Origin of the sequence: Lentilactobacillus rapi DSM 19907 = JCM 15042, assembly GCF_001436255.1 — a bacterium.
Lineage (GTDB): Bacteria > Bacillota > Bacilli > Lactobacillales > Lactobacillaceae > Lentilactobacillus > Lentilactobacillus rapi.
Genome location: NZ_AZEI01000084.1, coordinates 1 through 57671, shown reverse-complemented (window position 1 = coordinate 57671; position 57671 = coordinate 1). Strand labels below are relative to the sequence as shown.

Genomic DNA, 57671 nt, shown 5'->3' with positions numbered 1-57671 from the left:
GGGGTCAAGGCGGTTTATTATTCAGGGGATGCCCAAAAAGAACAAACAGCAAAAATGGTCATTGAAAAGGCGATTAAGGAATTTGGAAAGATTGATATTCTTGTGAACAATGCCGGGATTGGACGAACCCTTTCAATTCAAGATACCACAATGGCAGATTTTGATTTGGTTATGAATACCAACGTAAGGAGTGCCTATGCGTTTACAAAATATGTCGTGCCCTATATGGTGAAACAGCATGACGGCCAAATTATTTTGACCTCCTCAGTTACTGGAATTGTTGGCCATCCTGACGAGACGGCCTACACTTGTAGTAAGTTTGCGCTTCGTGGTTTGGGGCAGGCCCTTGATAAGGAGTTGCTTGATAAAGGCATCCGAACCTGCGTTTTCTGTCCCCATGCCGGTGCCACCGAATTCGAGTTGGGATATGGCCGAACTGCAGCTGGAATTGCGGAATCGGGTTTTCTGACTCCAGAAGATGTGGGGGCAGCCCTAGTTAATGTCTGTCGCCAGCCAAGGCACTCACGAGTTGTTGAGCTGCGTTTAGCATCAAATAATGTCACTTACTGAAAATTTGAAGGCTTAAATGATCGTTGCTCTATAGATACGCAAACTGCCCAACCATTTCGAATCTTAAATGGTTGGGCAGTTTTACTAAACAGTTATCGTTGTGCTAATTCGGATCTATTGAACAGATAGCAATCAATTTCCAAGCGCACCTCATTCTTCAATTGGGGGTAGTTCCCGAATGATCTTTGCTGGAACGCCGCCAATTAACGAATTATCAGGGACGTCCTTGGTAACGACTGCACCGGCGGCAATGACAACGTTGCTGCCGATGGTGACCCCTGGCATAATTGAGACCTTACCACCGATCCAGACGTCGTTGCCGATTGTAACCGGGAAGCCTTGAGCCATGTAGTGCCGGCGAGCTTTGGCATCCAAGGGATGATTAACCGTGTAAATGTCAACGTTGGGGCCAATCATGACGTTGTGGCCCATTTTGACTGGGGCAATATCTAGGATGGTCAAATTATAGTTGCTTAAGAAATCTTCACCAACTGATATATTTTTGCCGTTATCGCAATTGAACGTTGCTTGAACCGAAACCCGCTCGCCAGTCTTCCCGAAGATTTGTTTAATCTTTTCGGTTTGCTTTTCTGGTTGCGTGGCAGGAATTTCATTAAACTCTTGACAAAGTTTGGCCGCATTGGCTTTTCGAGCAGCTACCTCATCATCAAGAAAGTAATAAGGTTTACCCGCATCTAATTTTTCTAGTTCTGACAAGTTATCGCCTCCTTTATTTGATGATACACCTCAACGTTTAAAAATGAGGGCTTATTTTTGATCGGCAGATGCTGATAAATCGTGAAGCCGTTCAAATTCAGCCAAGTTTTGCTTGTATTTTTCAATTGCGGTGTCACTGGAGAACTTTCCGAGTGGTAATCGTAATGGCAGATCGGCAGCGTGATTCGTCACTTGATCGAAAATAATTTGGGCGGCTTTATCAGGGTCACCGGCCTCGTGATGCGCGCCCTTTGCGTTAGCTTCAATGAAATCTGTAAATTGTTGATAATCGTCAATCGTTGGGAGTGCCTTCTTGGAAGAACGGCCAGCCCAATCGGTTCTAAATCCGCTGGGTTCGATTATCAAGACTTTAATGCCGAGATCTTTGACTTCTTTTGCCAATGATTCGCTAATTCCTTCAACCGCATATTTGGTTCCGTGATAGAACGATAGCGTTGGGAATGAGTATAAGCCGCCGATTGAAGAAAAGTTAACAATCGTACCGGATTTTTGTTTGCGCATGGTTGGTAGGACTGCTCGGGTCATATCAACTAATCCCCAAACATTCACATTGAACATGTATTCAACATCGTCGCGGTTACTTTCTTCAAACGTGCCGAAATATCCGAGGCCGGCATTGTTAACCAACACATCAATGCCACCAAATTTATCGTTGGCAGCTTTGACAGCGTCATCAATTTGACTTCGGTTGGTAACGTCCAAAGTTTGCTTAAGGATTTGACCATGATCGTATTGATCAAGGTAATCCAATTGATCCGTGTGACGGGCGGTCGCAACCAAATTAACGCCCTCTTGTTGAGCTAAACGTTGGGCTAACGAGTGACCGAATCCAGTAGATGTACCAGTAACAAACCAAGTTTTATTTGACATATTAATCAATCTCCTTTGTTTTAGATTACAATTGTTATCGTACAACTTAAACCAATGTTTAAGTCAAGATCCATTGGTTGAATGGAAATGATATACTTCAGTTACAATTAATTGATAAGAGAGGTCATTGAAAATGTACTCAATTGGTGATATTGCAAAACTAATGGGAATCAGCACGTCAGCTATCCGATTTTACGACCGGCAAGGGCTCCTACCCTTTGTGGAGCGGGATAAGGCTGGCAGGCGTCGATTCAAACCTAATGATTTGAACTTTATTGAAGTGATTGATTGTTTGAAAAAAAGTGGCGTCCCAGTAAAAGACATTGCCCATTTTGTCGGCCTATGCATGAAAGGCGATGGCACACTGCAAGAGCGGTACGACTACCTCGATAAAGAAGAGGAAATGCTTGAATCAAGAATTTCCCAGATGCAAAAACAGCTGGATTTTCTCAGGTATAAGAAGTGGTACTACAAAACCTCGGTGGAGGCTGGAACCGAGACGATTCACTTTGCGCCAGGGACGAAGACGGTTGACCCAAAGATCAAAGAACAATATGAAACTGAGTTGGCCCATTGTACAAACTTACGCGATTTGATCGATCTTAAACAAAATAGTGCTCATAATCAGTAAAACTAAGAGATCTTGATGTTAATTTGCAAGTTTTTGAACAAAATTTCATAAAATGTGAATACTTCTAATCAAAATTCTGGTAACATATAACACAATGATGTAAGTTTAGAATTTTAGAAAGTGGGAATGTTTTGTGAGTAATGTGAAATCGTATATTGAATCGGTCAAAGATGAAATCCAACGACGCGACCCAGACCAAACAGAATTTCAAGAAGCGGCTTTTACCGTGCTTGATAGTTTGGAACCAACACTGGCGGACCATCCCGAATATGTGGAAGCGAATTTGTTGGCGCAGTTAGTTGAGCCTGAAAGAGTGATCCAGTTTCGAGTGCCATGGCAGTCTGATGATGGCAAGTTCCACGTTAACCGGGGCTTTCGAGTTCAGTTTAATTCCGCAATCGGCCCGTACAAGGGTGGCCTAAGATTGCATCCAAGTGTTAACTTGAGTGTTGTTAAATTCTTGGGCTTTGAGCAAATTCTCAAGAACAGCTTAACTGGTTTGCCGATTGGCGGGGCTAAAGGTGGCAATGATTTTGACCCCAAAGGAAAGTCTGATTCAGAAGTGATGCGCTTTTGCCAAAGCTTCATGACAGAGTTGCAACGCCATATTGGACCCGACCTGGATGTTCCCGCTGGCGACATTGGTGTTGGCGCCAGAGAAATTGGTTATCTATTCGGCGCCTATAAACGATTAAACGGCTACCAAAACGGCGTTCTGACTGGCAAAGGGTTAACCTTTGGCGGCAGCTTGGCCAGAACTGAAGCAACCGGCTTCGGTCTGCTATATTACACCAACGCGTTAGTTAAAGCGCAAGGCGACACACTAACTGGCAAGCGAATTAAAATTTCCGGTTCTGGAAATGTTGCCACGTACGCGGTTCAAAAGGCAACTGAGCTTGGTGCCAAAGTGGTGACCGTTTCTGACTCCAATGGCTATATTTATGATCCAAAGGGAATTGATTACCAAGTTGTAAAGCAGATCAAGGAAGTTGAACGGGGCCGGATTCGAGAATATGCCGACCGCGTTGCCAGTGCGGAATATCATGGCGGTTCCGTTTGGGACTTTGATGTTGACTATGACATTGCGTTACCATGTGCGACTCAGAATGAAATTAACAAGGATCAGGCTAAGCTGATTGCCAAAGATGGCGCCAAATATATCTGTGAAGGAGCCAACATGCCAAGCTATCCTGATGCCATTGCAGTATACCGGGACAGCAATATTCTCTATGGACCTGCTAAAGCGGCCAATGCTGGCGGCGTGGCAGTTTCCGCGCTTGAAATGAGTCAAAATAGCGAACGACTATCTTGGAGCTTTGAGACGGTTGATAATCGCCTTCAAGACATCATGGAAGATATCTTCGAAAAGTCACAAGCTGCTGATAAGAAATATCATTTGGATCGAGACTATCAGGCTGGGGCAAACATTGCCGGCTTCGAAAAAGTTGCTACTGCTATGCTTGCCCAGGGATTGGTATAAGTGGGTCACCCATAGCTGGATCATTGATTAAAGGATTGTAACTAATAATGGCTGCCAAGCGGTCAGCTGATTGCGTTGACGTTCTCAGAGGATGTTGAAGATCAGGCTGATGGCTTGGCAGTTTTTTTTACCTAAATTCTGCCATCAAATCGCTTTTCATCCCAATCTCGTAATCTTTAATTTGCTGATAAAAACACGCCATAGCCCTTTAGTAATCTGGGCTACTATGGTACATTTGATACCAAAGAACACAAGGAGGAAAAGATCATGGGACTAATCATAACCGGCGTCATCGTTGTGCTGCTGATCATCTGGATCATTGCCTTATATAACGGCTTAGTTAGCCAACGAAACTTAGTGGATGAGGCTGCCAGCCAAATCGACGTTCAACTGCAACGGCGAGGGGACCTGCTGCCGAACTTGCTGGAAACGGTTAAGGGATATGCCAAACACGAGCAGGAAACCTTTGCCAAAGTCACTGAAATGCGGACACAAATTACGGATCCCAATGCCAGTCTAGGTGACAAAGTTAAGGCTGATAATGAATTAACTGGTGCCTTGAATCACTTGTTTGCAGTTTCCGAAAACTATCCGGAACTAAAGGCAAACCAGAACTTTATTGCGCTGCAGGAAGAACTTTCTAATACCGAAAACAAAATTGCTTTTTCCCGTCAGAATTTCAACAGTAACGTGATGATTTATAACAATAAGATTCAAACCTTCCCAAGTAATTTAGTTGCTAAATTCGGAAACTTTGCGGTTCGCGGTTATCTTGAAGTACCCGAGAAGACCAAAGAAGTTCCTCAGATGAAATTTTAGTAAAAAAGGAGAACTAGACTGATGGACACCATAAATCAGCAGGTTCAACAAAATCGACGGCGGACTTGGTTTGTGATGGCAGGCTTTTTGCTGCTAATCGCAATCATTGGCTTTGCAATCGGGGCGATTATTGCCTACTTTCAAGACCCGTTCGATATCATGACGGCGGTTTACACCATGATTGGCTTTCTGATTGGGGCAGCGATCTACTCGTTTTTCGTGTACTTACACGTGACTAATATTTTGATGAAATCAAGTAAAGCCGTCAAACTCCAAGAGTCGGACGATCCCCAGTTGTTTAATATCGTGAGCGATCTTGTCTTGGTGGCGAATATTCCGATGCCTGATTTATATTTGATGGAGGATCCTTCTCCTAACGCATTTGCCACCGGCCGAGATCCTGAACACGCAGCGATTGCTGTGACTAAGGGATTGCGGGAAATGATGAACAGAGAGGAATTGGAAGGCGTGATTGCCCATGAAATTTCTCATATTAAGAATTACGATATTCGGGTGTCATCAATTACCGTTGCCTTGACGACCTTTATTGCCGGGGCTGGGGCGGTCTTAATCGTGGCTGGAATTAGTCTAATTCGTGGCGGCCGCTGGGTCGGCTTCTTTGGCGGTGGCGATGATCGCAAAGATTCTAATAATTCCTGGTACATTTTCTTAGCGATTCTGACATTTGGCCTGATTATGTGGGTCGGCGGTTGGATTATCCGAATTATTGGGGTGCCGATTGCCCAAATCATGCAGTTTGCCGTTTCCCGTCAACGAGAATCTTTAGCTGACGTTTCCGGGGTCAACTTGACTCGCGACCCGCAAGGATTAATCGATGCCTTGACCCTCCTAAAGAACGACACAACGCCAACGTCAAACCCAACTTCTAAAGGCGCTGCTCTTTATATTAATGAGCCAGTCACCCGCCAAGGAAAGACCCCGTTCTTGGTCAAAATGTTTGATACCCACCCGCCTCTCGATGAACGAATTGCCAGACTGAAGCGTTTATTAGGTGAAAAATAGTCATCAGGCATTTGCCCTTGACACAGGCCAGAATCGGTCGTAACATTCATTACAATAAATCTCATTTAAATCTAATATTTATTTGCGACGAAGAGAAGAGTAGAAAGACCAGTACTGATAATCAGCGACCATCGATAGTGAAAGGGTGGACAGGAACGTTTTTTGAAGATGAGCTCTGAGCAACTATCAACAGTGCAAGCTGGTGGTACGTGGGAATCACGATAAAATTCCGGGCATGATTGTGCCTTTGAGGTGTGAACGGTAACGTGAACACAAATACGGGTGGTAACACGATGGAAGTCGTCCCTGTGCATTAATTGAGTTAATGTGCAGGGGCGACTTTTTATTTTGGAAAGGGGAAATTCAAATGTCAGAATTCAATACAAAGTTAATTCATGGTCAACCAGAATATGATAATAATACCGGGGCAGTTAATGTCCCAATTTATAACTCGTCAACCTATGTTTATCCAAATGCAGATGCAAAAGTAAAGTTTGATTACGAACGCTCTGGTAATCCAACGCGCAGTTATCTCGAGAATCAAGTCGCTTTGTTGGAAAACGGCGTTCGCGGGTTTGCATTTTCTTCTGGTTCGGCGGCGATTCACGCGGTTCTGTCAATCTTTTCTCCCGGCGACCATATTATCATTGGCAAGAACATCTATGGTGGGACCTTTCGAATTATTAATGACTTCTTCAAACGCTGGCAGCTTGAATTCACCGCCGTGGACACCCAGAATCCTGAAGAAGTTCAAGCAGCTATTCAACCGAATACCAAAGCGATTTACTTTGAAACGTTTACTAACCCATTGTTGCACGTGACCAGCGTCAAACAAATTTCGAAGATTGCCAAGGCCCACAATATTTTAACCATTGTTGACAACACGTTCTTAACGCCTTATCTGCAACAACCACTTAATTTGGGGGCAGACATTGTCATTCACTCCGCGACTAAGTACCTTGGTGGCCATTCGGACGTGGTGGCCGGAATTGTGGTCGCCAAGAATGAAAATATTGCCAAGTTAATTTACTTTAATCAAAATAGTATTGGTGCGACCCTATCTCCACAGGACTGTAGTCTGATCCGGCGGGGCATTCAAACCTTGGCGGTTCGCATGGATCGGCATTTGAGTAACGCAGCCAAAATCGTTGCTTTTCTGCAGAAACGGCCAGAAATTGCCAAGCTGTATTACCCAGGCATTGACGATGGCAGCCGTGATCATGAAATTGCTGCCGCCGAGACCAATGGATTTGGTGGCATCATCTCGTTCGAATTGAAGGATGGGTTGGATTCAACCAAATTTGTGAACGGCCTGCATTTGATCCAACTAGCGGTTAGCTTGGGAGCGGTTGAAAGTTTGATTGAATTACCATACAAAATGACCCACGCAGAATTGTCTCGCAAGGAACAATTGGAGGCCGGGATTACAACCCAACTTGTCAGATTATCGGTTGGGATTGAAGACCCTAAAGACCTACTCAAGGACTTGGAACAGTCACTCAATCAACTCACCAGTACCTCACTCAAGAAAGAGGCAGTCAGGTAATTAACTGAAATTATTTAAAATCCAGGTTGACAATTAAAATACAATGAGTTAGATTATAGACACATTAAAATTTGATTGAAATTAAATGCAGTGATGAGGAGAGTAACTTTGTCCAACCATTTCAGGGAGTCCCGAAAAAGTGAGAAGGGATAATGGCGGACTGAGTGAAAGTAACCTCTAAGCAGTAGATGCGAAGTGATGAGTATCTATGGTGTGCACCCCTTAAAGTGCCAGTGTATCGCCAATTTGGCTGTACATGATGAGACGGTTTGTGTGAGCAGGCCGTGAATAAAGGTGGTAACACGCAAAAGCGCCCTTGATCTTATTAAAAGATCAGGAGCGCTTTTTTTAGGACAGCTGCGTCAGGCAGAAACCTGACTCCGCTCGCTTTTCAATCAAAAATATAAAAAATGGAGAGTGATTGTTTATGAAATTTGCAATGATTGGTGCAGGAGCAATGGGATTACGTTATGGTATTTTACTACAAGAGGCCGGTAATGATGTCACATTTATTGATACATGGCAGCCACATATTGACAAGATCCGTGAACAGGGCGGCGTTTACCAAATGCGTGACCATAAAGATCGGCATTTGGTAAAGATTAAATTAGAGACCCCAGAATCTTATAATGGTGATCCAGATATGTTAATCTTCTTCACCAAACAAATGCAGTTGAACGATTACTTAAAACGCTGTTCACACTTCTTCAATGATAAGCAATATGCTTTCACCTGCATGAACGGCATGGGCCACATTGAGAAGCTCCAGAAGTATTTTGCGGATGATAAAATCATTGGTGGGACAGCCTTAATTGCAACTGTTTTGCCTGGCCCTGGTGAAGTTGACTTCATGGGCAAGCGCGGTGCCGGCAAACTCAACATGTGCCCACTTACCGAAAAGCCAGATGAAATGACTCATCGCTTGTTCGACGAGCTACAAAAAGCCGATATGAATCCGACTTTGACCGACGATTTCACTGGCACCCTGATGACGAAGGTAATCTTTAACTCCGTTATTAATACGATTTGTACGATGTTTGAAATTCCAATGGGTGAATTTGGTAACTTCCCTGGAGCCGCTGACATGGCGCGGCAATTAATTGATGAAGCCTACGACATTTGTGCGAGAGCCGATATTCATCTGGTTTCCAGCAGAAAAGAGGAGCTACATGCGATCGATATCAATACCCGAATTGATATGCCATTGCACTACCCGTCCATGTATCAGGATATGACCAAGGATCGACCAACTGAAGTTGATTATATCAACGGTTATATCGCTAATCTTGGCCGGCAATATCACTACGAAGCCAAAACGCATTTGTTCATGACTCAGGCAGTTCATCTGGCAGAGTTCCATCGGCAAAATTTGGCCAAGCAACGTGCGATCAAGGCTAAGCAGGCAGAACCACAAGCTCAAACGGCATAATAGCCAAGTAGGTGAACCTGATAGTTTGAAGCCAATTCTTTGAGCGTCGCGAATATTTCCTCCTGTTGATCGCGATTCCCAGAGACTTCAATGTAGAAGGAATACACCCCTAACTTAGCCTTTGTGGGCATTGACATTAATGTCACCAGATTTAAGCCAACCTTGGCAAAATAGCCAAGAATTTCGTAGAGTGTGCCGGGACGGTCATTGGTGGCAGGTGTGATGAACAAGGGTGCTTTAAATTGATTCGTAGATAAAACCACTTTAGAAAGGGTTGCTGCAGTGGCGGGGTTGGCTTTGAAGATAATGAAACGGGTGCTGTTATCAAGTTGATCAGCAACGTTATTCAGCTTCAAGGCACTGGAGACTTCCGCTAACTGAGACTGCGGAATGATGGCGGCGTCCCCTGGTTCACCAGATCTGAATTTTTCCAATGAAACCATATTTGATGAAGTCGTTATGATTTGGACACTAGGTAGTTTTGATAACAGTTTTTGGCATTGGCCTTCCGTCTTAAACTGCACATAGATTCGGTTTATTTTACTTAATTGATTAACGTTAGCCACTAATCCAAAATCAACTGGGATGGTGATTTCGCCGATTTCCGTGACGTCGGCAGTCTGCAAACGTTGAAGCGTCGCGGACACATAACCGTCAAGCTGGTTTTCCAATGGTAACAAGCCGATGTTATCACCAGAAACCGCTTGGTAAACCTGATCAAAAGTGGGGTGGTAGTCAAACGTAACGTGTGAATCTGGCTGGGTTGCTAAATAAGCTTTTGCGGCCGCGTCGGCAAAGGTGCCGGCAGGACCGAGAACTGAAAATTTCATTGGATGACCACCTTTATAATGAGGATAATGTAGTATTTTTATCCATCATATCAAACAAAGAATCAAAATAAAATCGCTAACGAAAACAATCTAAGATGAGATCCAGTTGGAAACTGATTCATTTCGGCTTCTGGTTGGATCTCATCTTAGGTTGTTTCAGATTCTAAATAGGAATAATCAGATGGGAAATCACATTCGTTTCTTAAACAAGAGTAAAGGTGTTTGACTTGCTGATGTTAACTAATTAAGATAACCAGTATCACAAAAAAAGGAGTTCGAGAAAATTGATGAAGATGCCATCATTAAAGCCATTATTAATTCCGCTCACGGCAATTACCGCCGGGAGTGCGTTTGTCAGTTATAAATTATTCAATTTTGCATTCAAGCGTGTCGACTACGTTCCCGAAACTTCTAAGGAAAAACAGAAATACGCGGATAAATATTACGAATACGTTGACTGGTTCCATTCTGTCCCATCCGAGGATTGGTATCTCAATGAAGACAATCCTGATCAGAAGATGGTGGCCACCTACATTCCAGCCCAAACAGCCACCAAAAAAACGGTGATTATCGCTCATGGATACAAGGGCAATCGGGAAACCATGGCCAACTATGCCAAGATGTTCCGCAGTATGGGCTACAATGTCTTAACGCCGGATGACCGGGGTCACGGCGAAAGCGCTGGCGAATACATCAGTTTTGGTTGGCTGGACCGGCTCGACTACCTACAGTGGATTCATCGGGTGATTGAGCATGTCGGTGAGGATAGTCAAATTTTACTATTCGGCGTCAGTATGGGTGGCGCCACCGTCGAAATGCTTTCCGGCGAACGATTGCCTGATCAAGTTAAGGCGATTATTGCTGACTGCGGTTACTCAAGTGTTGAAGAAGAACTGACCTATCTATTGAAGAAACAATATCACTTGCCCGAATATCCTGTTGAACCAATGGTTAGTGAAATTAACAAGCGAGCCGCGGGTTTTGGCTTGGAAAGTGCTTCTTCCGTGAAGCAGTTGGCCAAGAATCAACGGCCAATTCTGTTCATTCATGGTGAGAAGGACACTTATGTTCCTGCCAATATGGCCTATGAGAACTATCACGCGACTCATGCACCCAAGCAAATTTGGATTGTTAAGAACGCCACTCACGCCGAGAGCTTTTGGCGGGATCCAGAGGCCTATCAGGAACGGATTGGGGAATTCTTGAATACGTATATGAAGTAATCGGGATAAAAATTAATGAGAACCCGGATTTTGACTACTAGGATTTATTCTGGTGGTCATTTTTTATATATCAAGCCCGGGTGATTACAGGTCGCTTTTGAAATGTGCCCCACCAAGCAGAAACTTGCACATAAGCACCTCATCTATAAATCCCCAAAATCAGGATTTATAGATGAGGAGACTTATGCTCCAGTTTCTAACCGCTTGGTTCTGCACTCTACTTTAAACGTGCTCCGGGGCCACCCGGGTCTTGTCACACTCTACTTTTTAAAAGTAAGTCTAAATGTTAGCATTTTATTCTCTTAAGATTATACTTAGTAGTTGAACAACCGAATAGCAACAATGGAAGCGCTTGTGGCTATTTGGATAAAAAGGAGATATTGCTATGACTAAGATGATTGCAGGACAAGCTTTAGTAAAGGTACTTGAAGACTGGGATGTCGATCATGTTTACGGAATTCCTGGTGGTTCAATCAACCATACCGTCGAAGGTCTGTACCTTGAAAAAGATAAAGTGAAGTACATTCAGGTACGTCACGAAGAGGTGGGCGCAATTGCGGCTTCAGCTGATGCCAAGTTTACTGGCAAGATTGGCGTTGCGTTTGGTTCAGCTGGTCCTGGTGCCACTCACTTGTTCAACGGCTTGTACGATGCCAAGATGGATCACGTCCCCGTTTTAGCACTGATTGGTCAAGTTCCCCAAGCCGCAATGAACACCAACTACTTCCAGGAAATGGATGAAGTACCGATGTTCAGTGACGTCTCTGTTTATAACAAACAAGTCACAACGGCGGAACAAATTCCGTACGTTGTTAATCAAGCAATCAAGGAAGCCTATCGGCAAAAGGGCGTTGCAGTCGTTGTTCTGCCTGAAAACTTAACGGCAGAAGAAATTGACTACAAACCAACCCGGACGCCATTGACGGTTGCTGACGACTTCAAGCAAACAGTTGATCCATCGGCTGTTAGTGATACCCTTAAGATGATTAAAGAAGCTAAACGCCCACTAATTTATGCTGGCCGTGGCTTGCTGGGTGCTCGTGACACCTTAACCAAGTTCTCAGAACAATTCAATATTCCGGTGATGAATACCGTGCCAGCAACTGGTGTTATCAGTACCGATCATCCAAACTTCATCGGGACGACTGGTCGATTAGGTACTAAGTCAGGATTTGAAGCAATTCAAAATGCTGATCTGATTTTGTTCCTGGCATCAGAATATCCATTCGCCAACTTCTGGCCACAGGATACGAAGATGATTCAAGTTAACAACAATTCTTACGATATTGGTAAACGAATTGACGTTGACTATGCGGTGATTGCTGATGCTAAGAGTTATCTGCAAGCACTGATTGATACCGGTGAAAGCCGACCAAAGGATGCTTGGCTGGAAGCTAACCAGGAAAACAAGCACAACTGGGATAAGTGGATCGATAGCTTGGCTGATGACGACAGTGATGGTTTGAACGCTGAATCAGTTACCAAGAAGATCGCTGAAATGGCTGGCCCTAATGACACTTACGCTGTTGATACTGGAAACGTATCGGAGTGGAGTGTTCGGGGCCTGCCAATGAACAAGAACCAACGTTTCGCAATTTCTGGCTTGTTCGCAACCATGGGCTTTGGTGTCCCAGGCGGCATGGCTGGTGCTTTGAGTGTACCAGAAGGCCAAGCTTGGTCACTATCCGGTGATGGCGGCTTCTCAATGGTTAGCCAAGATATTATCACTGAAGCCCGTTATGGCTTGCCTGTTATTAACGTCGTCTTCTCAAACGACCGCTTCGGATTCATTTGGTATGAACAAATGCAGACCAAGCAGCACTTCTACGGTGTTGACTTGACCGACGCTGATTGGGCTAAAGTTGCTGAAGGTTTGGGTGGCATTGGCTTTACGGTCAAGAACATTAAGGATCTTGATGAAGTCTTTGCTAAAATTAAAGACTTACAAGCCAATGGCAACACCAAACCAATCGTTATCGATGCTAAGATCAAGCAGGATGATCCGGTTGCAACGGCGTTCATGCCACTTGATCCAAAGGTATTTGGTGAAGATACTGCCGATGCGTTTGCCAAGCAATATCACATTGATCGTAAGCAACAACCATCACTAGGTGAAATCTTACGTGGTAAAGAATAATAACTAAAAGTCGCGGCCATTGGTGCCGATGATCATCCGATGACCGTAACATAACAACTCTACAATTGGAAAGTACCCGTTTTTGCTGGAAGGCAGCGGGTGCTTTTTTTGATCTAATATATCAATGTTACAAATGTTACAAAAAGCGACTGCTTCGTTAATGAGCAATTTCCGAACAATAATCCTTGTGAATCATTGCCATATTGCCGTTGTAATAGGGATTTACATGATCGATACATGGTATGTTACCGGTTAATTAACTTTTTGTTAAGAGGTGCTATATTACAGCAATGTTTCATTGACTTTGATTTGTAACGTGCCATAATGGTGGCATCCAATAAAGGGAGGGTTTTATTATGAAGAAATTTGCAACAATGATTACTGTAGCTTCACTGGCTTTACCATTGGCACTTGCCGCACCGCTGGCAGTAACTTCAGCATTACCAACTGCTAATGCCGCAACAACCAAGACCACGGCTAAGAAGGCAACGACTAAGACAACACCAACTACTACCAAGAAAACAGCTTCCAAAACAACAACCGCTACCAAGGGCGTTACATACACTCTGGCTAAGAACGGCGTTAAGAATTTCAAGGCAGTTAGCTATCATATTAAAGCAAATACCAATGTTTATAAGGGCTTCTTCTACGCTGATGCTGCTAAAGTAACCTTCACCAAGAAGGGTGTCCTGAAGGGTGCCGTTACATATAAGGTAACCCGTTCCGTTAAAGTTACGACAACAGGTAACAAGACGAAGACATTCTTCTATGTAACTGGCCAAGGTTATGTTGCTGCATCCGCAATGACTAAAGGACCTTACCAACAAGCTGATTAATTAGCAAGTAAAGAATATTGAGCTTCATCCTTCAATGAACTGGTCAATGGCAATTAACGTTGTCGTTGGCCTTTTTGTTTAGTGAGCGGAGCAAAGCGGTTAGAAACCGGAGCCTAAGTTTCCTTTGCCAGAAATCCTGGGCTTGGATTTTTGGTGAAGGAGGCTTAGGTGCAGGTTTCTGCTTTGCGGAGCGGCCCTAATCTATGTAATTGAGAAGTCTAACACCAGAAATCCCGGATTTGAATTTTTGGTGGCGAAGGCATAGGTGCAAGCTAAGTTTCCTGTGAATAGTTGATTAATTTGTAAACGCTTATGTTAGAATGAAATTGTTGATAAGTTACGGGTAGATATTGTTATGATATGTACCAGCAAACACAATTTGAGGGGGGATTTTTATCATGGATAATACTAGTTATCACCAAAGAACAAAACTACGAGGGGTTATCAAGGCCGTCATGGTTGCGATTGCAGCAGTTTTGTTCTTGCTATCGTTTAATTTGATGGGGGGGCAGCAGAGCGCTCTAGCTGCTACTTATACAGCTAATGCCTATATGGATGCTTCTGGAAATTGGTTAGGGGGAACTTCAGAACAACGTGATACATGGCTGCAAACTGTTGTCAATCCTGCATGGAAAGGTGAAACAAACGCCGAAGGGATTCCAGGAGATGCGACTGGTAAGATTGACGAATGGATGCCCGATAAGGACTTGCAACAGATTGTGTTATATGAGTTTATCAAGACCCATACTTTACCAAGTGGCTCATCTGTAAATGATATTACCAAGAATATGATGAGCAAGATAGGAACTCGTTTCATTTATGACACTGATGAGCAGCAAAACACTAATAACCCCACATACTTTAATCAGGTTCACGGTGTCAGATCGAGTGAAGGGCTTCAGTACGATACTAGTTTAACGACTGTGAATTTGAGCTCTAGTACAGATGCTAATGCAGCCCAAAAGGGGACACCATTTGTCTATGGCGCATTATCTGACATTACATCTTTAGCATCTCTACCACTGACGGACATTAACGTTTCAATGAATCGTCTTCATGATATCAGTGCATTAAAGGGTAAAGCACTGAGTGATCTAGATGTAAGTTATAATAACATAACCGATCTTTCACCCTTATTTGATTCTACGAGTCATGTTGATCCGAGAACTGAGGTAGGGTTTCAGTACTATATGATGCCAACAGCACATTTAAATCCTAAGACTACAGAGTACACAACCCCTTCATTTATCATTAAAGACGCGAACGGTGCCAATGTTCCAGTTCACCCATTTATTGGAAATGACTCATTGGATAACTTCAATACCTATTTTGGTAATTATATTAGTACGGCAACTGGAAATGGGGGATCTACGAGCTTTGTGCCAAGTATCAAGTGGACTAATTTGCGATCCCCTAATGGATTCATGACCTCGTCTTGGGAAGTTCCGTTTTTGGACAATGATAACTATACTTACAATGGAGTAGTTATTCAGCCATATGTACTTGATGATACCGTTGGTAACGTGATTGTAAACTTTAAAGATGGCGACACTGGTCAAATTTTGAGAACATTATTCCTTTCGGGGGCTCTTAATACCTCTTGGAAGCTATCTTTATCCGGGGTAAATAGTTTTAAGCTTGCTGATCAATCGGGTCAGAATTCAGACATTCAGGCCATCATAGATGCGTTAAAAGAAAATTATGGATTTAACAAAATTTCCGTAAGTGATCCTTCAACTGGTACGTATGCTGACACAACTACGCCAACCGTTACGTACACATTTAACAAGACTGAAGCTGCAGCTCCGGTAACTGTCAAATATGTTGATGCCGATAGCGGAAACTCAATTGCAACAGATAAGACATTTCCAGCCACGGGAACTGCTAATGTTGGTGATTCATATAATGTTTCGACATCAGACTATAAGATTAACATTAATGGTTATACCTTTAAAGATGTTAAAGCTGGTTCAGATCCAGTTACGGGAACATTCGATGGAACAGCTAAAACGGTCACGTATGAATATACAAAGACTGTTGGCAAATTAGTTACCGTCAATTACATTGATGCCGCAACCGGTGAGTCAATTGCACCAAGTAAACAATTCCCAGCAACTGGCGAAGGACACGTTGGGGATGCGTACGATGTATCAACGCCAGCTTACAAGATTGATATTGACGGTTATACCTACCAAAGCCTCATGCCAGGATCCGATTCACCGACTGGGACACTGAGTGATAGAGGTCAAACGGTTACTTACCAATATCAACGAAATGCTGAAGTTAGACCAGTTATCGTTAAATACGTTGATGCTGCAACTGGTAATTCAATTGCGCCTGATAAGTCATTCCCAGTAACTGGTAAGAAGATTGGGGATGGGTATGATGTCTCAACACCAACTTACAGGATTGAAATTAATGGTTATACGTATAAGGGTGTTAAGGCTGGTTCTGATTCACCGGTTGGGACTCTGAGTGATCGTGCCCAAACAATTACGTATGAATACACGAAGAACTCAAATCCGACACCACCAAACCCAGGTCCAGGTCCTAAACCAGAACCGACGCCGCAACCAACGCCGACGCCATCAACGCCAACGGTTACCACGCAGCCCTCAACCCCTGGCATTGCCAAAAAGGGTGAAGCCGTCTACGCTTTGAAGAAGATCTATATATACAGCAACAAAGACTTCAAGCAGAGCGAACGAGTTGCGAGTTATGCCAAGAAGCCGCGGATCAATCGACCGATGTTTGTCGTAACCGATTATGCGAAGTCTAAAGCTGGCAACTTGCGGTACGTGGTTCGGGATGTCAACCATCACAGCAAGACCGCTGGTAAGAAGGGCTACATCACTGCTGACTATGCGTATGTTCGTCCCGTTTATTATCACAGTTCTCACAAGACGCTGACGGTCATTAATCCACGCGGTGTCAATGAGTATAAGAACAAGAATTTGACTGGTAAAGTGAAGAACTTCAAGCAAGGCACGCAGCTCAAGGTGAAAGGCTTCGTTAAGCATAATTTGACTACCCGATATCTCTTGAGTAATGGTCATTACATTACTGGAAACCGCAAACTTGTGATTGCTGGTAATCAGAAACAACCTAAGCAAATCAAAGTTAAGAAAGCCATTTACCGCTACAACAATGCTAACTTTGGCAAGCACAACAAACTTATCAAGAAGGGCACCGTGTTGAAAGTGAAGAAGTGGGAATACTCACATCCATACTCAACTACGACCTTTGGTGCTAAACGTTATGCAGTTGCTGGTGGTTATGTAACTGCTAATAGCAAGTATGTTAAGATCATTAAATAATATTTGAGAGAACCAATCAGTTAACTTTGCTGGTTGGTTTTTCTATCTTAACCGGACGATTACTGGGACGTGACATGGTAAAATAGCTATGAAATTTATTCTGGAGATGATAATCTTGGCAAATGAGAATCAGCTTTTGACATTAATCACCGGTGCTGACAAAGGAATTGGCTTTGAAACGGCAACCAAGCTTGGTGAAGCTGGGCAGCATGTGTTACTTGGAGCTCGCAACGCTGAGAAAGGGCAACGGGCAGTTGATCAATTACGCAGCCAAGGATTTACCGTTGATTTGGTTGTGATGGATGTAACTGACAGGCAGGGGATTGAGCAAGCTGCCGCGAAGATTGACGACGAATTTGGCCATCTGGACCTCCTCATTAACAACGCAGGAATTGCTTTGGATAATCACGAAAAAGCTTCGACGCTCTCGACAGCTACCATGCGAAAAGAGTTTGATGTTAACTTTTTTGGCTTGGTAGACGTGATTCAGGCTTTCCTACCGTTATTGAAGAAGGCCAAGTCTGCTAAAATTATCAATCTTTCGAGTAATATGGGGTCACTGGGGCTGGCTACTGATCTGCAGTCGCGATTTTATAACGTTAATTCGCTGGGGTATCAGGCCTCCAAAGCTGCGGTTAACTTTGCCACGATTTGCTTCGCTAAGGAATTGACAGGGACAAACGTAACGGTTAATTCAGTTAATCCTGGGTGGACAGCGACTGAGTTTGGCGGCCGAAGCCTCAATGAACCGACACCAGCAGGGATGCAGACGCCGGCAGAAGGGGCTGAACAAATCGTGAAGTTGGCAACAGATCCAAAGAATGCGATGACGGGGACGTTCACCGAAACTGGTGGGACGTTACCCTGGTAAAGAGAGGAAACCTGATAGTAGTAAGTTAAAACCTCCAAGACTCTTTTCTATTGAGTCCTGGAGGTTTTTGTTATTTTGTGGTATTGACAACTCACAATCGTAGTATAGAATACTACGTAAATAGTATTTAAAACTACGTACGAAAAAGGAGAAGTTACATGCCTGAAAAAATTGCCTTGTTAGTTGATTCTGCTTCGGATGTACCACCAGAAACACTTGCTCAATATGATAATATTGGTGTGGCCCCGATGCTGATTAGTATGGCCGGTAAGGAGTATCGTGACAACGTCGACATCACGCCGGCTGAATTTTACGCGGAGCTGGGGGATGTATCTAAATTGCCAACGACCTCTGCGCCAACGCAAGGCAGCATTCAGCAGCAGCTCGACGCTTTAAAAGAGCGTGGCTTCGACCATTTTATCGGAATCACCATTTCTGCCAAATTATCAGTTAGCTTTAGCTTATTCAATCAAGTTGCCAAAGATCAGGGTGGCGTTGAGATGGCGGTTATCAATACCAAGAATATCGGCATTGGCAGCGGGTTGTTTGCCGTTTACGCGGAGCAATTGATCGATGCTGGCAAACCATTCGCGGAAATTGTGAAATTATTAAACGACGCTGTTTCGGAAAGTCGCATTTTCTTCTACATCCCGAGCTTGAAATACCTCCGCGCGGGTGGTCGAATTGGCCGGGTTGCCGGCTTAGTCGGTTCACTATTGAAAATCAAGCCAGTTATTTCCTGTGACCAGGATGGGGTCTATTTCCCAATCACTAAAGCGCGGACGGAACAAAAGGCAATTTCCCGGATGGTCAATTTGGCGGCTGAAGTTGTTAAAAAGGCGGAGAATGTCCGCATTGCAGTCGTTAACGGCGCCGACGAACCTTTAATGGAAAAGGTGGGCGATCAATTGCATAATTTGTTCCCAAACGATAAAATTTATAAAGGAAGTGTTTCACCTGTGCTGGGCGTTCATACTGGCCCAGGCTTGGTCGGGATCGCTGTTCAAGTTGGCGATCCGTTTTAAAGAAAAGTAGGAGTAACCGAATTGATTGATAACCAAAAACAACTTTCAATTAAATTACCAATGTGGGATGAACTGCCGAGCTTCGATCTTCATTTGGATCAACTGTTGGATCTGACCAATCAGTATCTCAGCCCGATCATCGGCAGTAAGATCACCAAAACGATGATGCACAATTATTTCAAAGCAGATATCATTGTGCCGCCAACGCGAAAAAAATATTGGCGGATGCAACTGGCTGGCGCGATTGTGGTTGGCTTGTTGAAGAATATTTTTACCCTCGCTGAAATTCAAGCGGGATTGAAAGCACTCTTAAAGGACAGCTCACCCAAGACCGGCTATAATAACTTTGTCTTGATGTTCAACGAGCAGGCCGCCCAATCAGGCACGGTTCCGGCGGCATTGAACAGTTTGGATCTGAAGTCGGCTAATAAACCAACAATCATGCAATACGATGCAGTTCAATCGATTTTATTTTGGCTGGCAGCTAAGAAACGGTTGGAAGAAGCATCCAAAGAGTAGAAGAAGTCTGCGCAAGATCAAAAAAGAGCCAGTTCCAATCAAAAATTCATGCGAATTTTGGTTGGGACTAGCCCTTTTTTGATTGATGGCTTACTATTCAAACGGCTTAAAGGGTCACAGCATTAACAATATAATCAGGCTTTTCACCCTTGTTCATTGCCACCGTATTCTTTGCGACAATTTCGGCCATTGCGTCACGGGCTTCAACCGTTGCATTACCGATATGCGGTGTCAAAATGACGTTTTTGAGTGACTTGAAACCATCGTCAACTTTAGGTTCATGTTCGTAAACATCGAGCGCTGCCCCGGCAATATCATGATTTAATAAGGCTTCATAAAGGGCGCCTTCGTCAATCACCGGACCCCGGGAGGCGTTAATTAACATGGCGCTGTCCTTCATTGCCCGGAATTGTTCAGCCCCGATCATATGGTGGGTAGCTGGGGTTGCGGGTACGTGGAGGGTTAAGACGTCAGCGTTCTCAATGACTTCATCAACACTGGCAAATTTGGCGCCTAACTGGGCTTCCACGGTCGGATCGAGTTGTTTGCGCTGGCTGTACAGAATGTTCATGTCAAAGGCGTGCATCCGTTTGGCAACAGCTTGACCGATTTGGCCCATCCCAATAATACCTAACGTTTTGCCGGCCAATTGGTGACCGAGGAAGAAGAGGGGAGCCCAACCAGAGAAGCCCTCTTCACGCATCAACTTATCGCCCTCGACAATTCGATGGGCCAAGCTAATCATCAATCCGCAAGTGACTTCCGCAGTTGACGTAGTTGAGACCTTGGGGGTGTTGGTGACTGGAATGTCCTTTGATTTGGCATAATCCGTGTCGATGTTGTTAAAGCCTGCGCCATAATTGGCGATTAACTTGAGATTTGGTGCGCTGTTAATCACGTCTTTATCAACTTGAGTGGACAACGGGGTGATCAGGAAGTCTTTATCGGCCACGCGTTTGATGAGCTCATCTTTGGTGATCAATGCACCGCTGTCGTCAAATACATCAATGTCTAAGCCGGCATCTTTCAAAATACTTAATGCCTGTTCAGGAATTCGTCCCGCAATTAAAACCTTTGCCATATTCTGTCTCCTCCTTAAAATTATATACAACTTCATTATAGGTCATTTAAGGCCGTGAATGGAATCGTTTACGCTTTGAGTTGGCTAAAGTTGACTTTTGATTTGTTCATTGTGAATAACTGAATTAAAATAAGGGATGAAATGTGGGAATGCTGAAATCATTAAATGAGGTGGAATAAGATGAGTCAATTTACTGTCCAACCAAGTTTTTGGAAAATCTTTCCGGATGTCAAAATTGCGGTGATTACGGTTCACAATTTGGATAATCATGATAAGGGACAAGTGCCGCCGGAATTGCTGGCAGAAGCCAATGATCGGGTTGATGATTTGATCCCCAATGAACCCATTAGCGCCAACCCATTGATCCATGAATGGCGAGAAGCATTCAAAAAGTTCAAAACAAAGAAGGGTGCGCGGTTTGCGGTTGAGAATCTATTGAAACGGGCCAAAAAGGGTAATCCCGTCCGCCGCATTGATCCCTTAGTGGATATCTATAACGCGATTTCTTTGCGAACGGGGTTTCCGATTGGGGCACTTGACCTGAATAAAATTCAAGGTGGGATTAGTCTGGAGGTTGCCAAGGGCGGCGAACCTTTCACGGCAATTGGTGAAGATGAGGAAGATCCCGCCTTACCCGGCGAAGTCATTTATCGAGATGATGAAGGGGTTACCAGCCGTTGTTGGGCGTGGCGGGATGCCAAACGAGTCGAAGCCACGGACGATTCAACCGATATTTTGATGTATTCGGAATGTTTGAAGCCGGAGTGGCGGGAGAACCATGAGCGGGCAATGACGGAATTGACCGGCAATATTGAGAAGTATTTGGGAGCTGTGGCAAAGATCCAGTATGTGGCTCGCAATCAGCCGATGGTGACTTATAAATAAAAGTTGATCTTCATTAGGGTGGTCTGAAAAAATGAATCGATTATTGATGCTAACAGCTAGTGCTTACCGCAGTAAAGTCGTCCAGATAACCGAACAAACTTTTCAATTGTTATTCCCAGTGATATTGCTGGGGAGTTCAGCTGAGGTCTTACAGTTTGTTTTTTTGACTGCCAGTGGGTATGTCGCGACAATTTTTAATGTTCCTCAATGGCTGCCTTTTGACCGAGAACTTTCAGTTTTAATGGGGACGGTCTATCACTGTACACTTGGAATGGTTGGCTTGTATGGCGCTTATGGGACCTCTTATTTTACCGTTAAAGTGTATCGGCGGCAGTCTTCACCAAGCGCGGGTTTAATAGGGCTACTAGCGTTCTTGATGATTGCCTTTCAACCTCGAAACGGTGGTAGGGTTGCTTTTAATCCGCCTTTGATGGCAGAAGGGCTACTGGTAGGTATGCTGGTCGGTTATGTTTGTGGTCGAATTTTGATTGCGTTTAAAAATCAGCAGACTAATTGGGGACAAATGATGTGGCGGCTAGCCCTCATTTTTGCATTAGCCATTAGTGTGAACTTGCTGATGAGTTATTTAAGGCGAACTGGGGCTCTTTCAGTGCTGGTGATTAGCGGCCCGCAGCCAACGTCAGGGCACCCCTTGACCTTCGTCTTAATGATGGGGGCGTTAACGGAATTGTTATCTTGGATTGGGATTGGGGGACCGTTTACAGCCAGCCCAACGTTCACTGATCCAGCCTCAATTGCGAATTTAAATCATGCTTTAAAAGCGGGATCACCTTGGAATGCCCCTCACCTATACACCGATACCACGCTATTTCACAGCTTTGCTAACTTTGGTGGTAATGGCGTGATGTTAGCTTTAATTATTGCCATTTTGATTTTTTCAAAACAGGCGGGCAGCCGAACTGTCTCCAAGTGGTCGATCTTTCCGGCCGTTTTTAATAGCCATTATGCTATGATGGTGGGGATTCCAGTCTTATTTAATCCAATTTTTCTATTGCCATTTGTTTTAGTGCCGGTCGTTAATATGACAATTGCTGCAATGTTTTTGGCGCTACATTGGCTCCCTGCGGCTGTTTATCCTGTTCCAGCAGGTACGCCGGGGCCCTTAATCGCCTTTTTAGGAACGAATGGTAATTGGGCTTCATTGTTACTGGGAATCTTCTTAATTGCGATTGATGTTTTAATGTACGTGCCGTTTATCAAGTTGGCTGAAAGAGTGCAAAAAAGTGCGGGTGAGTTGAAATGACATGGCAGAAAAAGCATTGGGTAGTCGCTTTAATAAGCATTGTTATGGTTGTCGCTGTGATCGTCGTATCGCTTCAATGGTCGCGAAAAAACGTTTCACAACTAGCCCAGCGTCATAATTCAACGTTAGTTCCACTGATCATGATTCCTGGAAGTTCGGCGACAGAGAACCGGTTTGACTCGTTAGTCAAAACCTTAAACGTGAATCGAAGAAATCCTCATAGCTTACTGAAAATTCGAGTGGCTAAAAACGATCATCTAACGTTTTCTGGTCAAATCCGCCCCCGGGATCACGCGCCAATTGTTGTCGTCGGATTTGAAAATAATCAAGACGGTTATTCAAACATTAAGAATCAGGCGCGTCAATTTAACATTGCCTTTAAGGCTTTAAACGAGCGGTTAAGTTTTAGCCGGTTTGAAGTGGTTGGTCATTCTAATGGTGGGTTAATTTTTACCGTTTTTCTTGAAAAGGATTATTCGCAGTATGCCAATGAGGTTCAAGTCACAAAATTGATGACGATTGGTTCACCATTTAATTTCAATGAACGTAGCATTAATAATAAGACCCAGATGTTATCCGATCTCATCAAAAATCGGCGGGAGCTGCCCACTAATTTAAATGTCTATTCGGTCGCTGGGACAAAAAACTATACATCTGACGGGATCGTTCCTTTAACCAGTGTGATGGCAAGCCGCTACGTTTTTCAAGGTCAGGTGAAGCACTTTACAACGATGACCGTGTCAGGCTCGGATGCTCAACATTCAGACCTTCCCCAGAATCGCCAGATTGTGAGCCTCATTAACAACTACATGTTAACGGCTAAGCGGCGATACCGAGTTCGACCGAATGAACCGGAACTTCATTAATGATTTAAGCGAAATTTCAGTTTTCCCTATTGACATCGCCACGATACCCGTCTAAGATAAAAGCTAAATTAATGAGAGAACGCTGTGAGAAAGTTGAGTAGCATTTTTAGATCCGAAAGCGAGCCTTGGTTGGTGGGAGAAGGCAGGACAAAAAGTGTGAAAATCCCTTTTGAGCGATGCACCGAAGAAATTAAGTAACGTGCATTGGTGACACCCATTATCGTGTTAGCGTATCGCTTCTTTGAGGCCGTACGTGAAAGGCAGTTGTAGCGATATAACTGCAAATATAAGGTGGTAAAGTGCACATAGGCGCCCTTAATTCAGTTAACTCTGAATTAGGGGCGCCTTTTTTGAGTGAGCGGATCCAAGCGGTTAACAATCGGAGTGTAAGTCTCCTATCTCAAAAATCCTGGTTCTGGATTTTTGAGATAGGTGCTTACATGCAGATTGTTGCTTGGAGGAGCTGTCCTAAGGAAGTGAGCGGATCCAGGCGTTTAATAACTGAAACATAAGTCTCCACAAGCAGAAATCCCGCCTTTGGATTTTTGTTTGTGGTGCTTATGTGCAGGTTATTGCCTGGAGGAGCTGTCCTAAGCACTGTAACAGATACCCACACATTATTAATTTCTCAGTGTCCACAGCGTTTTCTAAATTCAAATGAAAGGTGATGGTTTTCTTGAAATCTCAGATTAGCAACGGTCCGATTAAGTGCTTTGAAAAAACGTATTTACTAAAGGAGTTCATCAATTATGAAAGATTTACAAGATTTAAATCCAAATCCGTTAAGGAAACGTGATTACTTTGTCGTCAGTTCGATGCTGTTTGGCCTTTTCTTTGGTGCCGGTAACTTAATTTTCCCAATTCATTTGGGTCAGCTGGCAGGTTCTCATTGGGTCTTAGCAACGCTTGGTTTCCTAGTGACTGCAGTGTTACTACCATTACTCTCGGTGCTGGCGGTTGCCGTTACCCGTTCTGAAGGGGTTTATGATATTGGTAAGCCACTTGGCCCGGTATTTGCCTTGGTGTTCATGATCATGATTCATGCAACCATCGGGCCATTATTCGGGACACCCCGAACGGCTACCGTTCCATTCAGCGTTGGCGTGCAGCCATTATTGCCAGCGTCAATGGCCCACGTTGGTTTACTTGTATTCTCAGTCGTATTCTTTGGGTTGGCATTTCTCATTTCATTCAGAGAATCTAATATCATGACGACAATTGGCAAAGTATTAAATCCATTATTCTTACTGCTATTATTTAGTGTTTTCTTACTTGGCTTTTCGCATCCAATGGGCAGTGCCGCTGATCAAGCTGCAACGGTTGCTTACAAACATGCTTCATTCTTCAACGGTTTCTTACAAGGCTATAACACGATGGATGCCTTGGCTGGATTAGCCTTCGGGGTAACTGTTGTGACTGCTGTTCGTCAACTTGGTAAAACGAAACCCAGCAGTAACGCCAAAGTAACTGCAAAAGCTGGCGTTTTCGCAACGGCCGCTATCGGTTTTATCTATGTTGTTTTGATCTGGTTGGGAACGACAACTTTGTCTACTTATAAAGTTTCCGCTGATGGCGGGGTTGCCTTCAACCAGTTGGTCACTTATTATCTTGGTGGCTTTGGTCACGCATTACTAGCCACTTTATTGACGGTTACTTGTTTGACGACGGCCGTTGGGTTGGTTGCAGCATTTGCTCAAGACTTCCACAAGCATTTTCCAAAGGTTAGTTACCGAACTTGGTTAGGTTTCATGTGCTTGGCATCGTTTGGGACTGCCAACTTTGGCCTTGATACAATCATCCAGTGGTCGACACCAATGCTGATGTTCCTGTATCCATTCGCAATGGTCTTAATCTTGCTGTCAGTATTCTCGCCGTTATTTGACCGCGATCCAGTTGTTTATGCGTTGGTCGTTGGCTTCACAACTGTACCAGCCGTCCTCGACATGGTTGCAGCATTCCCACCAGTTGTCAGCCAGAGCGCCTTTGGCCAGGCTTTGGGTACCTTCCAAGCTCATGTCCTACCATTTGCAAGTCTTGGGATGGATTGGGTTGCCCCAGCCGCTATCGGTGCAGTTCTTGGATTAGGCTATCATTTCTTACGGCCAGTCTTGGGCAGAACCCGGGCAACGAGTTCGGAAAAAGAATAATTATAAATTAAAAAGGTTTAAATAAAAGAAGCAAAATCAGGAATCCGAATTCTGATTTTGCTTCTTTTATTTAAAGTTCATAATGTGATTTACACTGAATAATAAACAACTGATTGTCTTCCATTTTATAAACCAAACGATTAAAACTATCAATTCTTCGTGACCAGTAACCTTGCAATCCATGCTTTAATGGCTCTGGCTTTCCAATGCCAGCGCTTACCCCATCTCGTTTGATTGACAGAATAAGTTTATTAATTCTTTTGAGTGTTTTTCGGTCTTCCACTTCCCAGGACAGGTAGTCTGTCCATGCATCATTTTGAAAGGTTATTAGCATTTCATTACTTTTCATCATCAATTAACCTGTGTTTGTGAAAATTACCTTTCTCGACATCTTTGGCTCTGCGACGCAATTCATCCATATTTTCCTTACTGTAAAATGGATCGCGGGGTTCGAAAGGTAGGCCACCTTCTGCGATGGTTTTTTTCAAAAACATATTAAAGGCCGTAGTAAGATTCATACCTAATTCATTGTAAATCTCACTTGCTTCTTCTTTGTCATTTTTATCTACTTTGAATGAAACTGGAACTTTTTCAGGAGCCATATTAATCACCTCAATTGAATTATAGCAGAATGTATATTCAAGTACAATCCATTTGATATTAGATGAATATTAGTTAAACTTAAAATACCCATCAAGCAGATTGTGCTTGGTGAGCATTTTATCGTAATGTATTAAAGCTATTGTGGATTAGGACAGCTGCGCAAAGCAGAAGCTTGCACCTAAGCACCTCTTTCCAAAATCCCAAAACCGGGAATTTCCGAAAAAGGAAACTTAGGCTCCAGTTTCTAACCGCTTTGCTACGCTCACTGAATCACATCGGCACAAATCCGCCGTTTTCCGTCATTAACTTATTAAAGCCAGTAACGGTTTCGGTCCGATTCCAATCCCGCTGCAGTTCACAAAGCATTTGTGGAATTGTAATTAAATGAGCACCAGCTTGTTCCAATCTTCTTAATGCTGTTTCGTGGGCAATCGTTGAAGTGCCGCCAACTGCATCGACAACTGGATAAACTTCGTAGCCTTCCTTGATGGCGTCAAGGGTTGGGAAGGTTAAGCATGCCTCTGTCCATAAAGCAATAATGATGATTTTCTTGCGGTTTGGGGCTTTGACCGCTTTGTTGTAGTCCTTATCTTCCCAAGCGTTGATCGACGTTCGGTCATAGGAAGGGTGAAAATCGCCGACCACTTTTTTGATTGAGGGAATCGTATCGTTTTCTGCTTTACCATTGGCTCTGACAGTTGTCAAAACAATTGGTAATTTGTACAACTTGGCAATCTTAGCTACCATCGTGGCGTTAACAATCAAATCGGCATGTTTCATTGAGCCAATCGAGTTAACTTGTAGTGGTTGATAATCAATAATCGTTAAAAGAGAGTTTGAAGGTGAAAGCAATTCATCGTCTTTACCGCGTCTGTCCATACTTGTCATAACAAAGAAAACCTCCTTAAGATATAAATGCTGAATCCGCTTTCATGATACACCGAATTCATTTGTGAAACCACGCAATTTCTCAAAAAATGACAGGCGCTTGAAAGTTCAGCTGATTGAATTAAGATAGAAGATGATGATATAAAGACAAAGCGGCGATTTAAGAAATGAAAAATAAATTATTACAATTTATGGTGATTCTTGTAGGGTTACTGATTGGTTTTAGCCTTTATAACCCCTTGGTAAAGGCATCGGCCGTTAATAACTATATTGCGAGCCATAAGATTTCCCATGTGTCGATTACTAAGAAAATTTGGGGTGGCTTCCCACATTATAAATATCGCCACGGCAAAAGTAAGCCGGAGGGCGTGGTCGTTCATGAAACGGGTAATTCCCGCTCAGATATCTTTGATGAAATTGCCTATATGAAAAAGAACTATCGAAATGCCTTTGTCCATTCCTTTGTGGATGACGATCATATTATCAACATTGCCAACACCAAATACCTCTGTTGGGGCGTCGGTTATCCCGGTAATGCCAGGTTCGTACAATTCGAGCAGGTTGAAATGCATTCAAAGAAGAACTTTGCCGAAGAAGTTGAAAACGCGGCGTACTACACGGCATATTTGCTCAAAACGTATAAATTGAAGCCTAATGACGCCTGCTATGATGGTAAGGGAACGGTTTGGTCGCACGGAGCGGTTGCCAAATACCTAGGTGGCTCAGACCATACCGATCCAACCGGCTATTATAAGAAATGCGGCAAAAAATACTTCCATCAATCCTATACAATGAAACAATTTTATCACTTAGTCCTAACCAACTACCATAATCTGTAAGGTTCAATAAAAGTTGCTTGTAAATGTGAAAATTTCTGTTTACAAACAACTTTTTTTATTTTATGATCTAAAGAGTAATCAGTACTATTTAAAAGAGGAAGAGGTAATTCGATGTTACATAAGTTGTCCAGGATTAAATTATTATTGGTGGCGGTTCTGGTTGTTGCCCTGGGTGTCGTAGCCGCGGGTTGTTCCAATCAAGGTTCATCAAGTAACGGCAAAATCAAAATTACAGCAACCACTGATTTTTATGGGGAAGTTGCTAGGAAAGTCGCCGGCAGTAAGGGGGAAGTGACTTCAGTCATCACTAACCCCGACGTTGATCCTCACGATTATCAGCCGACAACCAAAGTGGCTAAACAAACGGTTGGGTCGAAGATTGTGATTGCCAATGGGATTGGCTACGATGGTTGGATGAGCAAACTCGTTAAGGATACTAAGGAAGTTGACTACATTAGGGTTGGGGAAGATTTGATGGCTAAACAAAATGGCGACAACCCCCATCTTTGGTATAACCCGGCAACGATGCCAAAGTTAGCCAACACAATTGCCGCCAAACTTGGCAAGCTCCAACCAAAGAACAAGGCATACTTCAAGAAAAACGCTAAGGCATATATTGCATCATTGAAGCCAATCAATGATAAGATTGCTCAATTAAAGCAGATTGCTTCGACTAAGAAGAACAAGGAAGTTTATGTGAGTGAACCAGTCTTTGACTACGCCCTGCAAGCGATTGGCTTTAAAGTTGGCGATGCTCAATTTGAAAATGATACCGAAAAAGATGTCGATCCTTCACCACAAACAATTAAAGACATGCAAAACGGGATCAAGAATCACAAGATTGCATTCTTTGTATTTAATAAGCAAGTTGACGATAAGACAGTAAATAACTTAGTTGCCTTGGCTAAGAAGAATCACGTTCCCGTTTTAGCTGTAACCGAGACCTTGCCTGCAAACAAGACTTATGTTCAATGGATGGATAGCCAGTATTCACAATTGCTGAATATTTTGAAATAAAATACACATTCGGCGTCAGTTTCGCCAGTTTAAACAAAATTTGTAATTAAATATGCAACATGGTATGTTAACTCTTGATGGTCTTTCAACTATCAAGAGTTTTTTGTCGTAATCCATGTTATCATTTTCACATGAGTTAAAATACATTTTTGAGGAGCTGACTGGAGTGGAAAAACAGAAACAAATTGATATTTTATCAAATTTAATTGCGATTCAATCCGTTAATAATCATGAGGATCAGGTTGCTGATTATATTTCATCGCTTTTTGAACCTTATAAAAGCCAAGGCGTCAAGATAGAGCGGGTAACCTATGCCCCGCACCGAGATAGTTTGGTCGTCACCATTGGGAAGGGTGAAAAAGTGCTGGGGCTTTCCGGTCACGAAGACGTTGTTGATGCCGGAGACCGTCAGGCTTGGAATAGTGATCCGTTTAAAGCAACCATTAAGGATGGCAAATTATATGGCCGCGGCGCAACGGACATGAAGAGCGGCTTGGCAGCGTTGATTGTCGCGATGATTGATATGTTGGAAAGTGATTCTGTTCCCGGTAAGATCAAGCTATTTGCAACCGTTGGCGAAGAAACTGGGGAATACGGTGCTGCCCAATTGACCAAGGAAGGCTACGTTGATGGGATTAGCGGCATGTTAATCGCCGAACCTGGTAACGAGATGAGCGAAGTTGGCTTTACTTCCAAGGGTGTTATTGATTACATCATCACCTCAATTGGTAAGGGGGCTCACAGTTCTCAGCCGGAAAAGGGCATCAACGCGATCGACCATTTGATTGATTTTGCCAATGAAGTCAAGCCGTTAATGGCCCAATTTAATAAAGTCGACCCTGTGTTAGGGAAATTAACCCACGTTCAAAGCCTCTTCAATGGTGGCGAGCAGATTAATAGTGTCCCTGCTAAGGCAGTCATTAAGGGAAACATTCGAACGATTCCGGAATATCCCAACAAGGTTGTTTTTGATGCCTTAAATAATCTGGTGGGTAAACTGAATCAAAAAGAAGGCTATGAATTAAGCATTCGGTATAGTTTCCCTGAAGAAGCCATGCCAGGTGATGCCAATTCACCGTTTATCAAATTAATTAAAAAAGTTCATGATCAAATGTATGATGAGCCTTTAGTTGCCAACGGTCAATCCGGCGCAAGCGATGGTTCCGAGTTCTTACACGCCAAAGGTGATTTTAGTATTGCCTTACTAGGCCCGGGTAACGGAACAGCTCATCAAAGTAATGAGTACGTTGATGTGGCGGTTTACCATAAGTCGGTCGAATTCTATAAGCAGTTCGCAAGCGCATTCTTTGAATAAAGTGGGGTGAAATTGAATGGATCATTCTAACCAGCCAACAAAGCATCGGTTTAAGATGCCGTCGGCGTTCACAATTCTCTTTGGAATTATCGTATTTATTGCCATTTTAACGTGGTTTATCCCAGCAGGAACATACGCAACGACTGCTGATGGTAATCTCATTAGCGGTACTTATCACACGGTCGCGAGTCACACCCAAGGCTTGTGGGACGTGTTGATGGCGCCGATTATTGGGATGATTGGCAACAAGCAGACTACAGGGGCCATTGAAATATCGATGTTTATTCTAGTGATTGGTGGTTTTTTAGGAGTTGTTAATCAAACGGGGGCACTGGATGATGGCATTCGAGCGATTGTCCATCGATATACTGGTCACGAAAAACGATTGATTGTTATTTTAATGATTCTCTTTTCAGTCGGTGGTTCAACTTATGGGATGGGTGAAGAGACGATGGCCTTCTTCCCATTGCTGATTCCGATCATGATGGGGGTCGGCTATGATTCGCTAGTTGCCGTTGGGATTATCTTATTGAGCACTCGGGTCGGTGATTTGGCCTCGACGGTCAACCCGTTCGCAACTGGGGTGGCATCTGGGATTATTAAGATCTCCCCAGGCGTCGGATTATTTTCCCGGATCATTTTACTGGTAGTTGTAACTGGAATGGCAATTTGGTTTGTCATTCACTATGCTGAAAAAGTCAAAAAAGATCCAACCAAATCATTGGTTTATAATCAGCGCCAAGAAGACATGAAACGTTTTTCGGTAGCCGATCGAACCAGCGAGCCGAAGCCATTAACTAAGTCTCAAAAACGCGTTTTGTGGGCCTTTTGCTTAACTTTTGTGATTATGATCATTGGTCTGGTTCCGTGGACAAGTATTAATAAAAGTTGGAATTTCTTTGACACGTTCAATACCTGGTTAACTGGCAACGCATTCTTTGGAACAGTTCTTGGAAAAGATATCCCAGCTCTTGGCAGCTGGTACTTCAATGAAATCACATTGTTATTTTTATTCATGTCGATTGTTATTATGTTCATCAGTCACATGAAAGAATCTCAATTTATCAAGGCGTTCATGAACGGGATGGCCGACTTGTTAAATGTTGCCATTATTGTTGCCGTTGCTCGGGGAATCCAAGCAATTATGAATAGCGGCATGATTACTGGCACAATTCTTCATTGGGGAGAAACTGGATTAAGTGGTCTACCTAAGCCGGTGTTTGCCATTTTAGCTTTTATTTTCTTCTGTGTATTATCACTGTTAATTCCTTCCAGCTCTGGCTTAGCTGCAGCGACGATGGGCATCATGGGATCGTTGGCGGCCTTTTCACACGTTGAAGGCAGTGTTGTCGTTTCCGCATTCCAGGCATCATCGGGACTGATTACGGCCATTACCCCAACTTCAGCGATTTTAATGGGAGCTTTGGCGTTATCACATGTTAGCCTGACGGTATGGTGGAAGTGGACGGCTAAATTAATTGTGTCGTTATTTGCGGTTACGTGTGTCTTCTTGGCAGTTGTATCAGTGATGTAATGTCTTTTATGAGGAGATTGGGAAAGGCGATTTGATCCCAGAATTTAAGTGAAAAAAGTCATGCATTCTGTTTTTTTGGAATGCATTGCTTTTTTGGCTTAAATGGCGGGGATCAGCCGTTTGTCGCAAGTTTTATCAATACTGAGAAGGAAAAGCCAAGTTGCATTTATAAGCACCTTGCCGACTAATCTTAGATTGTTTAAGTATTTGATGTCATTGTTCATGAATCATTAAAATATTGCAACGTTTATTGAAAACCATATAAAAATATCCGAAATACGATTATTATTTATTGAAAGTCAATAAATAATCGGAGGCCACATTTTGAAAATTAAAACATTATTTTTAAAGATGGCGTTAATTGCCATTGGCATCATTGTGCTGTTCTTTTGCGCGCTGGTGTTCCCAAACGTCTTGATTAAACTCAGCTATACTTACCCAAAAATTGTGTTGACCCGTTACCTTTTCACCGGTTGCCTTTATTTGTCAGCAATTCTCTTTTATATCGCTGAAGGGTATGCCTATCGAATCTTACAATTAATTGATCGGGATAATGTTTTCTCCGGTCAGGCACTCCACGCAATTAAGCAAATCAAGTATGCGGTCGGCGGGATGGGCGTGTGCTACCTGCTGTTTTTGCCGATGATTTACTGGGTTGCGGATGTTGAAGATGCGCCGGGGATGATTATCATTATGACAGTTATTGCCATGATTCCTTTTGTTGTTGCAGTTTTTGCCGCTATTCTTGAAAAGCTGCTGCAAAAAGCGACTCAGTTAAAAGTTGAAAGTCAGTACACGGTGTGAGGTGAGAAAATGGCAATTGTTGTAAATTTAGATGTGATGTTAGCAAAACGAAAGATGTCCGTTACGGAACTATCCAAAGAAGTTGGCATTACCATGGCGAATATTTCAATTTTAAAAACTGGCAAAGCTCGGGCCATTCGATTTTCGACCCTTGATAAACTGTGTGAGGCGTTGATGTGTCAACCTGGTGATTTATTGGAGTACCGGGAATGATTGCTCGTTGGAACATGATTATTGTGAGCGGTAGAGGCTCAGAAATTTGCTGACGAAAAATCACTATTGAAACGTGATGGCAATTCCAAATCGATTTTGAATCAAGTGAGTGTATTGAATTTAAGATAATTTGGTAAGAAAATAGACCAAAATAAAAACTGGTAGTCAGGATCGAATTAAAAGTCCATGACCACCAGTTTCACGTTAATTTTAGAACTTGTCTATTCGATGTGTCTGATGTACCGATCCAAGACCGCAGCACCTAGTAATTTGCCATTACATGGAGTAAACGCGCTCCGACGCCCCTGATCCCTACTGCATAAGCTAAAGGGTCCAACGATGAACAAAAGGCGTTCACCATTGGACCCTTTAACTTATGCTCCGGGATCACCCAGGGCTCGTCGCGCTCTACTTCAAATAGCCTCTCCAAATCCAGCCACCATGGTTCCCTGTGGTGCTCTTTACATGATAATAAATTGCATAATGACCGCTATTCTTCTTATATAATTTCTCATGCGCATCGGTGACCCAGGTAACGTTTGGTAATGCTGAATTATAACCATAACGAGTGCCGAGATGCTTGGAATAACGGGCACCCTTGGTTGTTGTATAGTAATGTCTGCCCATATTCTTTCGCCAAACCAACTTAACCGATGCAGACCGCGAAGCCGAATATTGTTTGCCAGCTGATGGACCAGGTACCAAGACAACTTGGGGCTTCTTTGATGCATGGGTGGAAGTTGGCGTCGTGTTGGATGCACTCGATGAACTTGTGGCACTGCTACTGCTTGAGGAAGACGACGTGGCGGCCCCTGATGTATTGACGGTTCCTGAATTTAAGTAGTAATCATTATTCATTGAGCTGACATCCAGATTCTGGTTGATACTTGGGAAGCGGTAATCAGATGCCCACTGCCAGGCATTGGCGTTGGGATATTTGGAGCCGCTGGGTTGGTTCGGATAATCAGCAATCCAGCCAGCATTTGTGGCATTGGTATCAACGTGGACGCCAAGCCAACTGGCCATCGTGTACAGATCAGTCTTATTGTAACCAGCTTGGTTCAGTGCGGCGTCAAATGCTGCCAGGTTGGCATCATTGTCAGCTTTTGACACTTGTGCCAGTTCACTTGATTCAAAATCGGTGACCATGACAACGTTGGTCGAGCTTGTCACTGATTTCACAGCGTTAATAAAGTTTTGAGCTTCGGCTTGAGCTTGGTCAGTCGAAGTAAAGTGAGCAAAATGATAAAAATTGATGCTTAAGCCGGCTTGTTGGGCGTATTGCACCTGTTGGGAAAGGTATGGATTCGCATATCCCGTTCCTTCTGAGGCTTTAATCGTGACGGCTTTAACCCCGTTTGAGGCCAGGGTTTGATAATCGGCGGCAGTTAAATTGCCCTGCCAGCTGGAAACATCAACCATGTCGGTTTTTGGCAAATTACTTGAAGGATAAAGGGCGGCGTTTGCATTAATAGAACTACCCATTAATATTCCACCTGCGACCAATCCCAAAATTGCCAAACCGGATTTTCGGTTTATTTTCATACTTTTTCACCCTCATTTAAGTATTGTGTTCACTCGTGATACTAACACGAATAGAGGGTTTACAGAAGGATTTCTACTTAGATTTATCCTTTTTGCGATCTAATGAAAAACTCCAGTAAATTAGCAGTAATACTACGGCTGTAATTGTAATTGTTGTAATATTATTTGGCATCTGATGGGTACTAACCCGCCAAGCAATTGCAATCAAAATAATTTGGAAAAACCAGGAAAGAATCGACTGGCCGGCAAATCTTGTTCTTAAAAATTTCATTGATGTTTCTCCTATCTTTAAATGAGTGGGTTCTAGCAACTGTCCTATTCTGGAATATCACCATTTTCTGGGATATAGTCAATTGAGTCAGCAATCCGCTTTGGAATTGGGATTTGTGGGTCAACGTGGGGATTGTTCAGGTGAATCAAATTGTAAGACTTGCGGTATTCACTTGGCGATAGCCCCATTTCACTCTTAAAGCGTCGCATGAATACCTTGGGATCATTGAAGTATGAATTATCCGCAACCTGTTTGATTGGCATCTCCGTTCGAACAAGCAATAAAGTGGCGACCTCAATTTTGACGTGATTTAAATATTGAAGCGTTGTCATTCCTGTGCAGCGTTTGAACAACCTGGTCAGATAATCGGGGTTTAAATGAACCCGATCAGCGATTTCGGCGACCGTTAAGGTGCTGGACATATTGGCCCGAATCCATTCTTTCATGTAATTGATGCGGGTGCTATCCTCACTAGCATCGGGGCGATTGAAGTAAGACTTGTACAACTGAATTAATAGGGCAGACACGAGGTAATCTCGCTCTTCAATAAAGGATAGCTCGTTGTGGATCGATAAGATCTGGTGAATTAAAATGGTTGCTTCTTCATAATCATGGAGCTTGAAATACATTGGTAAGAAAATTTTGCGTTTCTTACTCTGCTTAGCCTTCACTTCCGCCGTCATCACATCTTCGTCTGAATTCACAGCATCTTCTTTGTGCTGTGAGAAAAAGTGGAGCCAGTAAAAATCAACGTCATTTGGGGAATCTTGATACCCATAGAATGTGGTAAATGGCGGAACAATCAAGACTTCGTGGGGTTGGAGTGTATAGCGCTGGTCATTGATTTGGAGATAGACCGGCCCTTTAATACACAAAATCAATTCATAGTCACCCTTATGATACATTCTGCGATGGCGCCAAGGCCCATGAGCAACAAATTCGCCTCCTTTGTAATATAGAAGTGTTTTTTCTAGTGTAAATGTGGAAAATAACATAATAAAGACCCTCCTAAAGCTTAGTCGGAAATGGTCACCAAATATACATAAAAGAATCAACTAAGTAAATGTCGGAAATGAACACCAGATATCATGAAATTGTACATAAAGGCATTTCACAAGCGACTTATTAATGGCTAATAATAGCAACTGGTCGGATTGTATCACCTCTTTTGCTATTATAGCCCTTTTTTTCTGTTTTGAAAACGGTTACTATTTAACTTGTAAATAGGAAATGGTTCCTTGGACGGAGGAATCCATTTGGAAAGGAAGTTGAAAATCATGAGAATGATTAGTTCAACAATTAGGAGCTCACCTACTTGAGAATAATCCTTCAAATTTCGATTCAGCTATATTTTTTATTTTTTCCGCAAATGAAAGCGGTTAGATAAATTCTATATATACAACGGAGGTTTTCATCATGAGTTCAAATGCAAATGTAGATTCAAATACGGCAAGTGCCCAGGCATTACTTGCCAACGATACATTGCCATGGCACAGAAAAGTAACCTATGGCTTTACGGATATGTCTGGTAACTTGCTTTACTGTATTATCAGTTCGTACATGCTTTACTTCTTTACGAACGTTTTCGGCTTGTCAGTTGGAACAGCCGGTGTCCTGCTATTAATTGGTCGTATCTTTGATGCGATTGGTGCTCCTGTCATGGGTATCCTGGTTGACCACACCCACAGTAAGTATGGTAAGAGTCGTCCGTGGTTCTTGTGGATGTCATTACCATTTGCCGTCTTCGTTTGGTTGCTATTCACAACCCCAGCATTGAGCGGCACAATGAAAGTTCTTTACGCTGGTGTTATGTATATCTTGGCTGACTTGTCATACACGGCTATGTCAACTCCTATCACTTCAGTACTTCCTAACTTAACTTCAAGTACTGATGGCCGGATGCAAGCCAACTCAATTCGTTTGGTTCTTGGTAACGTTGGTAACTTCTTCGCCGTAACCTTTATCATTCCATTTGCCGGCTTACTTGGCGGCGGTAACGACCAAAAAGGTTGGTCATTAGCTGTTGGAATTTACTCAATCGTTGCCTTCATTCTTTTGATCGTTGCCTTCTTGGATATGCGTGAAAAGAATATTGAAAACGAAAAAGTCATCACAATTAAAGAAAGTTTGAAAGCCACTAAGGGTAACTGGCCATGGGTTTTGATCGTTGTTGCCAACTTGGCTTACTGGACTGCCTTCATTGTTCGTAACTCATCAATGCCTTACTACTTCCAGTACAACATGAGCAGCAAGACCTTAATTTCATTCTTTAATGGTTTCACAATTATCCAGGTTATCGGAATGGCTTCAGTTCCATTCTTCGTTAAGTTCATGCACAAATGGGGCACAACCGTCTTCTTCTTATTGATGACAATGGTTGGCCAAGCTTGGATTGGCTTTGCCGGTTCAAACGTCACATCTGCTTTAATTGGCTGGTGTGTTGCATGTATCGGTTCTGGTTCTGCCTGCACAATGTTCTTCGCCATGGTTGGTGACACTGTTGACTTTGGTGAATGGAAGACCGGCGTTCGTGCCAACGGATTCTTAACTGCTATTGGTGCTTCATTCTGTATCCAAATGGGTTCAGGCTTTGGTTCATTCATTGCTTCAATGATTCTCAAAGGCTTTGGCTTCAACGCTGCAAACAAAGTTCAAAGCGCAGGTAGCCTTTCAGGAATCAGCTTCACATTCGTTTGGGTTCCAATTATCATTTACGCAATCAGTTTGGTATTAATGATTGTTTACCGTAAGTGGGAAAGACATGAACCAGTTGTTAAGGCTGACCTTGCAGAACGTAACGCCAAGGCTGCCCAAGATGCAAAAGCTGCACAAGCATAATGTTGTATTAAGTTAATGGACTAACACTTTAGGAGGAAAGAGTACTATGCAAGTTTATACAACTCCAAAATTGAATAAGGTTAAAGTTACTTCAGACTTTTGGAAACGATATCGTGAACTCGTCGTTAAGGAAGTACTTCCATATCAATGGAAAGTCATGAACGATGAAGCAGATATTTCGATTTCTGAAGATCCCCAAAACAACGGTCAAGACAAGAACAGTCATGCGATTGCCAACTTGAAGATTGCTGCTGGTCAAATGAAGGGTCACCACTATGGCTTTCCATTCCAGGATACTGATGTTTACAAGTGGTTGGAAGCTGCTGCCTACTCATTTGGGTATCATCCAAATCCAGATTTGAAGAAGATCACCGACAACTTGATTGATTTAATTGCCGATGCTCAAGAAGATGACGGTTATCTGTCAACTTACTTCCAAATCGATGCCCCAGAACGTAAATTCAAGCGTCTGCAACAATCTCACGAACTTTACACGATGGGTCACTATATTGAAGCCGGTGTTGCTTATCATCATGAAACAGGTAACGAAAAGGCTTTGGATATTGCTAAACGAATGGCTGACTGCATTGACAAGAACTTTGGCCTGGAAGAAGGCAAAATTCACGGTTATGATGGTCACCCAGAAATTGAGCTTGCCCTTTCACGTTTGTATGAAGAAACTGGTGAGAAACGTTATCTTGACTTAGCTCACTACTTCTTGAATCAACGGGGCCAAGATCCAGCATTCTTTGAAAAACAAATTAAAGCCGACGGGGATAGTCCTGACCGTGACCTGATTCCAGGGATGCGTGACTTCCCTCGTGAGTATTATTTGGCCGCTGAACCAATTAAAGACCAAAAAGTTCCTCACGGCCACGCAGTTCGAGTTGTCTATCTTTGCACAGGAATGGCTTACGTTGCTCGATACACTGGCGACAAGGACTTACTTGCAGCCTGTGATCGTTTCTGGAACGATATCGTTAAGCGTCAAATGTACATCACTGGAAACATTGGTCAAACAACCACTGGTGAAGCATTTACCTACGATTACGATCTGCCAAACGATACTGACTACGGTGAGACTTGTGCCTCAGTTGGAATGTCATTCTTTGCTCGTCAAATGTTAAATATTCATGCTAAAGGTGAGTATGGGGATGTTCTTGAAAAAGAATTATTCAACGGCGCCTTAAGCGGAATGGCACTTGATGGCAAGCACTTCTTCTATGTGAACCCACTTGAAGCTGACCCAGCTGCATCAAAGGGTAACCCAGGTAAATCACACGTGTTGACTCATCGTGCCGACTGGTTCGGTTGTGCATGCTGCCCAGCCAACTTGGCTCGTTTGATTGCATCTGTTGATGAGTACCTGTACACCGTTAACGGCGACACAATCTTGTCACACCAATTCATTTCAAACGAAGCTGAATTCGATGACGGCTTGAAGATTGTTCAAACTAACCACTTCCCATGGAGCGGTGACATTCACTACGAAATCGAGAATCCTAACGACAAGTCATTCAAGTTAGGTATCCGAATTCCAAGTTGGTCAGCTAACTTTGACCTGGAAGTGAACGGTTCTGCTAAGGACTTACCTGTAGAAGACGGCTTCATCTATCTTGATGTTGATGACAAATCATTAACCATTGACTTGAAGCTTGATATGGATGTTAAGGTAATGCGTGCAAGCAACCGGGTTAGCGATGACTTTGATAAGGTTGCCATCCAACGTGGCCCAATCGTCTACGCAGCAGAACAAACTGACAACCAAGCACCACTTTCACTTTATGAAGTTACCCCAGGCGCTAAGACTGAATACAAGTTTGACAAGAAACTCTTAGACGGTGTTGGAGTCGTGAAAGTTGCTGCTAAACGTCAAAAGATCGATGACGAAAATGCACCACTCTATGTTGATGCAAGCAAGCCAGTAGAAACTGAATCTGCTGAACTTACGATGGTTCCATACTATGCATGGGCTAACCGTGAGAATGGTCAAATGAGGGTTTGGCTGAATAAGTAATCGAGATTGATTAACTGAATAATTTGGTTCGGGGGAATCACTGAAAAGATACGTCTTTTTGGTGATTCCCCTTTTGTTTGGAAATGCAATCGCTTACTCTTGCGAATTGAGGTACGTACTTTGTTACGGTAGGCATCAGAAATTTTGAAATCAACAAACATTGAGGTTGAAAACTAATTAGTAAAGAGGGTTACACATATGAACAAAGGTAGACAAATTGTGACATTGCTGGCTGCAGCTGCTATTGGTGTTGCGACGGCCGGGTTTTCAGGTATCGTTTCCAAGGCAGATACCCAGCAAATTAACGTTGACACGACAACGGCTGTTCGCCAATCAACAACTCATGTTGCTTCCGGTGGCTTATATGCAATGTCAGATGGCAATACGCCAAGCACCGACCTACTTTCAGGGATTAAACCGAAAGTATTTACGCAGGCTCCTCCGGGTGGCCAACAAAGTCCCAATGGTTTGCCACCAGCTGGTGACTTTATGAATGTCGCATCGCTGTCTAGAAAGGTTGGCAGCAAGATAATTATTAGATTACCGGATCATTTTAAAAATTTCCCATATAATTACACAACAAATGCCGGTTTTGAAAAGGACAAGGCTAGCTGGTTAGCCAGTGTCGATGAAATGGTGCAAAAGGCCAAATCATCGGGTTATGCTAACGATATTTATGGTTATGAGCTTTGGAATGAGCCAAACTGGACCTTCGTTGGTAATAGTGGCAAAACGATGGACCAATATTACGAAATGTGGAATGCCACATACAACGAAGTTAAAAAGATTGATCCAAGTGCCAGAATTGTCGGACCAAGTATTGAACATTGGGACAAAAATTGGATTACCGGATTCTTGACCAACGCAAAAAAGAATAAGACCTTGCCTGATGTTATTTGTTGGCACGAATTAGAGGATGGAACTGCTGCCTCATTCCCTGATCATGTTAAACAATTAGATGCAATCGAAGATAGTCTGGGAATTCAGCATCTCCCGGTAAGCATCAACGAATACAGTGCCCCTCAACAGACAGGTGTTCCTGGTTTGATGGTTCATTATATTCAAAACTTTGAAAATGTTTCTGAACTTGATAGCTCATGTATCGCATTTTGGTACAACTACGGGCGAATGGATAACTTGTTAACGGACCAGCAGAAACCAAACGGTGGTTATTGGCTGTACAAGTGGTATGGCGATATGTCGGGACAAATTGACAAGACGAGTACATTTGATACAAACGGTGATTTAGCCAGTGTCGCAAATACAACTAGCGACAAGGGCCAAACCTCAGTGATCTTTGGCGGTACTACGGGTGATGCAACAGTGAATATCAATAACTTGGATACTTCCAAATTTGCTAAATCAGCAACCGTTCAAGTAAAAGAAACCCCTTGGAATGGGGTTGATACTGCCGTTACTAATCCTAAGACAATTGTGACAGGAACTGTTCCAGTCAAAAATGGGAGTGCTTCGGTCCCTGTAAAGGATTTAAAGGCCGCAAATGGTTATCAGTTAGTAGTAACTCCGTCTGATAGCAGTTCAACGACTTCTCAGTTACAGTACACACAACCCCAAGCAAGTGATCCAATTCGAGTAGAAGCAGAAAATAGCACCCTTTCTGGAACTGCTAAAGTTTATCAGGGGAGTTATGCATCAGGAGATAAATTTGTTGGCACAATCGATAGTGATCAAAGTGGTGTCACTTTCAAAGCAAATGCACTTTCTGCTGGTCAATATCAATTAGAAATCGGCTATGCAAATGGTAACAAGGATAAACAAAATGCTTCTGATAAGGTGACACTGAATAATGCTCCTCTAAAGGATGCCGTCTTTCCATATACGACGGGCTGGACAAACGCGGTACCAAATGTGGATGGCACGAGAAAGGTGCTTCAATATGGGAATGTTTCATTAAATAAGGGTGAAAATACGTTAACCCTTATGAAAGGGACAAGCTCTGCCGAACTCGACTACGTTCAATTTACCCCTGTAAATCCTAACCCAACGCCAACTCCCGTTAACCCGGATAATTCTGGCAATAATGGTAATGCCAATGCTAGTTCTTCGAGCACCGCATCCTCTGCGGTAGTTTCAAGTTCCAGCAGCTCGACGATTGAACAGCCAACCACTCACACAAATAATCATGCGAAGGCTTTCAGGAACTTTAAGATATATGCCAAAAAGAGCTTCTATCAATATAAGAGCGTCAACTTTATCAAGAACAATCGTGTCAAAAAAGTTGTTGTGAAGAGTCGTACCACAGCACCAACTTTCACGGTGATTGGTAAAGCCAAATCTAATAACGGCGTTACGCGCTATAAGTTGAGTAATGGCAATTACATCACTGCCAGCTCCAAGTACGTCGGTCCACTATACTGGCAAGGTAATCATAGTAAGTTGTACGTGATTAACAAGCATGGCCTGTATGAATACAGGGATGCTAATCTTTCCAAGAAGTCTCAAGTAAAGCATCTCAAATTGGGCCAGCTGGTGAAAACTCAAAAGTTGGTTAAACACGGCTCAACAACTCGTTTTCAACTAACAAATGGTCATTATATCAGTGGTAATAAAAAATTGACTTCACTGGTACGACCATGAACCTCATTGTAAAAAATGACAGTATAAATCGAGTACCATAGAATTTGATTATCAAAGTCATCTCGTTTTGACGACGACTTATGGGAGACTGTGACAAGAAGTGATTTGATTCCAAACTTTAAATAAAACAAGCAGTGCATCTTGGTTTTTGGAGGCACTGCTTGTTTTCGCTTACATCATTAATGAAAGCATAATATCGTTTTCATTATCAAAAAAAATCTCATCTTCCTATATCACTTATGGCTATTATGCCCTATAATACTAGTGATTATGAGGAACTATCGGAGCGATCCGATTGGCTGTGGGATTTGATTTGGAGGCAATTAATTATGAAAACAAGGCCTGAAATGGTGGCTTTTTCCATTTTGGCATTATCATTACTACCGATGTCGACGGGGGCAACTGCCGCAACGATTCCGGGATTAATGAAACAATTTACTGGCGTTTCTGCAGAGACGGCAGAATTATCGGTGACAATCCCATCGTTTACGATGGCAGTATTTATCGTGATTAGTAGTTTCATTATCAAAAAAATTGGTACCAAGAAGATTGTTCTTGCTGGAACAGGGTTAACTGCTTTAGGAGCAATTATCTCGATGGCGGCGCCAAACATTAGTTTTCTATTGATTGGGCGGGCTTTGATGGGAGTCGGCATTGGCTTATTCAACGCTCTTTGTATTAGTTTGATTGATCGTCTATACAGCGGCCAAAAGCGGGAAAGACTGCTTGGATTCCAGAATACCTTTCAGGGTCTTGGGGCTGCTGGGGGCGCATTAGTAGTAGGACTCATTTTGATGTTCGCAAATTGGAAAATGACATTTGGCTTTTATCTGATTAGTATTCCCTTGTTCTTGCTGTATCTAATATTTGTTCCCGAAATCAAATTTGATGATGAAAATATTCAGGATACCCAGAAAGTTGACACAAAAGTATCCCTAACTTCTAAGTTCCAGTTTGGTTATTACTGGATTGTGTTATTCATTGTCATGGTCTTTTATATGACGGTTAATGTGAAACTTCCTTCATATATACTAAATAATAATTTTGGTTCCTTGGCCGTCGGATCCAGTGCCGTTGTTATTTTATCAATTGGGACAATAATCGGTGGTTCGATTTATGGGCTGGTTTATGCCGTTTCAAAGCAGTTTACTTTGCTACTTTCAATTTTCATTGAAGCCGTGAGTGTTTTCGCAATTAGTGCTGCCGGGTCGTCTTTGACCTGTCTCATCGGTGCCTTTGGTGTAGGCTTCAGCTTTGGTCTCTTCATTCCATTCATTTTTTCGAAGGGACTGTCATTTGTGCCTCAAAAATATAGCAATGACGCAACGACGATATTGATGGTCAGCACCAATTCTGCTAACTTTCTCTGTCCATATGTTAGTAAGCTGATTAACGTGGGCGGAACTGATCACAGCCTGTTCTTTACGGCTGGTATCATTGCGACAGTTGTATGCATCGTTGAGTTGGCCAAGATATTGGCTAATAATAGGCCAAGAATTTCAAGACAGACAATCTAATGATCTAAGAGATTTTTTCTGTTAGCTGACCTGTGATGATCTTCAAAACAATCTAAGATTAGTTGGCAAAGTGTTGATAGATGCCACTTGGCTTGTGTTCTTATATTGACAAAACATGCGCCAAACGGCTGATTCCCGCCATTTAAGCTAAAAAAGTAATGCATTCTGGTTTTGGAATGCATTATTTTTTTGGCTTAAATTCTGGGATCAAATCGCCGTTCGTCCCAATCTATTTTAGGAAAAAGAAGTAAAACAGCCTTGCGTTTTAGTAAAAACGGATGTATTCTAAAGTCGTTAAAGCGCTTACAGAAGATGGAAATACGAGGTGTTTTTAGTTGAAACGGAAATTATTTAACGAACAGATTAAAGAAAATCCATTGCGCAGTAAAGCCGATGTGAAGGCGGCATTGGTTGACATTTTAACTCCTGCAATGGAAGTCCTCAGTCAGCAAAAACGAAAAGGCCGTTTTCGGATGAGTGACAGCGGGGCCGTTTATATTCAGGATAAGACTGAAGTGGAAGGCTTTATGCGGTTGCTTTGGGGCCTGGGTCCATTCTTTAGTGATCCGAAGCGGATTTACGAAAAACCAGATTGGTACGAACTAACCACTCAAGGCATTATTGCCGGGACTGATCCTGATTCCCCCGACTATTGGGGCGGCGACTTGGGTGACTACGATCAGGTTTTCGTTGAAATGGGTGCCTTGACGGCTTTCTTATACGAAACCAAAGCAACGTTCTGGGACAACCTTTCCGTGCCAAAGCAGAAGACGATCGTTAAATGGATGGATCAAGTAAACCATAAGACAATCCCAAAGACCAATTGGTTATTCTTCCGGGCGATGGTCAACCAGTTTATCGATGATTCCGGCTATATGGATAATTCCGAGTTAATTGATGCCGACTATGCGATCACCAATAAGCAATACCTGGGTCACGGCTGGTCGTATGATGGTTATGTCAACCAGATTGATAACTACATTCCATTTGCCTATCAGTTCTTTACGATCCTGACGGTTGGCTTGGCCGATACCGATAATCAACAATCCCAATTGTTGAAAGAACGAGCTAAAGCCTTTGTTCCAAGTTATGCCAACTGGTTTGCAGCGGATGGCGCGGCACTGCCATTTGGCCGCAGCCTTGATTATCGGTTCGCCCAAGCAGCCTTTTGGGCAGCCTATGCATACGCCCACGTTGATTTGCCAGCCGGATATAGCTTAGGTGATATCAAGCACTTGTTGCTGAACAACCTGCGTTGGTGGTTTAAGCAAAATATTTTTCAAAGTGATGGTTTGATTCCAATTGGTTATGCCTATCCAAATATGAACTTTGCGGAAGGCTATAATGGGCCAGCCTCAGCTTATTGGGCGTTGAAGACGTTTATCTTCTTCGCCTTACCGGACGATGATCCATTCTGGACAACTAAGGAAAGCGACGACTTTAAATTTGAAGCGCTCAAGAAACAACCAGAACCTCGCATGTTAATTGCTCACAGCCAAAATGGCTTGGAGGTCCAATCGTTTACGGCTGGTCAGCACTCTCATGAACATGCTCATGGGGAAGATAAGTACGAAAAGTACGTTTACTCAACCACCTTTGGCTTTAGTACCGCCAAGGGAACGACGCTTTTGAAGCAAGGGGCGTATGACAATACGCTGGCTGTTTCTGAAAGCGACAACTGGTGGCGAACGGCTTTCAAGTACGAAGATTACGCAATTCATGATAATTACGTTTATTCTGATTGGAAACCTTGGGACGATGTTGAAATTAAGAATTACGTTGTGCCGGCAATGCCTTGGCACGTCCGGGTTCACCAAATTGATACCAAACGGACCTTGCATTTAGCTGAAGGCAGCTTTGCAGCGCCTGATTACGGTAAGGATTATCAAAAAGAAATCCCAAGCACCGCAGATAATGCCGTCTTCTATAAAACTGAGGTCGGAATCACTGGAATTGTTGGTCTGTCAAAAGAATTGACTGCGGAATTATCGGTTCCGGAACCTAATACAAATTTATACTTCCCGAAGACAAAGATTCCATTACAGACAGGAGTCTTGAAGCCGGGCAAGTACACTCTGATTTCTCTTTATTTGGGGGATCGAGAGTTAGAGTCCTTGGATGATGATGGTAACTTAGTGATTCCTAAGGTAAAACTGACGGGCAATCAATTGTCAATTTTGTTTAAGCATCATGATGTGACCGCAACTCTGACGGAATTCTAGATCGTGAACGATTACACTATTGTCATCAAAAGGCTGTACCTAAAGGAAATACTTAGGCAACGGCCTTTTTGTTTTTGGTAAAATTTTAGTAGATTAAACGTTTAAATTGTTTATTCGATGTTGAACAAGTGGTAAACTAAAACGGTATTGGTGGACGAATAAATTAAGGATGAATTTTTGGGGATTAATAATATGATGAATATTAGGGTGGTAAGATGACAACAATCAAAGACGTGGCAAAGGAAGCCGGAGTTTCAATTTCGACAGTTTCAAGGATTCTTAATTTTGACGATACTTTGTCGGTTGGTGATGGCACGCGTCGTAGGGTGCTAGAGGTTGCCGAAAGGTTGCAGTATAAGAAGCGAACCAAGCACACACCTAAAGCCAATCAAGAAATTGCGGTCGTTCAATGGCATTCAGATAAAGAAGAGCTAAACGACCTTTATTATTTGCAAATCCAATACGGAATTGAGAACCGGGCGGCAACGCTGGGAACTTCAATTGAGCGGATTACGTACGAGTCAATTGATAAGAATAAAATGAAAAAGTTTAGTGGCGTGATTGCCGTTGGTAAATTTGATAAGACAGAAGTCACTGAGCTCCAATCATACGGCTTGCCGCTTGTCTTTATTGGCGAGAACTATCTAGCGTATGGGTGCGATTGTGTCCGTAGTGACTTTGAAACACCGGTTATGAAAATTGTTGACCGATTCATTGACCGGGGGATTAATGATATTGGCATGATCGCCGGTAAAGAACAGACGACTACTGAGAAATTGGGTGTTCGAGATCCACGGGTGGCCACCTTTAATAGCTATTTAAAGCAAAAAGGTTTATACAATGAGGATTTTGTCTTCCAAGGCCCGTTCGGTCCAGACTCGGGCTACACATTGATGACCCAAGCCATTCAAAAATTGGGGAAGAAATTACCTCATGGGTTCATGATCGGCAGTGATTCGATGGCCGTGGGGGTTTTGCGGGCGCTTCAGCAGAACAAAATCGATGTTCCCAATCGGGTTAGCCTGATTAGTTTTAACGATGTCGCAATTGCCAAGTATACCAGTCCAGCCCTGACAACGGTTCACGTTCACACAGAATTAATGGGTGAACGGGCGATTGAAATGCTTGACCAACGTATGAAAGAACCCAAGAAGATCCCTGAACTGACGGTGATCGCAACGGAACTGATGGAACGGGAAAGTAGCCTGTAAACTGGGTGTCAGGAAACTTAGGTTAGCAGATCCCAGTTAAATTAGACTGTCACCTCAAACGGTAACAACCCGAGCGCGTTTTGATGAATGAACCCGCTCTAATCCTCTGCATTGATAATCATTTTCAAAGGCAGTTTCTAACTTGATAAAAAATTAGAGACTGGGACATTAGGCGATTTGATCCCAGAATTTAACGAAAATGACCAATTATTCCTGATTTTGGAATAGTTGGTCATTTTTGTTAAATGGCCGGGATCAGCCGTTTGGCGCAGCTTTTATCTAGGTGGCTATGGGGATCTATGTGAATGATCATCGATTGAAAAATTAATATATGTCCCGGCCGCTTTTTTCATGAAAAAGTTTTTAAGCAAATTATTTAACGAAGGCCACTCAGGGCTACTATACTGAGAGTTGAGGAAAAGATTAAAAGTTTCACAGAATTGAAAGAGGAGGAATTGATTATGAAAACACTTAAGAATATTTTAGTTCGCGTCAACGAACGAAAGAATGGCCGTTTAGTATCAAAGCAAGGTAAGTTGGATAATCGTCTATTTTGGAATCAGGTTATTACTCGTGATGAAAAATAATAGTGTGATCAATCAATGACGCATCCCTTCGAAATTGAAGTGGATGCCTTTTTTGATCCTAAACAACTATCTTAATCGTTGGATTTTACTAAATTGCGAGCTCATCAAAATAGTGAGTACATAAGCCAGCAAATCGGTGATCCAGCCAATAGCTGCGCAAATTAATTTTCGGTGTGATGTTTCTTTGACCACAAAAGTTTTTGTAAATTAGCGATTTATTTTACTAAAATATGTTGACTATCGGCCATTAAATAGTAAACTTAAGTTGTTGAATAAAGAAAGCGTTTACTTTAACTTAAATTTGTTATCATGAAAGGATCAATCACAATGGAAAAAGATCTGTTATATCCTGTTACCAATGCATATCGTGAGGATCAAAAGTTGGATGGCCTCTGGGATTTCAAGTTTGACCCTGCATCTGAAGGCGAAGCAAACGGGTGGCCAACTGGCTTGGAGGATCCAATCAAGATGCCGGTTCCTGCCAGCTTCAATGATTTCTTTACAGATAAAGACGCTCGTGAATATACAGGTGATTTTTGGTACCTGAAAAAATTCTTTGTGCCAAACTATTTTGAAGGCAAAAAGGTCGGTATTCGATTTGGCGCTGCGACCCACCGGGCAAAGATTTTTGTGAATGGTCAAGAAATTCGGTCTCATGAAGGTGGTTTTTTACCATTTACCGCTGATATCACGGATGCCATTAAGCTGGGTGAAGACAATGTGGTTGCCGTGAAAATTAATAATGAACTCCACCGGGATGCACTGCCGGCCGGGGATACGATTACTTTGAAAAATGGCAAGAAGATGGCTAAACCGTTTTTTGATTTTTACAACTATTCTGGTTTGAACCGGAGTGTGCATTTGGTCGCAATCCCTAAGGAAAATATTGAAGATTATTCGACCACTTACGAAGTCAGTAACGATCAGGCCACGGTTCATTACAGTGTTGAAGCGGATTCGAATGCGGACGTCAAAGTGAGCTTAGCTGATGAAGATGGTCACGTTGTGGCGACTGCAACCGGCGCAGAGGGCGACTTGGTGGTTGAGAACCCCACCCTTTGGCAGGTTCGCGATGCCTACTTGTACACAATTAAGATTAAACTAGTTCAGGGCGGCACCGTGGTTGATGAGTATAGCGATGAAATCGGTTTGCGAACCATCGAAATTAAGGGTCATCAGATTTTGGTTAATCACAAACCAGTTTACTTAAAAGGTTTCGGTCGTCATGAAGATAGTATCTATGCTGGCCGGGCATTCGACTTAAACGTTGAGCGCCGTGATCTGAATTTGATGAAGTGGATTGGCGCAAACTCCTATAGAAGTTCACACTATCCATATGATGAACAAGCCTACAAGTTTGCGGATCGTGAAGGAATTTTGATTACCGATGAAGTCCCGGCGGTTGGCTTTAAAATGGCCGCTGCCAGCTTCCTTGGCGGTCTGGATCAGTCGTTCTTTGATGGTGATTGGATTGATGACTTATACAAGAAACACATTGATCAAGTGAAGGATATGATCAAACGGGATAAAAATCACCCAAGTGTCTTGGCCTGGAGCTTATGTAACGAACCTGATACCTCCAGTGATTCTGCGGTTCCATATTTCACGAAATTGTTCAATGACAGTGCTGATCTGGACCCGGAAAAGCGTCCGCGGACCTTTACCCTGAATGAAGACGATACGTTTGAAACGTCCAAGTGTCTTAAATTCCCAGACTTTTACTTACTCAACCGCTATCCTGGCTGGTACCACAAGTGGGGATATGAAATTTCTGACGGTGAAGCTGGTTTGCGAGCTGAATTGGACGAGTGGCAAAAGTCTGACATTGATAAGCCAATCGTCTTCTCAGAATACGGCGCTGATACCGAGCCGGGGCTGCACAAACTGCCATCGATTATGTGGAGCGAAGAATATCAAATTGAATTGTTGGAAATGTTTAACCGGGTTTTCGATTCCTACGACTTTATTCGTGGGGAGCAACCTTGGAATTTGGCAGACTTCCAAACCGTTGAAGGTAATATGCGGGTAAACGGTAATAAAAAGGGGATTTTCACCAGAGATCGCCAGCCAAAAGCGGCCGCATTTTATCTGCGGAAGCGTTGGAACAGTTTGCCGCTCGACTATAAAGCCGACAAATAGTGATTAATTGAAGCAGTGGTCGCCCATTGAGTGGTGCAGGCCACTACTTTTTGAATCTGGTAATTCTAGGACAGCTTGCCAAAGCAGGGATCTGCATGTAAGCACCTCGAACAAAAATTCCAAAAACCGGAATTTCCGTTCGAGGAGACTTACACTCCGATCCCTAACCGCTTTGTTCAGCTCACTTTATTTTAGGACAGCTTACCAAAGCAGAAGTCTGCACGTAAGCACCTCAAGCAAAAATTCTCAAACCCGGAATTTCCGCTTGAGGAGACTTGCGCTCCGACTTCTAACCGCTTTGTTCGGCTCACTTTATTTTAGGACAGCTTTCCAAAGCAGAAGTCTGCACGTAAGCACCTCAAGCAAAAATTCCCAAGCCCGGAATTTCCGCTTGAGGAGACTTACGCTCCGACTTCTAACCGCTTTGTTCGGCTCACTTTATTTTAGGACAGCTTTCCAAAGCAGAAGTCTGCACGTAAGCACCTCAAGCAAAAATTCTCAAACCCGGAATTTCCGCTTGAGGAGACTTACGCTCCGACTTCTAACCGCTTTGTTCAGCTCACTTTATTTTAGGAGATCATATAAATGAATCATACAAACTTTGTAATTGACGGTGACCAGCTTGACCTTGATGACAAGGATGGTCATACATTTAAAGGCTTTGGCTACCTGAGCTGTAACAATTCCTCACGATTATTGTTGGATTATAAGTGGGAACATGAGGACAGCTATAATCAAATCCTCCAGATTCTCTTTGGCGGCAAGCATCCTTTGATGAGGATGATTAAGCTGGAAATGGGGGATGATGGCAATACTTCCTCTGGCACCGAGCCGGCGACAATGCGCAGTGCCGATGATGCCGCTAATGTCAAACGAGGAGCTGGCTTTCAACTGGCTGCCGATGCCAAAGAGCTCCAGCCGGCTTTAAAAACGGCCATATTGAGATGGGGAGAACCAGGATTCTTGCGTAAGCTGTGGGTGAATGTCAAATCCGCTGATCCCGACAAGTTGGTGCCGGAATCCGCGTTTGAGCCGATGTATCAATGGTACAAGCGGACCATTGTTGCTGCCTATCAGGAATATGGGTATTTGATTGATTACGTTGATCCAGATCGAAATGAAACCAAGCACCCAATGGTTCAGTGGATCAAGTGGTTCGCTGATCGAATCGCAAACGATCGCACTGCATTTCCAGCTAAGTTTCCGATTGACCAATATAACCGAATTAAAATCATTGCCGCAGATCAAAACTATGAACGCGATTTCGGGGATATGATGATTGCCGACAAGCAATTACGGGATAAAGTAGCCGCAGTTGGATTTCACTATAATACTGATGATGGGACAAACAAACCGTTCACCAAGCTGGCAGATGATCTTCAGCATGAAGTGTGGTATAGCGAAGGGATTGCCCCAATGACCTTTGGCAAATACCGGGTTAAGGCGTCAAATGGAGACGGAATTGGCGGCAAACAAAGCGGGCTGGATGTGGCTAACCGATTGATCAAGAGTTACGTCAACTCACGCCGGAGCTTCTATATTTTCCAGCCAGCAGTTTCCGCTTACTACCCCGGAGTCAACTACAGTCATAAGGAACTGATTGCAGCTAGTCGGCCATGGTCTGGCCATTTCGAAGTCGACAATGTTGGATTGCAGTGTATGAAGCATTTTAGTGACTTTGCCAAAGCCGGCTGGGCAGATGAAGGCGCCTGGCGTTATCTAACCAGTGCCTGTGACAGTGGCGTTGGTGGAACTGAAAACTTGGATCATAATCGGGAGGCACCCAGTTATTTGACGTTGATGGCGCCGGATAAGCAAAACTTTTCAGTTATAATGGTGAATGATAGTTCGCAAACTCGAACGTATCATGTTGCCATTAAAAATGTCAATTTGGCTCCCAATCAGAAACTTGTAGTTTGGGAAAGCATTGGTCCTGAAAATTCGGATCAAGACTATGACACTAATTTAAAGCGCGTCCGGGAAAAGCTTGAGATAACCGCCGGCATGGTAAACATTGTGGTGAATCCCCATTCAATTGTGACCGCCACCACCTTGAGCTTGGAAAACGATGATGAGGTGGCTTATCACAGAGTTGAAAGCCGCCACGACGATTACACCCTTGGGATCGATGGCGACAACCGGATTCTTTACGAGGATGATTTCTCTTATGCTAAGTATCCTAACAATTATCTGAGTTCGCGGGGTAATACTCCAAGATATACCGCTGATCAAGGTGGCGCATTCGAAATTGTCAAGTCAAAAGGCAAAAACGTCTTGCAACAGATGATTACTGAGGATCAACGGGCCCTTGACTGGGAGTACTCGTTTGCACCAAACTTTACGATCGGTGACGATAAATGGACTGATTATGCGGTTAATGTATCTATGAAGTTCGATCACCAGACGATTCAGAATTCACCAACCGGAAACTATTTCGGAATTGGTTTGCGCGAGTTAACGGATGTTAATGGTAGACTTGAGAGTGCCCCATATGTGTTTAAACTATACACAGACGGCCTCTGCGAGCTGGTCAAAGAAGACCGAGTCGTTAAATTAGCACATGTCGATCAATTAGCGTTAACGAAAACTCATCAAATTAGGTTTTCTGCAAATGGCAACAATTTAGAGGCAGCCGTTGATGGAAAAGTTGTTTTCAATTTTACGGATACGGATAATCCAAAATTTAGCGGCCGGGTAAAAATCGGTTGTGGTTATTATCATACCCAGATTGAGAAACTGGTCATCAAGAAGGCTGCCACAGGAAGTTCACTGATTTCTCGCCGTTTAGATGATCTTGACGATGCCATTTCGTATACTGGGGATTGGAATCACGTTTGCGGCCTGGGAAACACAAAGTGGAATCGCACCCTTTCCTATGGAACCGGGAGCGACCAGCAGCCGACGACGGTTTCGTTTGATTTTGCCGGGAGTGGGTTTTCATTGATTGGCAAACAGAAAGCTGACTGTCATTTGAAAGTAGTTGTCGATAACCAAGTCCTGGCTTGGAATATGCAACCTCAAATGGCTGAAGACCGCACGGAAAATAGCCTGTTCACCGGTTTATCCACTGGGGAACATCATGTAGAAATCACAGTGGTCGATGGGACTTACACACTTGATGCAGTTGAATGGTTGGTGTGAGTACGAGATTGTGACGAAAGGTGATTTGATCCCAGAATTGCAAAAAAGCAGTGCATTCACATTAGATGCATTGCTTTTTTGGCTTAAATGGCCGGGATCAGCCGTTTGTCGCAGCCTTTTCTAATCCAGATAGGGTGGTGAGTCACGTTAATTGATTTCTGCGTACCCGGATCAAAAAACGCTTAATCGGGTTATTCGGCTCAGTTGTTATATGTCCTGACTCTCGGTGGTACATAGCTCTCCATGAAGGCCTTTATCTCAGGTAATGAATCGGAGAACAGCACCTTTTTCCTGTCGGCAGCAGTTAAAAAGCCCACAGATACCATCTGATCGAACATTTGAATGAGTGGTCGGTAGTAATCGTTGACGTTATAGAACACGCACGGATTCGGGTTGTCTCCCAATCTTGCCCAAGAAAATGACTGAATAATTTCTTCTAAAGTCCCGACGCCGCCCGGCAATGCAATGCAGCCGTCGGACAGTTGCATCATTTTAGCCTTTCGTTCAGACATGTCTTTGACCACAATTAATTCTGATAGTGAGGCGAGTTGAGGGGATTCTGCTCCTCGCTGGACTAATTGGGTTGTCATGACGCCGCGAACCAGACCGCCTTGCTTCAAGATTCGATCGGAGATGACGCCCATTAAGCCAACACCCCCACCTCCATAGATTAATTCATAATGATTTTCAATGAACCAGTCAGCCAACTGGATTGCGGATTGGGAATAGATGGGCGAATTTCCTGAACTCGCGCCACAATAAACAGCAATTTTCTTCATATGAACGCCTCGCTTTATTATGATTCCTAATTATAGGATAGTCGGCTGGTTCTGAAAAGGTTCTTCAAGACTTGAAAATAGCTGAATCAACTTTCGCAAATCCTTTTAAATAGTCTATAATTGAATCACTTGGAGTTAATTTATAGAAAGGAGACCAAAATTGAAACAGATTATCTTAGCGGATCACGATCCTCAATGGCACCATTTTGCTAAATTAATTGGGGCCGTTTCCTGGCCAGCCGGTAAATATTTAGCAAATGAGATGATCGCTCATCACTTCCTGGATTGGGAGCGCGTGATTGTATTAACCGATGGCGATCAACTGGTCGGCTTTTGTGCAATTGTCAAAGAAGACATTGTTAAAGCCAGTGGGTATTCGCCGTTCATCGGCTATGTTTTTGTGAGTGAGGCCTATCGGGGTCGTCATTTGAGCGAGCGGCTGGTCACCATTGCTGAAAGTCAGCTAACTCAGGTTGGTTTCCGCAAAGCATACATCGTTACCAAGCACATTGGGCTGTATGAAAAGTTTGGTTATCAACAAATTGGTACCTCCATCGATCAAATGGGGCGTAAAATGCGAATTTTAGAGAAAGAACTGAAGTAGAATTTCATAATTGAGGAGAGAATTTTAAATGAAGGAAGAAACAACGCCAGTGTCCCACCGAGTTCTTCTTGGTGCCTTACTCATATTTCTGGTTGGGGCAAATATGCGGACGGCGATTACAGTTGTCCCGCCAATTTTAGCAAATATTCAAAATTCATTTAGTTTACCGGAATGGTTTCTGGGGAGTTTGACGACGATCCCCCTGATTTGTTTTGGGTTATTGTCACCAACCGTTACCTTTTTTATCCGGCGATTTGGAATTTTAACGGTCACGATGGCGGACTTGTTGTTACTCGCAATTGGAAACTTTGTCCGCGTGTATTCTTTTACGGGATTACTAATTGGAACGATTTGTATTGGGTGTGGGATTGCCATGTTAAACGTTTTGGCGCCGACTTTGGTTTCTTATTTGTTTCCGATGCGAATTGGGACCTACACCGGGATGTACGTCTTTGCGATGTCGTTATCGAGCGCAATTTCAGCCGGTTTTAGTTCCGTTATCAGCCAATGGATTTCGTGGCAAGTCATGATGCAGTTTATTTCAATTATTCCAGTTATTGCCATTATTGTGGCGGTATTATTGAGTATCAGCCAGTCAAAAATGACAACTAATAAGAAGAAATCGTATCATCACGGGCAAACGCAAACTTCGCCATGGAAACGGCCGTTAGCTTGGGCACTTGGTGGCTTCATGGGATTACAGTCATTGTTGTTTTATTCAATTTTGACCTGGCTGCCACCGATTTTGATGGCTTCAGGAATTAAGCAGAATACTGCCGGTTATCTGCTGGGGTTACTCCAAATAACCGCCTTGCCATTTTCATTTATTATTCCGAGAATTATCAGTGAGGCTAAACGGCAGTCAACCATGGTCCTGACGATTGCTGTCATCTTTTTTGCAGGACTGGGGAGCTTATTGCTGGCGACCGTGAGTTTCTGGTTTGCGGTTGTGGCCTGCATCTTGCTGGGGCTTTCGACTAACATGGCTTTCAGTGAGGCGATGACCTTATTCAATTTGAAGACTCGTGACCCGAATGAAACGGCCGCTGTTTCTGGCATGGGGCAGTCCTTTGGTTATCTGTTAGCGGCTGCTGGGCCAATGATTTGTGGGTACGTTCATAGTTTGACGTCAAGCTGGACAGTTGTCTTGATTTTCCTGATCGTGGTTGTCGCGATGATGACATCAGTTGGCTTGCTGGTCGATCATGAGCGATATGTATTTAGTGATTAAGTAGCAAAAATAATGATAGGAGTGTGGTCGGAATGAATCAAAGAATTAGTCGTTTTCAGAAAACAATGGCCCAACTAGGGTTGGATGCATTTATCGTTACGAATCCTTTCAGTTTGGAATACTTAACCGGCTTTCAAGGATTACCTGGAGATGGCTGCTTAGCGGCGACCCCGAATTCTTTGACCCTGATTACCGATGCTCGTTATCAAGTCGAATTGGAAAGTTCGCTTCCAAAGGACATTAATCTTGAAATCACCCGCGATTACTATGAAGTCGCCCATAAAGTATTAACTGGGCCGAAGTTCCAACGAGTTGGGTTTGAGACCTCCGTTAGTTTCCAGCTCTATCAAACGCTCAGTAAGCTCTTTGGCGATGCCTTAATTGCCGAAAATGGCGTGGTTGAAAAGCTTCGTGAGGTAAAAGATGCAGATGAAGTGGCTACTTTGCGGAAGTCAACTGCCCTGGCAAGCGAAGGTTTTAACGAGTTAATCAAGCATGTCCGAATTGGCCAAACTGAACGACAGGTATCTAATTGGTTAAATAATTGGATGTTGGAACATGGTGCTGAAAAGCCCAGCTTTGATACGATTGTCGCCAGTGGGTATCGGTCAGCATTACCCCATGGATCGGCGTCTGCTAAACAGTTGGAAAAGGGTGATATGGTCACCGTTGACTTTGGTTTCTACGTCGATCGTTACACATCAGATTGTACCCGAACGTTTGCTTTGGGGGACCCAGGTGATGAACTGAAAAAGATCCACCGGATTGTCTATAACGCCCAAGAGTTAATGTTTGACGTCATTAAGCCAGGTGCCAACGGTCAAGAAGTCGACGCTGCCGGGCGAGATTACATCGCCAAGCAAGGTTATGGGAAATACTACGAACATGGTAGTGGCCACGGAATTGGCTTGGACATTCATGAAGGGCCCAATTTTGGCCCCCGTTGGAAATCAAACATTTCTGAAGTTAACAATGTGATGACCGTTGAACCTGGAATTTATTTGCCGGGAGTGGGCGGCGTTCGAATTGAAGATGACCTTCTAATAACCGCCCAAGGAAACGAAAGATTGACAACCGCACCTAGAAAATTGATTATCTTATAAAATGTTCATTGTCATTAAAGCCCATAGACATCACGTTTATGGGCTTTAATGAATAATAAGAGCAAACTAATTTGATTAGAAAGGTTGACATTTTATGAGAGGATTACTATACTTCTAATCAATCATTAAATCTTGGTAAGGAGGTAGCGGTCATGAAAATTATTAATGCAGATATGAACATCGTAATGGCAGCACCTCTTAGCCAAGATTTAGCCTTATTATTAAAGATGAAGGACCCGACATTGATCGCGAGCTAGTTTATCACTAGCAAGCCATCAGTAAGTTGAGCCCTTATTTTCATTTTTAATGATGAGGGCTTGATCAATCAAGATTTTTAACCTCATTCATTAAACGAATGAGGTTTTTTTATATCTTTTGGGAGGGGTAAATATAAGGAATAGTGCTTATCTTGATTTAACGCATCAAAGTTAGGGATTAGAAATTAGATACATAAATATTGAAAGTGGGTAGATTTTATGAAGAAAACGATGATTAAGAAACTGTTTGAGATCTAAATTGAGTTTTGGTATACTTTTGCAAAAAAGGAA

The 57671-nt window shown here is 43.1% G+C and carries 47 protein-coding genes (1 of these 47 running past the window's edge); 36 read left to right on the top strand and 11 right to left on the bottom strand.

What is annotated here, in order from left to right; translation table 11 throughout:
• Window positions 1-570: the 3' portion of an SDR family oxidoreductase gene (locus FD12_RS12865; RefSeq protein ID WP_054748628.1), read on the top strand. 159 nt of this gene lie to the left of the window's left edge; only the last 570 of its 729 coding nucleotides appear in the window; its start codon lies off the left edge, out of view; it ends in the stop codon at window positions 568-570.
• Between the two features lie 150 nt (window positions 571-720).
• Here FD12_RS12865 and FD12_RS12860 read toward each other — a convergent pair whose 3' ends face one another.
• Both FD12_RS12860 and FD12_RS12855 read right to left on the bottom strand, forming a co-directional pair.
• Window positions 721-1287 (bottom strand): sugar O-acetyltransferase, encoded by a 567-nt coding sequence (locus tag FD12_RS12860; RefSeq protein WP_056983406.1) that lies wholly within the window; start codon window positions 1285-1287, stop codon window positions 721-723.
• A 51-nt stretch (window positions 1288-1338) separates the two neighbouring features.
• Window positions 1339-2178, bottom strand: coding sequence for an oxidoreductase (locus FD12_RS12855; protein WP_054748630.1), 840 nt, complete (start codon window positions 2176-2178; stop codon window positions 1339-1341).
• A 133-nt stretch (window positions 2179-2311) separates the two neighbouring features.
• Between FD12_RS12855 and FD12_RS12850 the strand changes: the two genes are divergently transcribed.
• The 6 genes from FD12_RS12850 to FD12_RS12825 all read left to right on the top strand — a co-directional run bounded on the left by FD12_RS12850 (window position 2312) and on the right by FD12_RS12825 (window position 9106).
• Entirely contained in the window at window positions 2312-2809 is a 498-nt protein-coding gene (locus FD12_RS12850) for a MerR family transcriptional regulator (RefSeq protein ID WP_056983405.1), read from the top strand.
• Window positions 2810-2942: 133 nt separating this feature from the next.
• Window positions 2943-4289: an NADP-specific glutamate dehydrogenase gene (gdhA, locus tag FD12_RS12845; RefSeq protein WP_056983404.1), complete on the top strand. Its 1347-nt coding sequence runs from the start codon at window positions 2943-2945 to the stop codon at window positions 4287-4289.
• Between the two features lie 267 nt (window positions 4290-4556).
• On the top strand, window positions 4557-5108 hold the full coding sequence (locus tag FD12_RS12840; RefSeq protein ID WP_054748635.1) for a LemA family protein: 552 nt from the start codon (window positions 4557-4559) through the stop codon (window positions 5106-5108).
• A 21-nt stretch (window positions 5109-5129) separates the two neighbouring features.
• Window positions 5130-6131 (top strand): M48 family metalloprotease, encoded by a 1002-nt coding sequence (locus FD12_RS12835; protein WP_056983403.1) that lies wholly within the window; start codon window positions 5130-5132, stop codon window positions 6129-6131.
• A gap of 367 nt (window positions 6132-6498) precedes the next feature.
• A complete protein-coding gene (locus tag FD12_RS12830) occupies window positions 6499-7677 on the top strand; it encodes a trans-sulfuration enzyme family protein (RefSeq protein WP_054748638.1) in 1179 nt (392 codons plus the stop codon).
• Between the two features lie 427 nt (window positions 7678-8104).
• Window positions 8105-9106 (top strand): ketopantoate reductase family protein, encoded by a 1002-nt coding sequence (locus FD12_RS12825; RefSeq protein ID WP_056983402.1) that lies wholly within the window; start codon window positions 8105-8107, stop codon window positions 9104-9106.
• On the opposite strand, the gene FD12_RS12820 is transcribed toward FD12_RS12825, so the two are convergent.
• On the bottom strand, window positions 9094-9936 hold the full coding sequence (locus FD12_RS12820; protein ID WP_056983401.1) for a prephenate dehydratase: 843 nt from the start codon (window positions 9934-9936) through the stop codon (window positions 9094-9096). The two genes, FD12_RS12825 and FD12_RS12820, sit on opposite strands and share 13 nt — an antisense overlap.
• Window positions 9937-10223: 287 nt before the next feature.
• Between FD12_RS12820 and FD12_RS12815 the strand changes: the two genes are divergently transcribed.
• From FD12_RS12815 to FD12_RS12785, 7 genes are all read left to right on the top strand, one after another.
• Window positions 10224-11159 carry an alpha/beta hydrolase gene (locus FD12_RS12815; protein ID WP_056983400.1) on the top strand — a complete coding sequence of 312 codons (936 nt, stop codon included), beginning with the start codon at window positions 10224-10226 and terminating at the stop codon, window positions 11157-11159.
• A gap of 385 nt (window positions 11160-11544) precedes the next feature.
• Window positions 11545-13296, top strand: a complete 1752-nt coding sequence (gene spxB / locus FD12_RS12810; RefSeq protein ID WP_056983399.1) for a pyruvate oxidase — start codon at window positions 11545-11547, stop codon at window positions 13294-13296.
• Window positions 13297-13652: 356 nt separating this feature from the next.
• Entirely contained in the window at window positions 13653-14132 is a 480-nt protein-coding gene (locus FD12_RS12805) for a hypothetical protein (RefSeq protein ID WP_054748640.1), read from the top strand.
• A 398-nt stretch (window positions 14133-14530) separates the two neighbouring features.
• Window positions 14531-17449, top strand: a complete 2919-nt coding sequence (locus FD12_RS12800) for a MucBP domain-containing protein (RefSeq protein ID WP_056983398.1) — start codon at window positions 14531-14533, stop codon at window positions 17447-17449.
• A gap of 106 nt (window positions 17450-17555) precedes the next feature.
• A complete protein-coding gene (locus tag FD12_RS12795) occupies window positions 17556-18320 on the top strand; it encodes an SDR family oxidoreductase (protein ID WP_056983412.1) in 765 nt (254 codons plus the stop codon).
• A 158-nt stretch (window positions 18321-18478) separates the two neighbouring features.
• On the top strand, window positions 18479-19345 hold the full coding sequence (locus FD12_RS12790; protein WP_056983397.1) for a DegV family protein: 867 nt from the start codon (window positions 18479-18481) through the stop codon (window positions 19343-19345).
• A gap of 60 nt (window positions 19346-19405) precedes the next feature.
• Complete coding sequence (locus FD12_RS12785) at window positions 19406-19864, top strand: DUF1836 domain-containing protein (protein ID WP_056983411.1); 459 nt, start codon at window positions 19406-19408, stop codon at window positions 19862-19864.
• Between the two features lie 106 nt (window positions 19865-19970).
• Here FD12_RS12785 and FD12_RS12780 read toward each other — a convergent pair whose 3' ends face one another.
• On the bottom strand, window positions 19971-20945 hold the full coding sequence (locus FD12_RS12780) for a 2-hydroxyacid dehydrogenase family protein (RefSeq protein WP_056983396.1): 975 nt from the start codon (window positions 20943-20945) through the stop codon (window positions 19971-19973).
• 180 nt (window positions 20946-21125) lie between these two features.
• Between FD12_RS12780 and FD12_RS12775 the strand changes: the two genes are divergently transcribed.
• The 4 genes from FD12_RS12775 (at window position 21126) to brnQ (ending at window position 26107) form a co-directional block, all read left to right on the top strand.
• Window positions 21126-21830 carry a B3/B4 domain-containing protein gene (locus FD12_RS12775; protein WP_054748282.1) on the top strand — a complete coding sequence of 235 codons (705 nt, stop codon included), beginning with the start codon at window positions 21126-21128 and terminating at the stop codon, window positions 21828-21830.
• Between the two features lie 31 nt (window positions 21831-21861).
• Entirely contained in the window at window positions 21862-23094 is a 1233-nt protein-coding gene (locus FD12_RS12770; protein ID WP_056983395.1) for a PTS transporter subunit EIIC, read from the top strand.
• The gene (locus tag FD12_RS12765) at window positions 23091-23960 is read left to right on the top strand and encodes an alpha/beta hydrolase (RefSeq protein WP_056983394.1); all 870 of its coding nucleotides are present in this window, start codon (window positions 23091-23093) and stop codon (window positions 23958-23960) included. Before FD12_RS12770 ends, FD12_RS12765 begins: the two co-directional genes overlap by 4 nt.
• A gap of 749 nt (window positions 23961-24709) precedes the next feature.
• On the top strand, window positions 24710-26107 hold the full coding sequence (brnQ, locus tag FD12_RS12760; protein WP_054748285.1) for a branched-chain amino acid transport system II carrier protein: 1398 nt from the start codon (window positions 24710-24712) through the stop codon (window positions 26105-26107).
• 70 nt (window positions 26108-26177) lie between these two features.
• On the opposite strand, the gene FD12_RS12755 is transcribed toward brnQ, so the two are convergent.
• The 3 genes from FD12_RS12755 to FD12_RS12745 form a co-directional block, all read right to left on the bottom strand.
• Window positions 26178-26441: a Txe/YoeB family addiction module toxin gene (locus FD12_RS12755; protein WP_146985966.1), complete on the bottom strand. Its 264-nt coding sequence runs from the start codon at window positions 26439-26441 to the stop codon at window positions 26178-26180.
• 4 nt (window positions 26442-26445) lie between these two features.
• Window positions 26446-26709, bottom strand: coding sequence for a type II toxin-antitoxin system RelB/DinJ family antitoxin (locus tag FD12_RS12750; protein WP_225427284.1), 264 nt, complete (start codon window positions 26707-26709; stop codon window positions 26446-26448).
• Window positions 26710-26980: 271 nt separating this feature from the next.
• Window positions 26981-27598, bottom strand: a complete 618-nt coding sequence (locus tag FD12_RS12745) for an isochorismatase family protein (RefSeq protein WP_056983393.1) — start codon at window positions 27596-27598, stop codon at window positions 26981-26983.
• A gap of 191 nt (window positions 27599-27789) precedes the next feature.
• Between FD12_RS12745 and FD12_RS12740 the strand changes: the two genes are divergently transcribed.
• From FD12_RS12740 to FD12_RS12715, 6 genes are all read left to right on the top strand, one after another.
• Window positions 27790-28437 carry a peptidoglycan recognition protein family protein gene (locus FD12_RS12740; RefSeq protein ID WP_307725449.1) on the top strand — a complete coding sequence of 216 codons (648 nt, stop codon included), beginning with the start codon at window positions 27790-27792 and terminating at the stop codon, window positions 28435-28437.
• 111 nt (window positions 28438-28548) lie between these two features.
• Window positions 28549-29454, top strand: coding sequence for a metal ABC transporter solute-binding protein (locus tag FD12_RS12735; RefSeq protein WP_054748291.1), 906 nt, complete (start codon window positions 28549-28551; stop codon window positions 29452-29454).
• 166 nt (window positions 29455-29620) lie between these two features.
• A complete protein-coding gene (locus FD12_RS12730) occupies window positions 29621-30769 on the top strand; it encodes an ArgE/DapE family deacylase (RefSeq protein ID WP_056983391.1) in 1149 nt (382 codons plus the stop codon).
• 16 nt (window positions 30770-30785) lie between these two features.
• A complete protein-coding gene (locus tag FD12_RS12725) occupies window positions 30786-32303 on the top strand; it encodes a YfcC family protein (RefSeq protein WP_056983390.1) in 1518 nt (505 codons plus the stop codon).
• A gap of 324 nt (window positions 32304-32627) precedes the next feature.
• On the top strand, window positions 32628-33107 hold the full coding sequence (locus FD12_RS12720; protein ID WP_225427283.1) for a DUF2975 domain-containing protein: 480 nt from the start codon (window positions 32628-32630) through the stop codon (window positions 33105-33107).
• A gap of 9 nt (window positions 33108-33116) precedes the next feature.
• On the top strand, window positions 33117-33320 hold the full coding sequence (locus FD12_RS12715) for a helix-turn-helix domain-containing protein (RefSeq protein ID WP_054748295.1): 204 nt from the start codon (window positions 33117-33119) through the stop codon (window positions 33318-33320).
• A gap of 408 nt (window positions 33321-33728) precedes the next feature.
• Here the strand turns inward: FD12_RS12715 and FD12_RS12710 are convergent, their stop codons facing one another.
• The 3 genes from FD12_RS12710 to FD12_RS12700 form a co-directional block, all read right to left on the bottom strand.
• Entirely contained in the window at window positions 33729-34865 is a 1137-nt protein-coding gene (locus FD12_RS12710; RefSeq protein ID WP_054748297.1) for a GH25 family lysozyme, read from the bottom strand.
• A gap of 73 nt (window positions 34866-34938) precedes the next feature.
• Window positions 34939-35136: a hypothetical protein gene (locus FD12_RS12705; RefSeq protein ID WP_054748300.1), complete on the bottom strand. Its 198-nt coding sequence runs from the start codon at window positions 35134-35136 to the stop codon at window positions 34939-34941.
• A gap of 44 nt (window positions 35137-35180) precedes the next feature.
• Window positions 35181-36131, bottom strand: coding sequence for an AraC family transcriptional regulator (locus FD12_RS12700; protein ID WP_056983389.1), 951 nt, complete (start codon window positions 36129-36131; stop codon window positions 35181-35183).
• A 421-nt stretch (window positions 36132-36552) separates the two neighbouring features.
• Between FD12_RS12700 and FD12_RS12695 the strand changes: the two genes are divergently transcribed.
• From FD12_RS12695 to FD12_RS12660, 9 genes are all read left to right on the top strand, one after another.
• Window positions 36553-37974, top strand: coding sequence for an MFS transporter (locus tag FD12_RS12695; protein ID WP_056983388.1), 1422 nt, complete (start codon window positions 36553-36555; stop codon window positions 37972-37974).
• Between the two features lie 46 nt (window positions 37975-38020).
• Complete coding sequence (locus FD12_RS12690) at window positions 38021-39991, top strand: glycoside hydrolase family 127 protein (protein ID WP_054748302.1); 1971 nt, start codon at window positions 38021-38023, stop codon at window positions 39989-39991.
• 198 nt (window positions 39992-40189) lie between these two features.
• On the top strand, window positions 40190-42589 hold the full coding sequence (locus tag FD12_RS12685) for a DUF5776 domain-containing protein (RefSeq protein ID WP_056983387.1): 2400 nt from the start codon (window positions 40190-40192) through the stop codon (window positions 42587-42589).
• A 329-nt stretch (window positions 42590-42918) separates the two neighbouring features.
• A complete protein-coding gene (locus FD12_RS12680) occupies window positions 42919-44106 on the top strand; it encodes an MFS transporter (protein WP_054748313.1) in 1188 nt (395 codons plus the stop codon).
• Window positions 44107-44441: 335 nt separating this feature from the next.
• Window positions 44442-46328, top strand: a complete 1887-nt coding sequence (locus FD12_RS12675) for a DUF2264 domain-containing protein (RefSeq protein WP_056983386.1) — start codon at window positions 44442-44444, stop codon at window positions 46326-46328.
• A gap of 215 nt (window positions 46329-46543) precedes the next feature.
• A complete protein-coding gene (locus FD12_RS12670; RefSeq protein ID WP_054748315.1) occupies window positions 46544-47539 on the top strand; it encodes a LacI family DNA-binding transcriptional regulator in 996 nt (331 codons plus the stop codon).
• Window positions 47540-48000: 461 nt separating this feature from the next.
• Window positions 48001-48126 carry a hypothetical protein gene (locus FD12_RS14325; protein WP_263862423.1) on the top strand — a complete coding sequence of 42 codons (126 nt, stop codon included), beginning with the start codon at window positions 48001-48003 and terminating at the stop codon, window positions 48124-48126.
• A 327-nt stretch (window positions 48127-48453) separates the two neighbouring features.
• Window positions 48454-50265: a beta-glucuronidase gene (gene uidA, locus FD12_RS12665; RefSeq protein WP_056983385.1), complete on the top strand. Its 1812-nt coding sequence runs from the start codon at window positions 48454-48456 to the stop codon at window positions 50263-50265.
• Window positions 50266-50850: 585 nt separating this feature from the next.
• Window positions 50851-53406, top strand: coding sequence for a glycoside hydrolase family 30 protein (locus tag FD12_RS12660; RefSeq protein WP_056983384.1), 2556 nt, complete (start codon window positions 50851-50853; stop codon window positions 53404-53406).
• Window positions 53407-53606: 200 nt separating this feature from the next.
• Here FD12_RS12660 and FD12_RS12655 read toward each other — a convergent pair whose 3' ends face one another.
• Window positions 53607-54185: an LOG family protein gene (locus tag FD12_RS12655; RefSeq protein ID WP_054748317.1), complete on the bottom strand. Its 579-nt coding sequence runs from the start codon at window positions 54183-54185 to the stop codon at window positions 53607-53609.
• Between the two features lie 160 nt (window positions 54186-54345).
• Here FD12_RS12655 and FD12_RS12650 point away from each other — a divergent pair, with 160 nt between their 5' ends.
• Genes FD12_RS12650 through FD12_RS12640 form a run of 3 tightly spaced genes read left to right on the top strand, consistent with a single transcriptional unit; the run spans window position 54346 to window position 57123 of the window.
• On the top strand, window positions 54346-54789 hold the full coding sequence (locus tag FD12_RS12650) for a GNAT family N-acetyltransferase (RefSeq protein WP_054748319.1): 444 nt from the start codon (window positions 54346-54348) through the stop codon (window positions 54787-54789).
• Window positions 54790-54817: 28 nt separating this feature from the next.
• Window positions 54818-56020, top strand: coding sequence for an MFS transporter (locus FD12_RS12645; RefSeq protein ID WP_082622273.1), 1203 nt, complete (start codon window positions 54818-54820; stop codon window positions 56018-56020).
• A gap of 32 nt (window positions 56021-56052) precedes the next feature.
• On the top strand, window positions 56053-57123 hold the full coding sequence (locus tag FD12_RS12640) for a M24 family metallopeptidase (protein ID WP_054748321.1): 1071 nt from the start codon (window positions 56053-56055) through the stop codon (window positions 57121-57123).
• Window positions 57124-57671 lie beyond the last annotated feature (548 nt).

Bases quoted from the DNA above. Each gene is read 5' to 3' on its own strand.
- FD12_RS12855 (WP_054748630.1), bottom strand. From the start codon at position 2,178: ATGTCAAATAAAACTTGGTTTGTTACTGGTACATCTACTGGATTCGGT.
- FD12_RS12850 (WP_056983405.1), top strand. From the start codon at position 2,312: ATGTACTCAATTGGTGATATTGCAAAACTAATGGGAATCAGCACGTCA.
- FD12_RS12840 (WP_054748635.1), top strand. From the start codon at position 4,557: ATGGGACTAATCATAACCGGCGTCATCGTTGTGCTGCTGATCATCTGG.
- FD12_RS12835 (WP_056983403.1), top strand. From the start codon at position 5,130: ATGGACACCATAAATCAGCAGGTTCAACAAAATCGACGGCGGACTTGG.
- FD12_RS12830 (WP_054748638.1), top strand. From the start codon at position 6,499: ATGTCAGAATTCAATACAAAGTTAATTCATGGTCAACCAGAATATGAT.
- FD12_RS12825 (WP_056983402.1), top strand. From the start codon at position 8,105: ATGAAATTTGCAATGATTGGTGCAGGAGCAATGGGATTACGTTATGGT.
- FD12_RS12820 (WP_056983401.1), bottom strand. From the start codon at position 9,936: ATGAAATTTTCAGTTCTCGGTCCTGCCGGCACCTTTGCCGACGCGGCC.
- FD12_RS12815 (WP_056983400.1), top strand. From the start codon at position 10,224: ATGAAGATGCCATCATTAAAGCCATTATTAATTCCGCTCACGGCAATT.
- spxB (WP_056983399.1), top strand. From the start codon at position 11,545: ATGACTAAGATGATTGCAGGACAAGCTTTAGTAAAGGTACTTGAAGAC.
- FD12_RS12805 (WP_054748640.1), top strand. From the start codon at position 13,653: ATGAAGAAATTTGCAACAATGATTACTGTAGCTTCACTGGCTTTACCA.
- FD12_RS12800 (WP_056983398.1), top strand. From the start codon at position 14,531: ATGGATAATACTAGTTATCACCAAAGAACAAAACTACGAGGGGTTATC.
- FD12_RS12795 (WP_056983412.1), top strand. From the start codon at position 17,556: ATGATAATCTTGGCAAATGAGAATCAGCTTTTGACATTAATCACCGGT.
- FD12_RS12790 (WP_056983397.1), top strand. From the start codon at position 18,479: ATGCCTGAAAAAATTGCCTTGTTAGTTGATTCTGCTTCGGATGTACCA.
- FD12_RS12785 (WP_056983411.1), top strand. From the start codon at position 19,406: ATGTGGGATGAACTGCCGAGCTTCGATCTTCATTTGGATCAACTGTTG.
- FD12_RS12780 (WP_056983396.1), bottom strand. From the start codon at position 20,945: ATGGCAAAGGTTTTAATTGCGGGACGAATTCCTGAACAGGCATTAAGT.
- FD12_RS12775 (WP_054748282.1), top strand. From the start codon at position 21,126: ATGAGTCAATTTACTGTCCAACCAAGTTTTTGGAAAATCTTTCCGGAT.
- FD12_RS12770 (WP_056983395.1), top strand. From the start codon at position 21,862: ATGAATCGATTATTGATGCTAACAGCTAGTGCTTACCGCAGTAAAGTC.
- FD12_RS12765 (WP_056983394.1), top strand. From the start codon at position 23,091: ATGACATGGCAGAAAAAGCATTGGGTAGTCGCTTTAATAAGCATTGTT.
- brnQ (WP_054748285.1), top strand. From the start codon at position 24,710: ATGAAAGATTTACAAGATTTAAATCCAAATCCGTTAAGGAAACGTGAT.
- FD12_RS12755 (WP_146985966.1), bottom strand. From the start codon at position 26,441: ATGCTAATAACCTTTCAAAATGATGCATGGACAGACTACCTGTCCTGG.
- FD12_RS12750 (WP_225427284.1), bottom strand. From the start codon at position 26,709: ATGGCTCCTGAAAAAGTTCCAGTTTCATTCAAAGTAGATAAAAATGAC.
- FD12_RS12745 (WP_056983393.1), bottom strand. From the start codon at position 27,598: ATGACAAGTATGGACAGACGCGGTAAAGACGATGAATTGCTTTCACCT.
- FD12_RS12740 (WP_307725449.1), top strand. From the start codon at position 27,790: ATGGTGATTCTTGTAGGGTTACTGATTGGTTTTAGCCTTTATAACCCC.
- FD12_RS12735 (WP_054748291.1), top strand. From the start codon at position 28,549: ATGTTACATAAGTTGTCCAGGATTAAATTATTATTGGTGGCGGTTCTG.
- FD12_RS12725 (WP_056983390.1), top strand. From the start codon at position 30,786: ATGGATCATTCTAACCAGCCAACAAAGCATCGGTTTAAGATGCCGTCG.
- FD12_RS12715 (WP_054748295.1), top strand. From the start codon at position 33,117: ATGGCAATTGTTGTAAATTTAGATGTGATGTTAGCAAAACGAAAGATG.
- FD12_RS12710 (WP_054748297.1), bottom strand. From the start codon at position 34,865: ATGAAAATAAACCGAAAATCCGGTTTGGCAATTTTGGGATTGGTCGCA.
- FD12_RS12705 (WP_054748300.1), bottom strand. From the start codon at position 35,136: ATGAAATTTTTAAGAACAAGATTTGCCGGCCAGTCGATTCTTTCCTGG.
- FD12_RS12700 (WP_056983389.1), bottom strand. From the start codon at position 36,131: ATGTTATTTTCCACATTTACACTAGAAAAAACACTTCTATATTACAAA.
- FD12_RS12695 (WP_056983388.1), top strand. From the start codon at position 36,553: ATGAGTTCAAATGCAAATGTAGATTCAAATACGGCAAGTGCCCAGGCA.
- FD12_RS12690 (WP_054748302.1), top strand. From the start codon at position 38,021: ATGCAAGTTTATACAACTCCAAAATTGAATAAGGTTAAAGTTACTTCA.
- FD12_RS12685 (WP_056983387.1), top strand. From the start codon at position 40,190: ATGAACAAAGGTAGACAAATTGTGACATTGCTGGCTGCAGCTGCTATT.
- FD12_RS12680 (WP_054748313.1), top strand. From the start codon at position 42,919: ATGAAAACAAGGCCTGAAATGGTGGCTTTTTCCATTTTGGCATTATCA.
- FD12_RS12670 (WP_054748315.1), top strand. From the start codon at position 46,544: ATGACAACAATCAAAGACGTGGCAAAGGAAGCCGGAGTTTCAATTTCG.
- FD12_RS14325 (WP_263862423.1), top strand. From the start codon at position 48,001: ATGAAAACACTTAAGAATATTTTAGTTCGCGTCAACGAACGAAAGAAT.
- uidA (WP_056983385.1), top strand. From the start codon at position 48,454: ATGGAAAAAGATCTGTTATATCCTGTTACCAATGCATATCGTGAGGAT.
- FD12_RS12660 (WP_056983384.1), top strand. From the start codon at position 50,851: ATGAATCATACAAACTTTGTAATTGACGGTGACCAGCTTGACCTTGAT.
- FD12_RS12655 (WP_054748317.1), bottom strand. From the start codon at position 54,185: ATGAAGAAAATTGCTGTTTATTGTGGCGCGAGTTCAGGAAATTCGCCC.
- FD12_RS12645 (WP_082622273.1), top strand. From the start codon at position 54,818: ATGAAGGAAGAAACAACGCCAGTGTCCCACCGAGTTCTTCTTGGTGCC.
- FD12_RS12640 (WP_054748321.1), top strand. From the start codon at position 56,053: ATGAATCAAAGAATTAGTCGTTTTCAGAAAACAATGGCCCAACTAGGG.